Origin of the sequence: Streptomyces vulcanius (assembly GCF_042653945.1) — a bacterium.
In the GTDB taxonomy this organism is placed as follows: domain Bacteria; phylum Actinomycetota; class Actinomycetes; order Streptomycetales; family Streptomycetaceae; genus Streptomyces; species Streptomyces mangrovi.
On sequence record NZ_JBHSFK010000002.1, the window covers coordinates 219,090 to 276,760 of the forward strand.

General features: G+C 70.4%; 40 protein-coding genes, 1 tRNA gene and 3 pseudogenes (2 of these 44 cut by a window edge). 20 read left to right on the forward strand and 24 right to left on the reverse strand.

Going from position 1 to position 57,671, the window contains the following annotated elements:
* Positions 1-269 carry the end of a cytochrome P450 family protein gene (locus ACFPIH_RS03465; RefSeq protein WP_381168024.1) on the forward strand. 985 nt of this gene lie to the left of the window's left edge, so only the last 269 of its 1,254 coding nucleotides appear in the window; its start codon lies off the left edge, out of view; its stop codon occupies positions 267-269.
* A 110-nt stretch (positions 270-379) separates the two neighbouring features.
* Here ACFPIH_RS03465 and ACFPIH_RS03470 read toward each other — a convergent pair.
* The 7 genes and pseudogenes from ACFPIH_RS03470 to ACFPIH_RS03500 form a co-directional block, all read right to left on the reverse strand.
* Positions 380-1,156, reverse strand: a pseudogene (locus ACFPIH_RS03470) (cytochrome P450 family protein); the annotation flags it as partial.
* A 13-nt stretch (positions 1,157-1,169) separates the two neighbouring features.
* Positions 1,170-2,165 carry a nucleoside triphosphate pyrophosphohydrolase gene (locus ACFPIH_RS03475; protein WP_381168026.1) on the reverse strand — a complete coding sequence of 332 codons (996 nt, stop codon included), beginning with the start codon at positions 2,163-2,165 and terminating at the stop codon, positions 1,170-1,172.
* A 132-nt stretch (positions 2,166-2,297) separates the two neighbouring features.
* On the reverse strand, positions 2,298-2,945 hold the full coding sequence (locus ACFPIH_RS03480; RefSeq protein WP_381168028.1) for a SurA N-terminal domain-containing protein: 648 nt from the start codon (positions 2,943-2,945) through the stop codon (positions 2,298-2,300).
* Positions 2,946-3,106: 161 nt separating this feature from the next.
* The gene (locus tag ACFPIH_RS03485; protein ID WP_381168030.1) at positions 3,107-3,721 is read right to left on the reverse strand and encodes a hypothetical protein; all 615 of its coding nucleotides are present in this window, start codon (positions 3,719-3,721) and stop codon (positions 3,107-3,109) included.
* Between the two features lie 36 nt (positions 3,722-3,757).
* On the reverse strand, positions 3,758-4,075 hold the full coding sequence (locus tag ACFPIH_RS03490) for a hypothetical protein (protein WP_381168032.1): 318 nt from the start codon (positions 4,073-4,075) through the stop codon (positions 3,758-3,760).
* Positions 4,076-4,196: 121 nt separating this feature from the next.
* On the reverse strand, positions 4,197-5,912 hold the full coding sequence (locus tag ACFPIH_RS03495) for an insulinase family protein (protein ID WP_381168034.1): 1,716 nt from the start codon (positions 5,910-5,912) through the stop codon (positions 4,197-4,199).
* A gap of 32 nt (positions 5,913-5,944) precedes the next feature.
* The gene (locus ACFPIH_RS03500; RefSeq protein WP_381168035.1) at positions 5,945-6,892 is read right to left on the reverse strand and encodes a hypothetical protein; all 948 of its coding nucleotides are present in this window, start codon (positions 6,890-6,892) and stop codon (positions 5,945-5,947) included.
* Between the two features lie 179 nt (positions 6,893-7,071).
* On the opposite strand from ACFPIH_RS03500, the gene ACFPIH_RS03505 reads away from it, so the two are divergent.
* Complete coding sequence (locus ACFPIH_RS03505; protein ID WP_381168037.1) at positions 7,072-7,515, forward strand: hypothetical protein; 444 nt, start codon at positions 7,072-7,074, stop codon at positions 7,513-7,515.
* A gap of 58 nt (positions 7,516-7,573) precedes the next feature.
* On the opposite strand, the gene ACFPIH_RS03510 is transcribed toward ACFPIH_RS03505, so the two are convergent.
* On the reverse strand, positions 7,574-8,401 hold the full coding sequence (locus ACFPIH_RS03510; RefSeq protein ID WP_381168039.1) for a glycoside hydrolase domain-containing protein: 828 nt from the start codon (positions 8,399-8,401) through the stop codon (positions 7,574-7,576).
* A gap of 221 nt (positions 8,402-8,622) precedes the next feature.
* Here ACFPIH_RS03510 and ACFPIH_RS03515 point away from each other — a divergent pair, with 221 nt between their 5' ends.
* Positions 8,623-9,030 carry a hypothetical protein gene (locus ACFPIH_RS03515; protein WP_381168041.1) on the forward strand — a complete coding sequence of 136 codons (408 nt, stop codon included), beginning with the start codon at positions 8,623-8,625 and terminating at the stop codon, positions 9,028-9,030.
* 160 nt (positions 9,031-9,190) lie between these two features.
* Here the strand turns inward: ACFPIH_RS03515 and ACFPIH_RS03520 are convergent, their stop codons facing one another.
* The 4 genes and pseudogenes from ACFPIH_RS03520 to ACFPIH_RS03535 form a co-directional block, all read right to left on the reverse strand.
* A complete protein-coding gene (locus tag ACFPIH_RS03520; protein WP_381168043.1) occupies positions 9,191-9,643 on the reverse strand; it encodes a hypothetical protein in 453 nt (150 codons plus the stop codon).
* Between the two features lie 362 nt (positions 9,644-10,005).
* The gene (locus ACFPIH_RS03525) at positions 10,006-10,311 is read right to left on the reverse strand and encodes a hypothetical protein (protein WP_381168045.1); all 306 of its coding nucleotides are present in this window, start codon (positions 10,309-10,311) and stop codon (positions 10,006-10,008) included.
* Positions 10,292-21,277, reverse strand: coding sequence for a LamG-like jellyroll fold domain-containing protein (locus ACFPIH_RS03530; RefSeq protein WP_381168046.1), 10,986 nt, complete (start codon positions 21,275-21,277; stop codon positions 10,292-10,294). The genes ACFPIH_RS03525 and ACFPIH_RS03530 overlap by 20 nt, the downstream gene beginning before the upstream one ends.
* A 361-nt stretch (positions 21,278-21,638) precedes the next feature.
* Positions 21,639-21,902: pseudogene (locus ACFPIH_RS03535) on the reverse strand (mycothiol transferase); the annotation flags it as partial.
* Positions 21,903-22,156: 254 nt separating this feature from the next.
* Here ACFPIH_RS03535 and ACFPIH_RS03540 point away from each other — a divergent pair.
* Positions 22,157-22,369 (forward strand): hypothetical protein, encoded by a 213-nt coding sequence (locus ACFPIH_RS03540; protein ID WP_381168048.1) that lies wholly within the window; start codon positions 22,157-22,159, stop codon positions 22,367-22,369.
* Positions 22,366-23,013, forward strand: coding sequence for a DUF6262 family protein (locus tag ACFPIH_RS03545; protein WP_381168050.1), 648 nt, complete (start codon positions 22,366-22,368; stop codon positions 23,011-23,013). The genes ACFPIH_RS03540 and ACFPIH_RS03545 overlap by 4 nt, the downstream gene beginning before the upstream one ends.
* Here the strand turns inward: ACFPIH_RS03545 and ACFPIH_RS03550 are convergent.
* Positions 22,982-23,974: an ArsR/SmtB family transcription factor gene (locus ACFPIH_RS03550; RefSeq protein WP_381168481.1), complete on the reverse strand. Its 993-nt coding sequence runs from the start codon at positions 23,972-23,974 to the stop codon at positions 22,982-22,984. The genes ACFPIH_RS03545 and ACFPIH_RS03550 overlap by 32 nt on opposite strands.
* Before the next feature lie 56 nt (positions 23,975-24,030).
* On the opposite strand from ACFPIH_RS03550, the gene ACFPIH_RS03555 reads away from it, so the two are divergent.
* Together ACFPIH_RS03555 and ACFPIH_RS03560 are read left to right on the forward strand one after the other, a co-directional pair.
* A complete protein-coding gene (locus ACFPIH_RS03555) occupies positions 24,031-24,798 on the forward strand; it encodes an SDR family oxidoreductase (protein WP_381168052.1) in 768 nt (255 codons plus the stop codon).
* Positions 24,799-24,812: 14 nt separating this feature from the next.
* Positions 24,813-25,979: pseudogene (locus tag ACFPIH_RS03560) on the forward strand (MFS transporter); the annotation flags it as partial.
* Positions 25,980-26,058: 79 nt separating this feature from the next.
* Here the strand turns inward: ACFPIH_RS03560 and ACFPIH_RS03565 are convergent.
* Both ACFPIH_RS03565 and ACFPIH_RS03570 read right to left on the reverse strand, forming a co-directional pair.
* Positions 26,059-26,841 (reverse strand): HNH endonuclease family protein, encoded by a 783-nt coding sequence (locus ACFPIH_RS03565; protein ID WP_381168054.1) that lies wholly within the window; start codon positions 26,839-26,841, stop codon positions 26,059-26,061.
* Between the two features lie 7 nt (positions 26,842-26,848).
* The gene (locus tag ACFPIH_RS03570; protein ID WP_381168056.1) at positions 26,849-27,190 is read right to left on the reverse strand and encodes a hypothetical protein; all 342 of its coding nucleotides are present in this window, start codon (positions 27,188-27,190) and stop codon (positions 26,849-26,851) included.
* A gap of 191 nt (positions 27,191-27,381) precedes the next feature.
* On the opposite strand from ACFPIH_RS03570, the gene ACFPIH_RS03575 reads away from it, so the two are divergent.
* Positions 27,382-27,576 carry an antitoxin gene (locus ACFPIH_RS03575; protein ID WP_381168058.1) on the forward strand — a complete coding sequence of 65 codons (195 nt, stop codon included), beginning with the start codon at positions 27,382-27,384 and terminating at the stop codon, positions 27,574-27,576.
* Between the two features lie 225 nt (positions 27,577-27,801).
* Here ACFPIH_RS03575 and ACFPIH_RS03580 read toward each other — a convergent pair whose 3' ends face one another.
* The gene (locus ACFPIH_RS03580) at positions 27,802-28,689 is read right to left on the reverse strand and encodes an SCO6745 family protein (protein ID WP_381168060.1); all 888 of its coding nucleotides are present in this window, start codon (positions 28,687-28,689) and stop codon (positions 27,802-27,804) included.
* A 150-nt stretch (positions 28,690-28,839) separates the two neighbouring features.
* Here ACFPIH_RS03580 and ACFPIH_RS03585 point away from each other — a divergent pair, with 150 nt between their 5' ends.
* Entirely contained in the window at positions 28,840-29,481 is a 642-nt protein-coding gene (locus ACFPIH_RS03585; RefSeq protein WP_381168062.1) for a TetR/AcrR family transcriptional regulator, read from the forward strand.
* Between the two features lie 11 nt (positions 29,482-29,492).
* Here ACFPIH_RS03585 and mfd read toward each other — a convergent pair whose 3' ends face one another.
* The gene (gene mfd, locus ACFPIH_RS03590; RefSeq protein WP_381168064.1) at positions 29,493-33,026 is read right to left on the reverse strand and encodes a transcription-repair coupling factor; all 3,534 of its coding nucleotides are present in this window, start codon (positions 33,024-33,026) and stop codon (positions 29,493-29,495) included.
* A 241-nt stretch (positions 33,027-33,267) separates the two neighbouring features.
* Between mfd and ACFPIH_RS03595 the strand changes: the two genes are divergently transcribed.
* Complete coding sequence (locus tag ACFPIH_RS03595; RefSeq protein ID WP_381168066.1) at positions 33,268-36,315, forward strand: NACHT domain-containing protein; 3,048 nt, start codon at positions 33,268-33,270, stop codon at positions 36,313-36,315.
* 94 nt (positions 36,316-36,409) lie between these two features.
* Here the strand turns inward: ACFPIH_RS03595 and ACFPIH_RS03600 are convergent, their stop codons facing one another.
* Both ACFPIH_RS03600 and ACFPIH_RS03605 read right to left on the reverse strand, forming a co-directional pair.
* Entirely contained in the window at positions 36,410-38,989 is a 2,580-nt protein-coding gene (locus tag ACFPIH_RS03600; protein ID WP_381168068.1) for an ABC transporter permease, read from the reverse strand.
* On the reverse strand, positions 38,986-39,774 hold the full coding sequence (locus ACFPIH_RS03605; protein ID WP_381168070.1) for an ABC transporter ATP-binding protein: 789 nt from the start codon (positions 39,772-39,774) through the stop codon (positions 38,986-38,988). The genes ACFPIH_RS03600 and ACFPIH_RS03605 overlap by 4 nt, the downstream gene beginning before the upstream one ends.
* Positions 39,775-40,153: 379 nt before the next feature.
* Here ACFPIH_RS03605 and ACFPIH_RS03610 point away from each other — a divergent pair, with 379 nt between their 5' ends.
* Positions 40,154-41,647: an MFS transporter gene (locus ACFPIH_RS03610; protein WP_381168071.1), complete on the forward strand. Its 1,494-nt coding sequence runs from the start codon at positions 40,154-40,156 to the stop codon at positions 41,645-41,647.
* Between the two features lie 33 nt (positions 41,648-41,680).
* On the opposite strand, the gene ACFPIH_RS03615 is transcribed toward ACFPIH_RS03610, so the two are convergent.
* The 3 genes from ACFPIH_RS03615 to ACFPIH_RS03625 all read right to left on the reverse strand — a co-directional run bounded on the left by ACFPIH_RS03615 (position 41,681) and on the right by ACFPIH_RS03625 (position 46,540).
* Complete coding sequence (locus ACFPIH_RS03615; protein WP_381168073.1) at positions 41,681-42,574, reverse strand: coiled-coil domain-containing protein; 894 nt, start codon at positions 42,572-42,574, stop codon at positions 41,681-41,683.
* Positions 42,575-42,752: 178 nt separating this feature from the next.
* Positions 42,753-45,506 (reverse strand): SUKH-4 family immunity protein, encoded by a 2,754-nt coding sequence (locus ACFPIH_RS03620; protein WP_381168075.1) that lies wholly within the window; start codon positions 45,504-45,506, stop codon positions 42,753-42,755.
* An 8-nt stretch (positions 45,507-45,514) separates the two neighbouring features.
* Entirely contained in the window at positions 45,515-46,540 is a 1,026-nt protein-coding gene (locus ACFPIH_RS03625; protein WP_381168076.1) for an SMI1/KNR4 family protein, read from the reverse strand.
* Positions 46,541-46,852: 312 nt separating this feature from the next.
* On the opposite strand from ACFPIH_RS03625, the gene ACFPIH_RS03630 reads away from it, so the two are divergent.
* Positions 46,853-47,428, forward strand: coding sequence for a YwqJ-related putative deaminase (locus tag ACFPIH_RS03630; protein WP_381168078.1), 576 nt, complete (start codon positions 46,853-46,855; stop codon positions 47,426-47,428).
* A 92-nt stretch (positions 47,429-47,520) separates the two neighbouring features.
* Positions 47,521-48,021 carry an SUKH-3 domain-containing protein gene (locus ACFPIH_RS03635; RefSeq protein ID WP_381168483.1) on the forward strand — a complete coding sequence of 167 codons (501 nt, stop codon included), beginning with the start codon at positions 47,521-47,523 and terminating at the stop codon, positions 48,019-48,021.
* 31 nt (positions 48,022-48,052) lie between these two features.
* Here ACFPIH_RS03635 and ACFPIH_RS03640 read toward each other — a convergent pair whose 3' ends face one another.
* Positions 48,053-49,360 (reverse strand): sensor histidine kinase, encoded by a 1,308-nt coding sequence (locus ACFPIH_RS03640; protein ID WP_381168080.1) that lies wholly within the window; start codon positions 49,358-49,360, stop codon positions 48,053-48,055.
* A 220-nt stretch (positions 49,361-49,580) separates the two neighbouring features.
* Here ACFPIH_RS03640 and ACFPIH_RS03645 point away from each other — a divergent pair.
* The 6 genes from ACFPIH_RS03645 to ACFPIH_RS03670 all read left to right on the forward strand — a co-directional run bounded on the left by ACFPIH_RS03645 (position 49,581) and on the right by ACFPIH_RS03670 (position 54,353).
* Positions 49,581-49,652, forward strand: a tRNA-Gln gene (locus ACFPIH_RS03645).
* A 113-nt stretch (positions 49,653-49,765) separates the two neighbouring features.
* Positions 49,766-51,214 carry a bifunctional UDP-N-acetylglucosamine diphosphorylase/glucosamine-1-phosphate N-acetyltransferase GlmU gene (glmU, locus tag ACFPIH_RS03650; protein WP_381168082.1) on the forward strand — a complete coding sequence of 483 codons (1,449 nt, stop codon included), beginning with the start codon at positions 49,766-49,768 and terminating at the stop codon, positions 51,212-51,214.
* 81 nt (positions 51,215-51,295) lie between these two features.
* Complete coding sequence (locus ACFPIH_RS03655; protein WP_381168084.1) at positions 51,296-52,270, forward strand: ribose-phosphate diphosphokinase; 975 nt, start codon at positions 51,296-51,298, stop codon at positions 52,268-52,270.
* 208 nt (positions 52,271-52,478) lie between these two features.
* The gene (locus tag ACFPIH_RS03660; RefSeq protein WP_381168086.1) at positions 52,479-53,072 is read left to right on the forward strand and encodes a 50S ribosomal protein L25/general stress protein Ctc; all 594 of its coding nucleotides are present in this window, start codon (positions 52,479-52,481) and stop codon (positions 53,070-53,072) included.
* Between the two features lie 81 nt (positions 53,073-53,153).
* A complete protein-coding gene (gene pth / locus ACFPIH_RS03665) occupies positions 53,154-53,756 on the forward strand; it encodes an aminoacyl-tRNA hydrolase (protein WP_381168088.1) in 603 nt (200 codons plus the stop codon).
* A 42-nt stretch (positions 53,757-53,798) separates the two neighbouring features.
* Positions 53,799-54,353 (forward strand): hypothetical protein, encoded by a 555-nt coding sequence (locus ACFPIH_RS03670; protein ID WP_381168090.1) that lies wholly within the window; start codon positions 53,799-53,801, stop codon positions 54,351-54,353.
* 47 nt (positions 54,354-54,400) lie between these two features.
* Here ACFPIH_RS03670 and ppc read toward each other — a convergent pair whose 3' ends face one another.
* The gene (gene ppc, locus ACFPIH_RS03675) at positions 54,401-57,130 is read right to left on the reverse strand and encodes a phosphoenolpyruvate carboxylase (protein WP_381168092.1); all 2,730 of its coding nucleotides are present in this window, start codon (positions 57,128-57,130) and stop codon (positions 54,401-54,403) included.
* Positions 57,131-57,491: 361 nt separating this feature from the next.
* On the opposite strand from ppc, the gene ACFPIH_RS03680 reads away from it, so the two are divergent.
* Positions 57,492-57,671 carry the start of an acyl-CoA desaturase gene (locus ACFPIH_RS03680; RefSeq protein WP_381168094.1) on the forward strand. It continues 831 nt past the right edge of the window, so the window shows 180 of its 1,011 coding nt (coding positions 1-180); it begins with the start codon at positions 57,492-57,494; its stop codon lies beyond the right edge, outside the window.

A 57,671-nucleotide genomic window follows, 5' to 3' on the forward strand; every position in this document is an offset into this window, starting at 1 on the left:
GTGATCCCGAGCGTTTCGCGGAGCCGGACACCCTCGACCTCTCCCGCCGGGACAACCAGCACTTGGGGTATGGCCACGGCATCCACTACTGCCTCGGCGCACCCCTCGCGCGGCTGGAGGGGCGCACTGCCCTGGAGACGCTGTTCCGCCGTCTGCCGGACCTACAGCTTGCGGTGGACCCGGCCGATCTACGCTGGAGGGGCGGGCTGATCATGCGGGGCCTACGCACCCTTCCGGTGGAGTTCGCACCGGAGGCGTCGGCTAGTTGATCATGGCGACGGCCCCCGCGCCGAGGGGCGCCGAGGGCCGTCTAGTGCCATATCCGCAGGTCAGATGCGGTTTAGCACGAAAACCTGAATTCTGCTCCTGCCTGCATCGGTGTCTCGAAGCCGGCGAACAGAAGGATGAAGGCCATGGCCGCGGCCTCGTTCTCGGTGAGGTGCTCGCCGTGGTCGGAGGCGCGGATGAGCCCGGAGATGAGGTCCTCGCCGGGGGCGGCTCCGGGGTCGGCGGGGAGTTCCGCCCGCTTGCGGTGGATGAGGTCCAGCAGATAGCCGCGCATCTTCTTCACCGACCGCGCGACCCCGCCCCGGGGCCCTCCCCCGTGCCGGATCATCATGCCGGCCCAGTCCCGGAAGTCGTCCTGGTCCTCGCGGGGGACGCCGAGGAGGTCACAGATGGCGTAGATGGGGAGGGGGAAGGCGAAGTCGTGGATGAGGTCGGCGCTGCCCTGCTGGGCGAACCGGTCGATGAGCTGGTCGGCGAGCTCCTGCACCCGGGGCGCGAACTCGGCGACCCTGCGCGGTGTGAACGCCTTGCTGACGAGCCGTCGTAGGCGGGTGTGGTCCGGCGGATCGATGTTCAGCAGATGCGTCATCAGCTCGGCGTTGCGCTCACCGGGGATCCCGGTCTTGCCCTTCGCGTGCGCGGGCTCGTCGTGATGCGCGGGGTTCTTGGAGAGCCGCTGGTCGGCGAGTGCCTGCTTGGCGTCGGCATAACGGGTGACCAGCCATGCCTCCACCCCGCTGGGCAGCCGCGTCCGGTGCACCGGCGAGTGCTCACGGAGCCAGGCGTAGGCCGGGTAGGGATCGGTGGCGAACTCCCAGGTGAAGAGCTCGGGGCCGGTACGGGGGAAGAGGGCGTGCTGGTCGGTCACCCGTCGACGGTAGCTAACCCGTCACCACCTCGGCCGTTCGGATCGTGTCGCGGTAGGTGCGGGATGCCGCGCGGAGTGCCGCCTCCGGGTCGGTGCCCTCCGCCTCGGCCCGCGCGGCCAGGGAGAGGAGTTCGTAGCCGATGCCCTCCGTCGTGGGGAGCGGTACCTCCAGGCCCGCCGAGCGGACTCTGGACACCAGCTTCGCGGCGAGGGCGAGGGCCGGCTGGTGGAGGGGAATGCCGTCGGTCACGGACTCCCGCTGCTTCTCGACCGCCTTCGTGCGCATCCAGTGCTCCTTGACCTCCTCGGGGGTGGTGGCCGTGGCGTCGCCGAAGACATGGGGGTGGCGGTGGATGAGCTTGGTGACGATCGTGGCCGCGACGTCGTCGATGGAGAAGGGGGACTCCGGGTCCTCCTCGGCGATGCGGGCGTGGAAGACGACCTGGAGGAGAACGTCACCCAGTTCCTCGCGGAGCTCGTCGCGGTCGCCGTCCTCGATCGCCTCGACGAGTTCGTACGACTCCTCGATGCCGTACTTCGCGAGGCCCTTGTGGGTCTGCCGGGAGGACCAGGGGCATTCGACGCGGATGCGGTCCATGACCTGGACCAGGTCGAGGAGGCGGGCGCCCGGGAGGTCGTAGGAGGCGGGGAGCAGCTCCAGCTCGGGCATCGCGACCCGGCCGGAGCCGGCCAGCCGGGCCAGCCCGTCGGTGAGGACCGGTTCGCCCTCTCCCGTGGCGACGACCACGACCGTACGGCCGTCCGCGCAGGCGGTGACCAGGTCCTCGGCGGTCGGGGACGTCTCCTCGACCTCTATCCCGGCGTCCCGCAGATACGGCAGCTGGGGATGCGCGCCGTCCGCGCACAGGACACGGTCGGCTGCCCGCAGGGCCTGCCAGGCGGGCCAGGAGAGCAGGCCGGGGGCGACTCGGTGGCTGGTGGTGAGCAGGACGACCCGGCCGGTCGCGGAGGCCGTGGGTGCGGTCGTGGGTGCGATCACATCGTTCACACCTCGAACGTAGCCCACCCGCGCCGACCGCCCCGCTCCGTTGTCCACAGGCGGGGCGATCAGTCATATTTTCAGGTCGTCAGCTGGATCTCAGTCGCTGGATCTCAGTCGCTGGTTCTCAGTCGCTGGTTCTCAGGTCGTCTGCTGGGTGCTCGGTGCCGTGATCTCCCGTACCCACGGAGTCTTCGCGTCGACCCGGCTGACCTTCTGCGCGTCCCAGGTGCCGTAACGCGGGTTGAGGTCCACGTCGAGTTCCTTGGACGCGGTCGACAGCGCGCTCCAGAAGGCCGGGTCGTTGGTGGTGGTGCCGAGCTTCCCCGCGAGTTTGTCGGCCTCGGCCTGAAGCCGGAGGTTGTCGTCGAGGCGCTCCGGCGGGATGCCGTACTGCTGGAGATACGCCATCTCCAAGCCCTTCGCGCCGCCCGCCTGCTGCTCGAGGCCGGCCCGCACCTGCTGGACCTCCTTGCGGCTGACGGTGACGCCCGCGTCCTGGGCGGCGCGGTGCAGCACCCGGTCCAGGACCATGCCGTGCAGGGTGTCGCGGGCGAGGGTGCCGGTCTGGGCGATGGCCTGCGCGTACTGGGCGTCGTCGGGGACCGCCGCGCGCTGCGCGTCGCGGACCTCCTTCACCCGGCTCTCCAGTTGCGCGACGGTGATCCGCTGCCCGCCGACGACGGCTGCGGCGCCGGGACGCGCGTCGCTTCCGCAGGCGGTGAGGAGGGGGGCCGCCACGATCGCGGCGGACAGCAGGAGCGCGGTGCGGCGACGACGGCGGTGCAAGGGAACCTCCCGGTCGGAGATTGTGCGACGGTGCACAAAGTCTTGCGGTGATCGATGGTAGGCAGTGGGACGGCTGGGGCCAACCCATTCGACCAACGATTCACCAGGACTTCGGGCACCGCCGCGCCCGCGCGGCGGCGCCCGCTCATCGGTGCGAGCGGTCAGCCTCGGGCATTCACCCTGGTCTCGACCGCGTGGGCGACATCGGCGCGCAGACCGTCGCCCGCGGCGACCGTGCTCACGTTCACGCTCGCGCGCGTGCCGCCCACCAGCACGAAGTCGACCTTCTTGTTGTGCCCCGCCGACTCCTGCGCCGCCGCGACCTCCGGCTTGCCCACCGCGAGGACGACGTCGCAGGAGCGCTGGATCAGGCCGTTGAGGAAGGGACGCGCGTTGCCGGTGCTCTGCTCGCCGGTCACCGGGGCGTAGCTCACGCGCGCGTGCGTCTTCAGGGAGGCGTCCTGCATGCCCTGCCAGACCTCGGCGGCGGTCCCGGCGGTGATGCCCTTCTCACCGGTGAGCAGACAGGCGTCGACCTCGGTGTAGTGGCGGGCCCGGGTCTCGGGGACGGGAGGCCGGTCGTCTCCCTGGGAAAGGAGTACGACGGTGACGATCACCGCGGCGACGAGGGCGAGCCCACCCGCCGTCACCGCGATGGTGCGCCCGCGCAGGGCGCGCAGCCACGTGACGGCGGCGCGTCCCACGACGGCGAGCCGCCCGGCTCGCTCCCGCCGGGCGGGGCGCGCCTGCGCCACCTGTCTCACCTGTCTGGCCATGACCTGCCTGCTTTCGAGCCTTGCCGTGCGTCGGCGTCAGAGCTGCCCGGCCCGCCGGGGCCAGGCCATCCATGCGTGCAGCGAGGCTCCCGCCATGGACAGCAGGATCAGCAGCAGGTCGGACACGAACAGTGCCCCGTGGGTGTCCACCGGGGTCAGCCCCAGCTCGGTGATCCAGGCCGCCAGGACCGCGCTGAACCCGGCGAAGGCCCACCAGTCGGCGCGGTTGCGCCGCCGCAGGGCGAGCACCAGGGACGGTACGTTGCACAGCAGTCCCAGGCTGATCACGGGCAGCACCGCGAATCCCGCCCGCACCGCGGTCATCCGCAGCGCCGGTATGGCGACCACCTTCATTCCCGGTTCCCTCCCCCGACGCCGGAAGCGGCTCGCACGGTAACCGGGATCGCCACCATGATCGGGAAAACCGCGTTTCACGATCGCCACAAGATTCACCCAAGACCCGGCAATTCCGGTCTCAGGTCCGCCGGGTGCTCCGCAGGATGCGCACGGCCGGCCAGGCGAGCAGTGCGGTGACCCCCCACAGGAAGCCCGCGATGGCGGCCCACTCCCCCGTGCTGGTCTCCGGATCGTCGGCGCCGAAGACGGTGAACGCGAGGGCCAGGAAGGCACAGAGGCCGCCGAGGATGCCGAGGACGACCAGCGCCGCCGTCTGCCCCCCGGTACGCCGGGCGGGCGGTGCCGCAGCCGCCTCCGCCCTGGGCTCCGGCTTCGGCTTCGGCTGTTGCTGCCGTGGCGGCAGACGGATCACCGCGGCCGGCGGTACGGCGACGTCGACGGCCGCCATCAGATGCGCGTCGATGCCGTACAGGCCGGGCTCGACGTCGACGACCATGCCGTCGTGGCCGATGAGCCGACGGCCGCCGTCGGGCCAGCTCAGCATCGCCGCGCAGGTGCGGTGGAGCACGGTGGCCGCGCTCTCCGTCCCGTCCTTCGCCCGCGCCGTCAGGCTGACGCCCTCGTCGCCGATCACCAGCGCCGAACCGTCACCGCGCACCGAGTCGAACCGCCGTCCGGTGACCGCGTACGACGAACTCGTCGGGGCGGCCGTGTACCCGGCCCAGTCCGCGGTGTGGCCTGCGGGCACCTGCATCAGGGCCGTGCCGGCGGCCTCCACGGCCACGGCGTGCACATGCCCTGGCGTGACCGCCCACAGCTCGGACCGGAGCTCGTCCAGGGAGCGTGGCGGGCGCCCGGCGAGCAGGTCCTCCGCCGCCCCGGGCAGCCGTCGTACGGCGGCGTCGGGCCCGGTCAGCGCCCCGTCGGCCCGGGTACGCACCGCCTCCAGGTCGGCCTGCCCGATCCGGCCCGCCCGGAGCCCGGCGAGGACGTCGACGAAGCCGCCCAGCACCGCGTCCTGTTTGGCGGGCAGGGCGTCCGCGAAGGCGGTCACCAGGGCGAAGCCGTCGCGGCGCGAGGTGTGTTCGGTGGCCGCCGTGTAGGAGTAGCCGCCCTCCTGGCGCAGGGCGCGGGAGAGTTCGCGCTCCAGGACGCCCGCGTAGAGCCGGGCCGCGGTGGTGTCGGTGACGACGGCGTCCAGCAGGACGCCGCCCCGGCCGTCCGGGAAGTAGGCGGGCGCCGTGGGAAGCGCGGAGGTGACGGCGGGCATCGGACGGCGGTCACCGGCGGGCAGCGCGAGGGACAGCCCGGCCGGCGGGCGTTCGCCGGCGATCCACAGCACGGCGTTGCCCCGGGTGAAGCAGGTCCGCGCCCAGTGCCGTACGTCGTCCGGGCCCAGGGTCCCCACGCCCCACTCCGGATAGCTGACCAGCCCGTACCCCTGGGCCCCGTAGCGCCACAGCGGAAGTGAGGGGGCGTCACGGCGGGACTCCTCGGTGCGCAGGATCTCCTTCTCGGTCGCGAGGCGGTCCATGGGCAGGTCGGCGAGGGAGGCGCAGACACCCTGGAGATAGGCGACGACCTCGTGTTCGGCGCCCTCCACGTGGAAGTGGGTGAAGGCTGCCTTGGTCGCGCCGTTGAAGTGGTAGTCGGCCAGGCCCTGACGGTGCAGGGCGAGATGCTCGACGAGATGCGTCACGCCGGCCCGGGCGAGCGTCTCGTCGGCGACGCCTACGCGGAAGACGAGGCCTGCGCGCATCGGGCCGGTGGCGTGCGCGAAGAGGGTGGGTATGCCGTCGACCTCGGTGAGGTGGAGGGCGGCCTGGGGGTTCATCTTCGGCCTCTGTTCGGTGGGTGCATCGGCGGTCATCCTCTGGCGAGGGCGGTGTCGCGGTGTCGGGTGTAGGCGTCGGAGGGGTCGCCGAGGTAGCGCCAGGGGTATTCGGAGGCGAGGTTGCCGAGCCGGCGGAAGCAGACGGCGGCGCGTGCCGTGTCCCCCATGAGGGAGAAGAGCGCGGCGAAGTAGCCCTGGGCGCTGACCCAGCCGTAGCCGCGGTGGAATCCCGGGTGGAGCGCGGACCGCTCGGCGGCTTCGACGAGTTCGGCGCGCACATGGCCCTGCCGCAGGTACTCCTCCCGTTCCTGCCCGCGCAGGTCGAGCCAGCGCTCCATGTGCACCTCGGCCACCAGGCAGCCGTTCAGGGCGCCTTCGGGCGCGCCGAGCAGGCATGCGCGGGCGAAGTCGTGGGCCGCCTCCCAGCTCCCGCTCCACTTGGGGCACAGCTGTTGCAGCAGCCGGCGCTGCCCGCTGAAGTGGTGCGGGTGGTGCCTGGCCAGCCGGTCGTAGCGGCGCCGCGCCTCGTTCTGCCCGAGTTGGAGTCCCATGGCGGTGGTGAGGCGTTCCACCCAGGCCGCGTCGTGCGAGGGGTCCAGTGCGGTTGCCCGGATCAGCAGTTGCTCGGCCTGCCGCAGGTGCGCGTGCAGTCCGGCGAACTGCTCGCGGCTGACCTGCTGGGCGCGCGCCGAGGTCCGGATGTCCCAGCCGATGTGCACCTCGCGGGCGCCGAGGACGGTGAGCGCGAGCACGTCGTCGGGAGCGGCGGCGACGACCTCGCGCAGCCACCCCTCGGATCCGGGCACCTCGGAGAGCACGCGGACGGCGAAACTGCGGTCCGTCCCGTGCGGCAGCGTGTCGGCGTACTGCCGGATCGCCGCCCAGTCCGGCGCGGCGGCGGCCTGCCGCAGCCAGGCGGCTTCGGGGAAGGCGGAGGCGAGTTCGAAGTCGGGGGGCGGAAGGGAGGAAGGGTGCGACATGCGGCGGATCCTAGGTGAGGCCTGTGACGGCGCGGACGGCGGGGAACGCGCAGGTCAGGGCTGGTCAAAACGGGTAGTCCGCTTGACCCGCGCCCTACCTTCCGGCCACCTTCCGTTCACCGGGTGTCCGTAGTTTCCGCACCTTCCGCCCGGCTTGTTCCTCGTCCCTTGGAGCCCTCATGGCCCTCAACGCCCGCCGCACCCGTCAACTGCTGGAAACCGCGGCCCCCTTGCTGCTTCAGGGCGAGCAGGTGCAGTTCACCTCCCTGGCGGGAGTCGGCTCGGTCTCCGTCCGCAGGCAGGCGGTCACCGCGGCCGTGGTCGGTGTGCTCAGCGCGGGCACGGTCATGGCCGCCGTCACCCCCCGTCCGCTGTACATAGCGATGACCGACCAGCGTCTGCTCTTCTTCGACGGCAACCGCGGTGGCAGACCCGGCAAGCTCGTGCTGAACCTCCCCCGCCCGTATGTCTCCGCGGGGGGCTCGAAGAAGGCCTTCCTGGGGTTGCAGTACGTCACCCGCCTCGCGGTGGCCGGCCAGGAGCAGGAACTCAAGGTCACCTTCCCGGTGCAGCACCGCGCGGACGGGCCGCGGTTCGTCTCGGGGCTGGCGCCGACACGCTGAGACGTGACAGAGGGCCGGCCCGGTCACCATGCGCCCGGGCCGGCCCCCTGTGCTCCGGTCAGCCGATGATGGCGACCGGGGCGTCCCACGCGTCGCGGTCGACGGTGATGGTGTAACCGCCGCGGGTCTCCTTGCTGTTGACCATGTACTGGTGGCCGCGGCTGTGCCCGGTGTACTGCGTGGCACCCCAGGGCCAGTCGGTGGTCGTGGTGTTCTGCTTGTCCCAGAGCGCGTACCACAGGTTGCCCGGCAGGTCCGTCTTGTTGCTCGCCGTGGCGATCGCCTTGGCGCTGGAGCTGCTGAAGCCGTAGTAGCCGGAGCGGTAGATCTTGGCGCGCAGGGTCTTGCTGAAGGAGCGTACGTACGCCAGCACGGCGTCGTTGCACGACTTGTTCGTGATGTCGTACGCCTCCATGTCGAGGTAGATCGGGCTGCCGGCCTTCATGCCGAGCGCGGAGGCCTTGGCGACGGCGTCGTTCGCGTCCGTGGCGCCGAGGGAGGTGGCCGTGGACGCGGTGATCTTCTCGGGGCTGGAGCCGGTCTGGCAGGGCGGCTGGGCGCCGACGTAGATCGGGATGAGCCTCCAGCCGAGGGAGTTGACCGACTTGACCCAGGACGCGGTCAGGTTGGGCTGGTTGCAGCCGCGGTTCTTGCCGCCGACGTAGACGGCGGCGCCGCCGTAGAGGCCGCCCTTCCATGCCTTCATCGCGGCGAGGGAGGGGGCGGTGCAGGCGTCGAAGGCGCGGCCCGTGTAGGTCTTCTGGGCGGGCCAGGTGGTGGCTGCCATGGACTGCTGGGCGGCGATCCCGGCACCGGCGGCGACGGCCGCGCCGGCCACGCCCCACGTGATGTATCTGCGCCGTCTGGACTGCCGGTGCTCGGCCATCCCCACCCCACCGTTCGATCGACCAAGTATGTGTGCGCGTACGCGTGTGCACGTACGGAGCGGATCGCACCGTAACGTGCGGCAACCCTGTGAACGGAAAACACAAGCCCCTCGCGGCCACAAGAATCCCTCATGTCACAGTAAAGAAAGAGGGTCCCTGTTCGATCCCGGTATCGTGCAACCGTGACCTACGCTGGCCCCCTGGTGACTTGGGGGGCACGATGGCGATGACGACGGCCGCGACGACGGCGGGCGCGGGAAAGCGGCTGGAGGGCGGCTGGTTCCAGCGGTTCGCGTGGGCCGCCCTGGCATGGTTCTCGCTGGGCTTCCTCGTGTGGGTGCCCTTCCTCTACGTGGCCGCGCGCCGCGGACGCCCCTCCGACTGGGGTGCGTTCGCCGCGTTCACGCTGTACGCGTGCGTGACCCTGCCGTGGGCGGTGAAGACCAACAACAGCGACGGCGACCCGTTCCTCGGCGTCGCGGCCCTGTCGACCCTGCTGATAGCGACCTGGCTCCTGCTGTTCGCGGTCTTCGACCGCAAGACCCCCCGCCCACCTCTGGCCATGGGCATGCCATACGGCCAGCCGCCGTACCAGCACCCCCAACAGGGCTACCCGTACGGCCGCTGAACCCCGGCCGGCCGGGCGGGGCACCGGGCGCTGCGCGCTTCAGGCAACTTCGGGACGCATGTTCACCGCCCCTGAGCGCAGCGCCAGACTGCCCTTCCCCGGCTGCCTCAGCACCATCAGACCAATCCGCCGAGAATGACCAATGCGGAGCACACCACGATCAACCATCCACCGAGATGACGTCCAGCGCGGCCAGACCGTACTCTTCGCCCACATCACGGGATGCTCTGCGCAGTTCTGACACAACGGCCCGCGGGACAACGGGGGCGTCAACACTCAGCCCCGCCCTCCGAAGCACTTCGAAGAATTCCGCATCGGCCACAGACTCTCGGGACAGGAGTGGGCCCGGAGGCGGGAGCTGCTCTCCGAGGCGATAAACAACGGCCCGCTCTCCTGACAGTGCGATGATTCGTTCAGTGTAGAAGGGAATACCGAGGTCGCAGTCCTCCTCGGAAGCAGCCTCCTCTTCGATGACCTCCAGAGCCTCCGCGCACGCGTCCGAGTCGGATTCCGCTGCGACAACCTTCCAGATTTCCGCCAGAGAGTCTTCCGTCCAACCCAACTCTTCCGCATCGACCATTTCCGCGTATATGCCGAGCATTCGCTCTGCCATGGCCGCACAGAAGGCCTCAAGACAACCCCAGAAGCGCCCTGCAGAAGAGTCACACCATGGTACCCAGCCACAGACAACTCACCCCTTCGGCGACCAGAACAGCGTATAAGGTGAATTCTGGGGCTGATGGCCTCGAATTCCCTCGCCGCCCTAGGCCTCAGTCTGGTCACACTCCTCGTCCGGTTCAAGCCGATATGGGACCCATTCGGAGTGCAAATCGTCGCACGAAGAGAATTTCCCGTCCCACCGGAAATTCGAGGAGTTGGCCGTGAACGGAGCTGGTGCGCGCGGACCCGTGCGCACCAGCTCCGACTACATGTCCAGGAGGGCATTGGGTTGGTTCGGTGTCCCGAGTCTAGACGTCAAGACCACTCGCTGAGGCGAATCCACACGTCCCCGTCGCCCGGTCTGACCCTGGCCGAGTCACCGACACCGAGCTCACTCAGCACGGCGAAAATCCTGCGGAGAACATCCTCTTTGGCCATATCATCCTCGACCTCCACATCGAGATTGGAACCGGACTCCCCGGTCCCCGCCCCGACCACTTCTCCCATTCCCGCCAATTCCTCATTGAGGGCGTCTTCGACGTCATCCCGATCCACCGGAATGGGGCCGTCCAGCCAGATTTCTACAAAGTCCACAGCTACCTCACCGCGATAGGAGCTCATCGAAGAAGGAATCCATCATCTGGACCGATTTCTGCCCGCGCGGCGTCTTGGAAAATCCCAGCGCCGGAGAGTCGGGACTGTTCAGCAGGTCTGCGCCACGTTGAGAGAATCCCTGAGTGAAGAACTCTTCAGCCCCCTTGTTGGCCTCAGCGCTCTGCTGGACATCAACTACATGCGGACTGAAGTCCGGATTTTCCTTGAATATATCGTGACCGCGAGATATGCGCCCCTTCATGACCTGCAAGGGATTTCCCTTTCCTTGCGCACGCCCCACGTATCGAACATTTCCTTCGGCGTCTTTGGCTACGTAGGTGATGTAGCTCCTCCCGTTGGACGCGGAGGGCTCGCTGAGGTTCAGGTTCTTGCCCGGCTCCACTCCAAACGTGTCGAAGAGGTCTGCGCCCTCGTCCACATCGCAGTTGTGAACGAGGACGGGGGTGTCCCCGGCTTCCACATAGTACGTGTGGAGGGTGCCGATCGTGAGGTCGTACGTCGTCGTATCCGCGTGATACAGGCGGACACCCGTGACCTGGGCCGTGCCCGTCGGCGTCTGGAGGACGTCATCGGGGCGCAGGTCCTTGGCCTCGACGAATGCCGACTGGGTCTCGTCGTAGAAGGGGTGGTGGAAGGTGGTCGTCAGGTGCGAGTCCTGTGCGACCGTGCCGACCGCCGCCACCGGCTGAGCAGCAGAGCCCGCACCGTGGCCGGCCGACAGCGCGCCCAGCACCGCCGCCGACGCCGCCAGGCCGAACACCGCCTTGTGCGCCGCCTTCTTGGCCAGGGACTTCACCGCACTCTTGGTGGACCGGCCGGCCGCCCCCTTCACCGTCACGTCCACGAAGTCGTGGTCCGTGTGCGTCACGATCACATCGGTGACTTCGTGCGCCTCGGTACCCGCCGCACCCGGCACCGAGTTGGCGATCCTGTCGCCCACCCGCACCCGGTCGATGGCCTTCGTGGTGCCGTCCGCCATCAGCACCCGGGTCGAGCCCGCGAAGCTGTGCGGGATCGGGCAACTGGCCGGCGCCTCGTCCGAATGCGACTGCGCCCGGGACCCCGCCCCCTCCGAATCAGCCCGGGAAGCCGCCGCCTCCGTGGCGTCCGTCGCCGCCGATTCCTCGGCGTCCGTGACCCCCTTGCCGAAGAGGCCGCCGACGACCTTCATCGCCTTCGGGGCCGCCTTCGCCAGGAGGCTGCCGCCGATCTTGCCCAGGGCGCCGCCCACCGCGCCGGCGATCGCACCCGTCAGCGCGGCGCCCCCGAAGGCGCCGGCGGAGCAGTCGTCACCGCCGTTCTCGGCGCACGCGAAGCCCTGTTCCACCAGGGAACCGGCCGCGCCCGCGATCGCGGCGCAGCCGATCGTGCCGACGCCCCATGTCATCGCCTCGCAGCCCGCGAAGACCGCCGTCGAGACCACGAAGGACGTGATCGCCGCCGCGTGGTTCTTCGCGTAGGTCCCGACGGTCTTCGCCGCCGACACCGTGGCGTGGTACGCCGTCCGCGACGCGTGGGCGACCGCGTGCGCCGCCTTCTTCACGGTGTGGACGACCTTCTTCGCGGCCTTCTTCACCGTGTGCACCACGCGGTGCACGACCTTGGACGCCTTGTGGTACGCGGTATGGACCGCGTGGACCACTCGATGGACCGCGCGTTTCACCTTTCTCGCCGTGTAGTGGTAGACGCGCCGCACCACCCGCACCGTCGCGTGGTACACGTCCTTCACGTGGTGGACCACCTTGTGGGCCACGTGCTTCACCGCGTGGACGATCTTCTTCGCGACGTGCTTGGCCGCGTGGTAGACCTTCTTCGCCACCTTCTTCACGACGTGCTTGGCCTTGTGCACGACCTTCTTCGCGCCGCACACCACGTCGTACCAGGAGCAGTTGCCCGACTCGTCCGTGCCCGCCATCGGGTTGTCGTCCACGTACGCGAAGGGGTTCGCGGACACCGAGTTCGGGACCGGGTTCAGGGACAGGCTGTCCTTGTTCAGGAACACGCCCGTGTCCGGGTCGTACCAGCGGGACGCCGTGCCGACGTCACCCGTGCCCGGTTCCGTCCAGCCCGACTGGAAGCCCAGGTGGCCGACGACCGTGTTCGTCGGGGAGACCACCTTGCCGAGCGGGTCGTACGACGCCGAGCCCGCCAACACCGTCGCACCCGAGGTGAAGGAACCCACCACGTCGTTGTGCTGGTCGGTCAGGGCCAGGACCGCGCCGCCGCCGGAGGGCTTGACGCCCACCAGGCCGCCGCCCGGGTCGTAGGTGTAGGTTTCGTCGCCGTCCGACGCGATCGTGTTGTTCGCGCCCGAGTAGGCGAAGGTGCGCGTCGAACCCACCGTCGTGTCCCGGTCGGCGATGTTCCGGCCGGTCGCGTCCAGCGTGTACGACTGCTCGCCCGCGACGATCTGCCCGCCGAACGCGTCCGTCCGGTACGCGACCGTCCCGCCCGCCGTCGACGACTCCTGCGTCATCGTGCCGCGCGCCGAGTAGGAGTAGGTGTGCGTGCCGTCCGACGTCAGCTCGTCGCGTTCGTCGTACGTGTAGACGTCCGCGCCGTTGCGGATGCGGTTGCCGGAGGCGTCGTAGGCGTACGAGGTCGTGGACGAACCGTTGTTCCAGGAGGTCAGGCGGTTGGCCCAGTCGTACGCGTAGGTGTTCGCGGCGGCGCCCGAGACACCCGTCGTCGTCTTCGAGGTCAGGTTGCCGTCGTCGTCGTAGCCGTACGCGAAGCTCGCGACGGTCGAGGCGCCCTGGACCATCACGTCGTTCGTCAGCTCGTGCCGGGTGTTGTAGGTGAACGTCCGGGTCTGGCCGGTCGAGCCGTACCTGACCGTCTTCAGGTCATTCAACTGGTCGTACGTGTAAGTCAGTTGGTTGCCCGTCGCCGGGTCGTTCAGGGAGGACAGCCGGCCCGCGGTGTCGTAGCCGTATGTCGTCGTGCCGGCCGCGTCCGTGCGGGACGTCACCGAGGAGTCGTCGTTGTAGGCGAAGCTCGACGCGCCCGCCGAACCCGATGCCGTCAGCAGGTCGCCGCGGTCGTCGTAGGTGAACGCGTCGTGCGTGGCGTCCTGGTGGTCGTCGGCGCCCGCGATGCCCGCCTCGTCCGTGTCGGCCGACAGGACACGGCCGTCCGCGTCGTAGGAGAAGCTGCGCTTCGCCGTCGCCGCGTCGGCGCCCGTGCCGGACATGGACTTCAGCTGGCCGACGTTGTCGTACGTCATCGACGTCGTCGTGCCGCCCGGGAGCGTCGCCGACGTCAACTGGCCGTCCGCGTCGTAGGCGAAGGTCGTCGTCGAGTCGGCGGCCGAGCTGTACTGGGCGGTCGTCGGCTCGGTGATCTTCTCCTGCTGGCCCCAGGGGGTGTAGCCGTACCGCCAGGAGTTGCCGCGGCCGTCGGTGAAGCGGGTGCGGTTGCCGGCCGCGTCGTAGCCGAAGCTCGTGGTGATGGAGGACGAGGCGTCGACGGGCTGTATCTCCTGGGTGATCGTGCCCGCCGCGTCGTAGGTGAAGTGGCTGGTGTGGCCGCGCGCGTCGGTGGCGGCGGTCAGGTTGCCGACGCCGTCGTAACTCTGCGAGGTCGACCAGAGCTGGGCGTTGTTCGCGTCGTACGCGCGCGTGGTCGTCGGGTCGCCGTCGGCGTTGTAGTCGGTCTGCGTCCAGGTGTTGTCGGCGAGGATCGTCTTCTGCGGGTTGCCCTCGAAGTCGTAGGTGTACCTGGTCGCGTTGCCCGCGCCGTCGGTCACCGAGGTGACGTCACCCGCGCGGTTGTAGCCGTACGACGTCGTCACCCCGCCCGGCGAGGTGACCGAGGCGGCGTGCGCCCCGTAGGGGTTGCCGGTGGTCACCGCGTAGGAGGTGGCCGTCGTCAGGGTCTTGGTGGAGGGGTAGCGCTCCAGGGTCGTCGAAGTGAGCTGGCGGCCCAGGAAGTCGTACGTCGCCTGCGCCTGCGCGCCCGTGCCGTCCGTCGCGGAGAGCTGGTCGCCGTTGGTGTCGTAGACGGCGTGGGTCTTGGTGCCGTCCGGGTCGGTGATCTGGGCGACGTCGCCCATCTGGTCGTAGAGGTAGGACGTCGTCCTGCCGCCGGGTGAGGTGACCGAGGTCTGGTCGCCCTCGCTGTCGTACGTCCAGACCGTCGTGCCCGCGTTCGGGGTGGAGGCGCCCGCCGGGGTGTAGGAGGGCAGCGTCTCGGAGACCTTGTTGCCCTCGGCGTCGTAGACGGTCTTCGTCACCAGGCCGAGCGGGTCCTGCTCCTCGACCGCCTCGCCGAAGGTGTTGAAGCCGCTGGTGGTGACCGGGCGGACGGTGGCGGCCGTCGTGCCGTCGGGCTCGGACTGGACGGCGGGCGCGGTGGTGACCGCGAGGTTGCCGGCCTCGTCGTAGGCGTAGTTCGTGGTGTGCTGCTCGGCGTCCGTCATGGAGATCGGGAGGCCGCGCTGGTCATAGGTGTACTTGGTGGTCTGGGCGTCGGACGAACCGACCGTGCCGCCGGTGCGGCCCTTGCCGTAGAGGGAGGTGATCTCGGTCGCCGACAGCGCGCGCTGGTAGACCTGTACGTCCCCGACCTCGCCGTTGACGACGTCGGACGTCGTGCCGCCGGCCGTTCTGGTGCCGCCGACGGTCAGCGGGCCGGTGCCGGTCCACGGGGAGGTGTTGGTGGCGGAGCCGTCCTGTGCGCCGTTGACGTACAGCTTCATCGCGCCGTTGCTCGCGTCGAACACGCCGACCAGGTGGGTCCAGGTGTTGAGCGGGGCCGTCGCACTCGCCTGGGCGTCGGCGAACGAGGACGGGGAGGTCACGTCGGAGCTGGCCGCGTGGAAGCGGAAGGCGTTGGCCGTCTTGTTGTACTGGAGGTAGAAGGAGGCCCGGTTGGTGCCGCCCTGTGCGACGAAGGTGCGGAAGGCGGAGGTGTCGGCGAGGTTCACCCACGCGGAGACCGTGTAGGAGGCGGTGGTGTCCAGGACCGGGCTGTTGGTGGCGATCAGGTCACCGGTGGCGGAGCTGGTGCCCGCGAACTTGGCCGCGTCGTCCGCCCAGGTGACCCCCGGGCCGGCGGTGGCCGTGTTGCCGGTGCCGGAGGAGTCCGTGACCGAGCGGCCGGAGGTCTGGTTGAGCTTCCACCAGCCCGCCGGGTGCCCCGAGGCGTCCCCGTACAGCGTCTCGCTGAGCAGGTTGCCCATGTCGTCGTACGTGTTGGTCGTCGTCCGGTCGTAACCGCTCGCGTCGTGGTCGGTCTCGGAGGCGACCTGGTCGTCCGGGGTGTACGACACCGTGGTCACCCGGTCCACGCCGGTCGGGTCCAGCTCGGTGGAGGTGGTCCGGGAGGCCGCGTCGACCGTGTACTTGGAGACCGTCTCGCCGTTGTCGGTGGTCTGCTGGGTGAGGTTGCCGGCCGCGTCGTAGACGTCCGACTCCAGCGTGTAGGTGCTGTTGCCGTCGGCGCTGGTCCGCTTCACCGTCGCGGTCAGACCGTCGTCGGTGTAGGTGTACGCGGTCGTGTTGCCCATCGCGTCGGTGATGGACGCGAGCCGCCCGGCCGGGTCGTAGGCGCGGGAGGACTCGGTGAGGAGCGAAGCCGACTGCGGGTTCACCGGGTCGCCCGTGTACATCAGGCCCTGCGTGAGCAGGTTGCCGTTGTCGTCGTAGGTGTACCGGGTCTCGGTGCCGGCGGTCGTCACCTCCTTGGTCTTGTTGCCCGAGGTGTCGTAGGTGTACGTCGTCGTGTTGCCGCCCGCCGCGCCCTCGGCCGCGTTGGCGTCGGCCTCGGTCAGGACGCGGTCGTAGGCGTCGTAGGTCCAGTTCTGGCTGCGGGAGTGGTCGCCGCCGCTTCCGTCGGAGACGGTCTGCGAGACGACGTCGCCGTCGTCGTCGTAGACCGAGGTGGTGACGGCGGTGTGGGTGGCGCCGGTGACCCGGTCGGTGAGCTGCGGGTCGTGCTCCTCGAGGACCTGACCGGCCGCGTCGTACGTGTAGGAGCCGGTCAGCCCGGCGGGGTAGGCGTCGGAGACGACCTTCTCGGTGAGGACCTGGCCGAGACCGTCGTAGGTGTACGAGGTGACGAGACCGACGGCGTCCGTCGTCGAGGCCACGTCACCGTTCTTGAAGTACGAGACCTGGTTGACGGCCCCGCCCGGGCTCACGGTCTTCACCGGGAGTCCCTTGGGGATGACACCCCCGTCGGCCGAGGGGTAGGTGCTGGTCCCGTCGCTGTAGACGGTGGTCGTGCCGCGCCCGCTCGGGAAGCCGGGGACCGCCGGGCCGGTGATGGCCGTCTGGTTGCCCGCCGAGTCGTACGTGTAGGAGGTGAGGTAGGTGTTGTCCGTCGCCGATGCCGAGCGGCCGTCCCGCTCGGTCAGGAGCTGGTCGTTGCGGGGGTCGGCGGTGGTGAGCTGGGCCGTGGTGTCGTCGGGGTAGTACGTGTAGTACTCGGTGTTGCACTTGTTCGCGGCCTGGTCCTGGCAGGACGTGGAGGAGACCACGTTGCCGCGCACGTCGTGGCCGGTGATGGTGACCGCCCCGTTGGGGTCGGTGACCGTGTGCTCGAAGCCGGCCGAGTCGTAGCCGAAGCTGGTCCTGTTGCCGAGGCCGTCGATCTCGGTGAGGGCCCGGTTCCCGTTGGTGACGTCGTAGGTGTAGGTGAGGATCGAGGAGGTCGGGGAGGTGACCTTCACCGTCTCAACGGGCAGGAGGCCGGCGGAGTTCCTGGCGGCTTCCATGTGGTTCTCGACGTCCGCCGCCGTCAGGCCCGTCTTGTAGACGGCGGCCTCGGCGATGGAGCCCTTGAAGTAGCTGACGTCGCCGGGCGAGTTCACCCAGCTCTTGGCGAAACCGGCGCCGAGATAGAGATGGCTGTTGGCCTGGTCGTTGGGCGCGCCGGTGTAGTCGGCCTGCTTGACGCCGTCCAGGTAGAGGGTCTGGGTGGTGCCGGTGACGCTGAGCACCGCCTGGTGCCAGGTGTTGTCGGTGACGGTTCCGGTGGAGCCGAATGCCGTGGAGCCGGAGCCGCTGCCCGAGTAGAAGTGACCGTGCAGCTTGTTGTCGGTGCCGATGTACAGCACCGGAGTCCAGTTGCCGCTCGCCGCGGTCGCGCCTGCCATCGCCACCGACTGGTCGCCGATCAGGACGCCCTGGTTGGCGGTCTTGAACCACAGTTCGACACTGCGGTCGTTGCCGGCGTGCAGACCGGTGTCCGGGATCTCGACGTACGACGTGGAGCCGTCGAAGGTGGCGGCCTTCTGGTCGCTGAAGGGTCCGCTCGCGCCGAGCGTGACGGCGGTGTACGTGCCGTTGCCGCCGCGCACCTGGTCGACGGCCGTCGTCGCGCCCGCCGCCTCCCCGAGCCGGAAGTACTGACTCGGCGCCCCGCCGAGGACGGCACCCCGGTAGGTGTCACTCGATCCGGTGACGGTGGGGGTGCCGAGCGCCCACGTACCGCCGTTCTCGTCCGTCATCTGGGTGAGGACGGTGGAGTTGGGGTCGTACGTCATCGCCGCGTACGTCTTGCCGGACGGCCGCTTGACCGAGGTCAGCAGGCTCTCGCTGTGCGTGCCGTACGTGTAGAGCGCGCTCACGTCGGCGGCGACCAGAGGGCGGCTGTACCAGCCCACATCGGCGATGGAACCGTTGAAATAGGTGGCGTGGCCGGCGTCGTCGGAGTACGACGGGTGGTCGGGCCAGTCGCCGCCGAGGAAGCCGGTGCCGAGGTAGTTGAAGGACTGGTTCTTGCCGAAGGCGGTCGCGCTCTTGATGGAGATGGTGCCGGTGCGGGAGCCGACCTTGGCGTTGTCCAGGAAGAGGGTCTGGCTGTTTCCCGCGGCGGACAGCACGACGTGGTGCCACTTGCCGTCGGCGACCGACGCCGTGGACACGATCGGGTTGATGCCGCCGCTGTACCAGAACTCGGCGTTCAGCTTGCCGTCGGTGCCGACGTAGACGGACGGCGTGTAGAAACCGGCCGCCTGCCCCGAGCCGATCGGCTGGGAGGCGTAGGAGTACAGCACGCCCGGCCCGGCGGACGTCTTGAACCACAGCGAGATCGCGCCGGAGTCGGTGTCGTTGCCGAGGTTCTTCGGCAGGGAGACGTCGGAGGTCGTCCCGTTGAAGGTGGCGACCTTGGCGGAGGAGCCGGTCAGCGGGCCGCCGCTCTGGCCGACGGTGACGTTCTCGTACGTCGCGTTCGTCGTGCCCTCGTTGGCGAGGACCGCGTCCTTGGCACTGGTGCCGGAGGTCTCCGAGAGCGGCCAGAAGGTGTGCGGGTCGAGGTCGAGCGCCGCGTTCTGGTAGCCGGAGCCGGTGGTGTAGCCGTACGTCGTGCACTTGGTCGTCGACAGCGGGGTGCAGACGGTCGTCAGCTGGTCGCCGGTGTAGCCGTAGGTCCAGGTCTGGGTGGAGCCCGAGGCGGCGGGATCGACCGGGTCGGTGACGACGGTCGCCACGTGCGCGGCGAGCGCGCCGGTCGGCGTGGACCAGGAGAGGCTCAGGGAGCGGCTGGAGACGGCCGAGGCCATCTTGGTGATGTGGGCGGGGGTGCCGGTCCAGGTGAGGTTGAGCGCGCGGCCGTTGGCGTCCGTGACGGAGGTCAGGCCGTAGGCGCCGGAGCCCAGGGACTGGGTGAAGGTGTAGAGGGTGTCGTCCTTGTCGGTGAGCGTGTAGCCGCCGGTGACCGACTTGAAGGTGGCGAACCGTCCGTTGCCCGGGGTGAAGGTGCCGTCGCTGTTCTTGCCGTAGCCGGCCTGGGAGCCGTCCGGGTAGGTGACCTGCACGCTGGCGACCGCGCCGGACGCCGTGTACTGCTCGGCCGCCTTCGCGTCGAGGATGCTCGACCAGCCCGCGCCGAACGCGCCCGTCCAGCGCGGGTCACGGGAGTTGTAGTCGCGGTCGATGTCGAGGGAGGGGCCGGCGACGGAGATCGAGGCGTCGGTGTCGGAGGTGGTGTAGTTCCCGATCGACGCGTCGAAGCCGTGGTCGCTGCTGTTCTGGGAGAGCCCCGAGGTGATGACGGTCTGCGGGACCTGGATGGATATCTGGTACGGGTCGGCCGGTGAGTAGAGGGCGGTGGTGGCGTCGTACGCCTGGACGGTCCAGCTGTAGCTCTTGCCCCAGGCGAGCTTGCCGGCCGGGACCGTCCAGTCACCCGTGGAGACCAGGCCCGAGTCGGCGACCTTGGTGCCGGCCGCGTCGAAGACCTGGAAGAGGTACTTGTTGGCGCTGCCGGAGGTCGAGTTGGCGCCACCGGCCCAGGCGGTGAGTTCGGGGGTGGTCGTGCCGACGACCGCGTTGTCCGCCGGGAACTGCTCGTACAGCTGCGGCGCTGTGTTGCCGGTGTAGGTGACCTCGATCCAGGGGCCCTTGGCAGGATCGTTGAACGATCCGAACTGCTTCCAGTGCAGGGTGTCCGAGTTCGACGCGTACACGGCGAGGCCGTGGTCTGCGGTGCTGCCGTTGAACCAGCCCTGGATCGCGGAGGTGGACAGGGAGACGCTCACCCAGTCGCCGACGGTCCGGTCGGCGCCGGTGTTCGCGCAGGCGTTGGGCACGCTGGGGGTGGCGTTGCCGATCGACGACCCCTTGGACGGGCCGGGGTAGCTGGTGACGCCCTCCGGGGTCCAGGCGCTGGTCACGAGCGCGACGTCGAAACGTTCCGCCGTGCAGGTGGAGGCCCAGGTGTCGAACAGGTGCAGGGTCGCGGCGGTCACGGTGGCGCCGCTGCCGTCCCAGGCGGTGTCCCAGTGGTTGACGTAGCTGATCGCGGAGTGCGTGCCGGAGTCGTAGGAGCCGACCTTGACGGTCTGCTCGTAGGAGTGGTCACCGGCCGCGCCGGACTCGGCGTAGGTGGTGGTCCAGCCGTCCTCGACGGTGGGGTCGACGGTGACGGGGAAGACGCGGTTCTCGGAGTGCAGCCACGCGCTGTCGAGGGTGATGCGGAGCGCGTAGCCGTCACCGTTCTCGACCAGCTCGGTGGTGACGGCGTGGGTGGTGGCCGGGTCGCCGGAGCGCGGGTTCACCTTGGAGTCGTAGGCGTACGACGGGGGGATGCGCTCGACGGTCTTGCCGGCGGCGTCGGTGAGGTCGATCCAGCCGTCTGCCGCTTGGGTCGGGGTGAGGCCCTTGAGGGTGAGCGGGAAGGTCCAGGTGTTCGTCGCGTCGGCGTCGTCGACGACGACGGATTCCCTGACGCCGGTGGCGGTGGGCTGGACCTTCAGGTCGGTGCCGGGGAGAACCTCGTCGTACGTCACCGTCGAGCCGTCGGCGGTGCCCCTGACGGGGGCGGCGCCCTGCAGGGCGTAGGAGACGCTGTGCGACGCGTCGGTCGCGAGGGAGGCGAGGGCGGGGTCGGTGGCCTTCGCGGCGAAGTCGACGTCGACGGAGTTGGCGCTCTCCTGCCAGCGTCCGTCCGGACCGGCCCGTACGTCCACGTCGATGGGCGCCCATCTGCCCTTGCCGACCTGGTAGTTGACGGGGTTGGGCGAGATGCGGCGGGTGACGGACCCGTCGGCGTTGTCGTAGACGGTCTCCGTGCGCGTGGACTTGGCGGCGCTGCGCTTGCTCGTCTTGCTGTCGAAGCCGGCGGCTCCGGCGCTGCGGCCCTTCGGGGTGGCCGGCTTGTGCGCCTGGTAGGCGGGGAGTTCGCCCTTGGCCTTGCCGGGGGCGTGGCCCGCGCCCCGGTGGGCGGCGGTCTCGGCGGCGGAGACCTGGTGGCGGTGCCCGGCCGCCGTACCGGACTGCTGGTGCGGGAGCTTGCCCCAGTGCGGATCGGTGAACCAGGAGGCGAGGGAGCTCAGGCTCAGGCTGGGGAGGTCGACGCTGCCGAACTCCAGCCCCTCGGCCACCGCCTGGTCGGTCGTCAGCATCAGGGCGAGGGTGGTGAGCAGGAGGGCGGCGATACCGCGCAGGGCCCGGCGGGAACGGAACGCGCCGATCGAACGTCTGGAACGGTACGGGCGACGAGGCAGTCTCGAGGACTGCGGCACGGACCATCTCGAACGGCTCGGCAGCCGGAAGCGCAACACGACGTGGACCCCCACCAACGATCGGAAAGCGACACAGAAGCTCGCCGATCTTGCCTGTTGTGCACATGTCGCGGACAGGTTCGCGGCGGGATCTTGCACCTCCCTTGACCGCCTCTTACCGAACCTGACCGGTTTGCTGTGGGTCGCCCCTTTGCTTCCCGTGAACTCCTTTGCGAACCCATCAGCCCGGCCAGACCCGGAATTCACGGTGATGTCATGGATTCACAGCGGCGCCCGTCAGGACCGCGTGGGCGCCCACCGGGACCCGCACAGCACACCCACCGGGACCGCACGAGTCGCCCGCCGGGACCCGCACGGGACTTCACATACCGGTGGAGCCGTCGAGGCGTTCACGCAGGAGGTCGGCGTGGCCGTTGTGCCGGGCGTACTCCGCGATCATGTTCACCCTGATCGTCCGCAGGGAGATCGGCTCACCGGTGCTCTTACGGATGCCGGTGCCCTCGAGCGACGCCCCGGCCGCGATGTGCCGGGACCGCTCGCACTCAGCCCGCCAGAGCGCGAGGGCGTCGTGCGCGTCCCCGTCGAGACGGTCGAAGTCCTGGTCGGGCTCGTCGTCGGAGTAGTGCGCAGTGGCTGTTCCCCTCTCCCGGTCAACGCAACCGCCCCCGCCGTGGCCACCTCACCTCGCCACAGTTCTGCAGCCGTATCTTCCGCATCTGGGTCGACGAGCTGACCCCCAGCATCTGGGACGAGCGCCTGGACGACAACGGCGAACCACTGGTCTACGACCGAACCAAGATCGTCCCCTACGGCTTCCGCCATGCCTACGCCCAGCGCCACGCGGACGCCGGAACCCGGCCGGACGTCCTACGGGAGCTCATGGACCACCGGTCGCTGGACGTCACCATGGGCTACTACAAGGTCTCGCTGACCAGAAAACAGGAGGCGGTCAGGACGGTGGCGAGGCTCGCCGTCGACCGGCACGGCAGCCCGCGCGGCTTCGAGGACCCCCTGGCCTACGAGCCGCGCAAGGCCCGCTCGGCTGCCGCCTTCATCCCCGTACAGTCGCTGACTGCACGGAGCGCTCCGTGACCCCTCCCACCTCCCACGATGCTGCGGGCCGGGAAGCACGTGTCCAGCGCCTTCGCGCCGCCCGCGCCCAGGACAGCGCGGCCAAGATCGACCGCTCATCAAAGGTCATTCACGACCTCCTTGCTTCCGGTCAGCGGATCACCTTCGCTCGCGTAGCCCGCGAGGCGGCCGTGTCCACCTGGTTCGTCTACAACCAGCTCAAGGTGCGGGAGGCAGTCCAGGCCGCCGTGCACGAACAACACGAGCACAAGGGCAAAGCCTCTCCACCGTCGAGCACGCAACAGGTGTCCCCCGCCGGTCCTCACACCGAGCTGGCCCTCGCGCGGGAGGAGATCAAGGATCTGAAGAAGGAGCGTGACCGGCTCCGCGAACGAGTCCGGCTCTCCCTCGGCGCCGAACTGGACGACGTGGACCGCCGTCAACTGGTAGAGCGAGTAGAGCAGTTGGAGCGACGGAACGCGGAACTGAATAGTCAGCTGTCAGACGCCCGGGACGGACTCATCGTGCTGCAGCGCAAACTGCAGGAGTCGGCGGACGACCTCACCGCCGCCAGAGCCAGCCTCCGTCGCGCCGATGAGGGCCGTTCCTTCCGAGTAGCTTTCCTTCCAAAGGTCACACGCTGCTGGGGCTCGCACCGGCCGTGAGTTGGTCGCCGAAGGCGCTGCGGCGGTACAGGACATGTCGTCCGTCGCGCGCCCTGGTGACCAGGCCTGTGGCGTGCAGCACCCGCAGGTGCTGGGAGACGGCACTCGGAGTGACCCTGAGGCGGCGGGCGAGCTCCACTGTGGGCAGCGGCTCTTCGAGGAGGCTGAGCAGTCTTGCCCGAGGTGCGCCGAGCAGGGTCGCCAGGGCGGTTCTGTCTGGTGGTGGAGCCGTGTCCCCCAGCGTGGCTACTCCCCGGCAGGGATAGACGAGGCTTGGCGGCTCGTCCGGGCTGACAGGAGGCGCGGGCTTGTGTGCGAACACGGACGGCAGGAGCAGCAACCCTCGACCGGATGCCATGACGCAATGCCTGCTGATCATCTTGTCGATGTGCAGTTCGCCGCCCTGCCATCGCAGGTTCGGATGCATGTCGGCGAACAGCAGTCGGGCGCCTCCCAGAGCGAGTTGACGGGCGCGGTAGGTCATGTCGGCTTCCAGCACCAGCCGCATCTGCGGCCACGTCGGCTCGATAGCCACCTCCCAGTACCGCTGCACGACCTCACAGATCGCGTCGTGAAGTTTGGCGACGCGCGAGTCGTCGGCCACGGCGTCATGCAAGGCCGCGGGGAGCGGGTCCGGTGCGTGCGCAAGTAGCAGATCATGGCGAACCTGAGCAGGGGAAGCCTGGCGGACGACGGCGAGTTCTTCCTCGAAGGCCGGTGCGAAGCTCGTGGGATTCGGGGTCAGGAAGTCGGGGATGGTGCGTCGCCGGGCAACCAGGGACATCAGCAGATCGGTGTCCAGCGTGCCGAGTCTGCCCAGTACGGACCTGCGCCAGGGCAGGTGCAGCGCGGACAGGCCCGGATCCTGCAGCAGCCGCAGGCTGAGCGTGGTCTCGTGCAAGGGCGAGAGCGCGAAGCGCGTGTCCGCGAGGTCCTCGACGCCGAGCACAAAAATGATCATTAAGCCCCACGCTACATCGATTGGCCACGGACCGCCGATGCCATGGACTTCCACCCATGACTCCTACAACTCGTAAGCACCGCACGGCGATTGTCACCGGTGCGGCACGCGGCATCGGCGCTGCGGTGGCCATGCGTCTGGCCGGCGACGGCCTGGCGGTCGGCGTGATCGACCTGGACGAGGCGGACTGCGCTGAAACCGTGGAAGCCATCACAAGCGTGGGAGGGTCAGCGCTGGCAGTTGCCGCTGACGTCGCCGACGAGGCCGCGGTCACCGAGGCCGTCGACCGCATCGCCTCCGAGTTGGGGCCGCCGACCGTACTGGTCAACAACGCTGGCGTCGGCCCCCGCGCCGAGCTCGTCGAGATGACCACGGAGCAGTGGGACACAGTCATCGGGATCAATCTGCGCGGCCCGTTCCTCGTCACTCGCGCCGTCTGCCCGCACATGATGGCGGCCGGCTGGGGACGGATCGTCAACATGTCGAGTATCTCGGCGGTCGGTGACGCCGCTCGCGTCGACTACGGCAGCGCGAAGGCCGGTCTGATCGGTTTCACCAAATCGCTCGCCCTTCAACTCGGACGGCACGGCATCACGGCCAACGCCATCGCCCCGGGCTTCGTCGTGAGCGACATGACCAGGGCGTCCGCCCGACGTCTCGGCCTCGACTTCGAGGAGTACCGGCGTAGCGCGGCGCAGTCCATCCCCGTCGGGCGGGTGGGCGAGCCGGAGGACACCGCACACACCGCGTCCTTTCTGGTGAGCCGGGAGGCAGGGTTCGTCTCCGGCCAGGTCATATACGTCGCCGGCGGACCGGTGGACTGACGATGAGCCGTCGGATGACCCTGCTCCTGGCCGTGATCTGCGCGGTGGCCGTGGGCAACATCTACTTCCCGCAGGCGATCGTCCCATTGGTCGCCGAAGGGCTGAATACGTCTCCCGATTCGGCCTCCCTTACCGTAACCGCCACCCAGACCGGTTACACGGCCGGAATGTTCCTGCTCGTACCACTCGGTGACCGGCTCCCACACCGCTCATTCCTCGTCACCCTGCTCGCCCTTACCGGCTTGGGCCTGCTCGTCGCAGGCTGCGCTCCCACCCTGCCGCTCCTCGTCGCGGCCAGTGCTCTCATCGGGTTCACCACCGTAGCCGCGCAGGTCATCGGCCCGCTTGCGGCCGGACTGGTGGCCTCCGACCGCCGCGGAGCAGTGATCGGCACCCTACTGAGCGGGTCGATAGGCGGCATGCTGCTGGCCCGCACCTTCAGCGGGGCGCTTGGCGAATGGCTGGGATGGCGAGCCCCTTATCTGGTGGCCGCGAGCCTGGTCCTGCTGCTCGCGGCCACCCTGGCCCGCATGGTGCCGTCCACCACCCCGCCCTCACACCAGCCGTACCCGGCGCTGCTTGCCGCGCCCCTGCGGTTGTTGCGCACCGAGCCGGAACTGCGCCGCTCCTGCTTCTACCAAGCGATGGTCTTCGCCGGATTCTCAGCCGTGTGGACGTGCCTGGCGCTTCTCCTCACCAGTTCGGTGTACGGCTTGGGCGCCCAAGCCGTAGGACTGCTCGCCCTGGTGGGCGGCGCAACCCTGCTCTGCACCCCGCTCGCCGGGCGCCTGGTAGACCGCCACGGCCCGGACCCGGTGAACCTGGTCTGCATGCTCGCGGTCCTCGTCTCAGCAGCGGTCCTGACCGCGGGCGCCTGGGGTGGCGTATCCGGGCTGACTACTCTGGTCATCGGCACTCTACTGCTCGATGTCGCCATGCAGTCCGGGATGGTCGCCAACCAGGCCCGGGTCTACGCCCTGCACCCCAACGCTCGAAGCAGGCTCAACACGGCCTACATGACCTGCGCCTACCTGGGCGGAACCACGGGCTCCTGGCTCGGGATCCACGCCTACTACAACGCCGGATGGTGGGGGGTGTGCGCGCTCGTGGCAGTACTCACCGTGCTCGCCCTGGCCCGCCACCTCGCAGCACTGCGTGTTCCCTGTCGGCGTCCTGACCGACAGGCCATGCGAGGGCACACCGCTGCCGTAGAACTTGAAGACGGAGCGGCGGAGTTTCCGACGGCAGCACCGACCGCTGCTACCCGCCGCACTGCTTCAACATCATCTGTTTGTCCGCCGCAGTCACCGGCAGCTTGTACTTCAGTGAGACCTGCGCGAACCGCACACTGTACGAGCAGCGAATGCTCTTGTTCGGCGGCAGCCACGTCGCCGGACCCGAATCACTCTTCGCGCCGTTGGTCGGTCCGTCCACCGGGATCAAGTTGAGCGGATCGTTGGCTATGTCTTCCCGCTTGTCCTTCGTCCAGCGCGAGGCACCCATCTGCCAGTCGTACGACAGCGGCATGACGTGGTCTATCTGGACCTTCGTCGCACGGGACTTGGTCCACGCGATCGTCTTCCCGGTGTATGGGTCCTGCAGCGTCATGGAGGTGACAACACAGTCCGAGCCCGCCCGGAAGCGGACTTTCCCACCATCGCGTTTCAAGAGATCGTTTCGCGAGTCACATCCGTTGTGAGCAAAAGGAATGCCACCCGGAGCCGTGTCCATCCAGGCATAACCGAACTTGTCCCGCTCATATCCCGTCTTGGGACCGCGCCCCTTCGTCGCCACTTTCTCGATCAACGACCGCGCCTTCGTCCTATCCGCAGTGGACGTGATCGCCGCCAGCCCAGGCTTCGTTCCATCCGGATTGTCCAGCGGACTCACGGCCCGACCGTTGTCGGCAGTCGGGACAGCGGAACCGGAGGGTCCGCCGTCCACTGGGGGAGTGAGCCCGTCGCAGCCGACCAGCATGAATCCGGTGGCCAGCAGTGCGGCGGACGCCAGGAGAGCACGCCGACTTCCACCACTGTGCCTCATGTGCCTCTCAGTACGCATAGCGCACCGCCCCGGGCGTGAGCTGCGAGATTCCTGCGATCATGCCGCGCAGAATAGAGATGACACGGGTGTCACAGCCATTGGAGTCCGTGTCCGCCCAGGCCGTGCCGAACCGTTCCCGTTCGTAGCCCGTCTTGGGTGCGCGCCCCTTCGCGGTGAGGGCCCGCGCCGCCGTGAGCGCCGCTCCCCCGCCCGCCGTCGGCCCCTGCCCACCGGAACCGGAACCGCTACCGGTGTCCGGAAGCTCGTCCTTGCATCCCGTCACCGCCGTGACGGCCAGCGCGCACATCAGTATGGCGGCCGTCGCCGCCCCACCCCTCCGACGCGTCACGTGCGCCCCTCCCCTTGCCTGCCGCTGCCGACCCCGCACAGGGCGGTTTCCCCAGGCGAGCGTTGGCACACACGGTAGCGAGGGGGCGCGCGGCGGCATCCGGGAGGTCGAGACCACAGGGGCCCCAAGTGGTCATATCCGGCATCTCGGGAATATCGTCAATGGTGAGTCACCTCCGGAAGGAGCTCTGGATGGGCATCCTCGACAGGTTCAGGCACAACCGAACGGCACAGGACAAGGCCAAGCAGGCGTCCGACACCGCGGAGAAGAAGGCCAACGAGAAGACGGGCGGCAAGTACGAGAGCCAGGTCGACGACGCGCAGCAGAGGGCTGAGGGCGCGCTCGGCATGGACCGCGACCGGCCCGACCGGCCCGGGCAGCCGTAGCCGCAGCCGTAGTCGACGAAGAGCCGGGGAGGTGCACCGGGCCCGGGAACGGGTCCCGCACACCACCATGAGAGAGAAGCCGTCCGCGAAACCTCACCTCCCGCGGACGGCTTCCCGCACGGCCGGGCAACGACGCGGCGACCGCGCCCGGCCCTCGGTCCCCGGCCCTCGGTCCCCGGCCCTCGGTCCCCGGCCCTCGGTCCCCGGTCCCCGGTCCTCGGCCCCTCAGACCTTGCCGATGCCCAGCGTCGACTCCGAGGGCAGCAGGCCGGAGCCGATCACCGCGACCCAGTAGTCGCCGACGAGGGCGGCCAGGCGCTCGGTCGACTCGGCGCCGAGTGCCTGCCACGGGCCGAGGGCGAGGCGGTCGGTGTCCTGCTCCACGCGGCGCCGCAGGTCACGGCCCGCCTCCGTCGCCATGCCGTCCGGTTCCACCAGACCCCTGCTCACGAGGCGATCCCGTGCCGCCGCCCACTCCTCACGGCTCCAGCCGCGGCTCTCGAAGCGCTCGACGGACGCGGCCCCTATCGCAGCGAAGGAGACCAGCGCCTCGGTCGGATCGAGGCCGGCGACGAGCAGGGCGGCGAGATGACCGTCGCCCCGGTGCTCCCGCAGGATCGTCGCCGCCTGCCAGAGCTGGAGGTGGGGTTCGGCCGGCCACTCCAGCGCCGCGTTGGCCGCGGCGAGCGGGCGGCCCGCGGTGTCGGCGGCCTCGGCGGCCCGCCGGGCCAGGGCGGCGGCCTCCGCCAGGTCGGGGCTGTCTACGCGGTCGCCGAACAGCTTGCGGTAGACCCGGTCGATACCCCGCAGCCTCGCCTCCAGGACTGCTTCGGGGGTGGCGGTCCGCCTCGCCTCGTCGACGTGCCTGGCGACCATGTCCGGCGAGAAACTGTAGAAGGCCGAGGTCACCGCCCCGCTGCCGACCGGGCCCAAGGGCGCCGCGCGGAGCGGGAAGTAGCTCGGCCATCGGTCCTCGGCCGAGAGGCCGAGCGCGCCGGCCTCGTCGGAGACCTCCCGCGCGTAGTACAGCACCGCGTGCAGGGGTTCCAGCAGGTGCCAGAGGCGGCGGGCCTGGGCCGGTTCCACCTGCGGGTTCGTCTGGATCTCGGACATGCGCGTCTCCCCGTCGTCACGTTCAGCAGCATTCGGTCGCGTACGACCTCGCCGTGCGGCCGGGTATGGCCCCGCCCGCAACTTGACACTGACAAGATTGCCCGACCGCGACGAACTTGTCAACGACTAGATTCGACGTACTCTGCTGACATGAGCCCGTACCACCACGGCGACCTGCGCCGCGCCATCCTCACCGCCGCGCTCGACGTCATCACCACCGACGGCCCCGCCGCGCTCAGCCTGCGCGACCTCGCCCGCCGCGCCGGCGTCTCGCACGCGGCCCCCGCCCACCACTTCCGGGACCGCACCGGCCTGCTCACGGCGATCGCGGCGGAGGGGCACGGTCTGCTGGCCGAGGCGCTCGCCGGGGGGACGGACCTGCGGGACACGGGCGCACGCTACGTGCGCTTCGCCCGCGAACACCCGGCGCACTTCCAGGTGATGTTCACCCCGGAGCTGCTGCGCCCCGACGACCTGGAACTGACCACCGCCCGCGCCCTCTCCGGGGCCGCCCTGACCGACGCCGTCGCCGCCACGGCCAACGCGACGACCGGGGCCACCGCGACGACCGGGGCCACCACGAAGACCGGTGCCACGACGGACGCCGGGGACCACACGGACACCCGGCAGGCCCGTATCGCCGCCTGGTCCCTGGCCCACGGCTTCGCGACGCTGCTGCTCGGCCACAACCTGGACGGCCTGCTCGACGACCTCCAGGGCGACCAGGAGCCCGAGGAGGTATTCCGCAACCTGCCCCTGACGTTGTTCGCTCCGCCGAATCCGGCGCCCTGACCCTCCGCGCCCTAAGACCCCAGCACCGTGGCCAGGAGCTCCCCCACCCACCCCAGCAGCTCCCGCCCGACCAGCGGCTTGCCGCCGACCTTCGCGGTCTTCGGGCGGGGGACGAGAATCTGGTGGACGGCCGGCTTGATGATCGTCCCGGGGTAGAGCCGCTTCAGCCGCAGCTCCTGCGACTCGCGCAACTCCACCGGCGCGAACCGGATGTTGGTGCCCTGCAGGACGATCTCGCCGACACCGCACGCCCGGGCCAGCATCCGCAGCCCCGCCACCAGCAGCAGGTTCTCGACCGGCTCGGGCAACTTGCCGTAGCGGTCGACGAGTTCCTCGCGGACGGCCTTGATGTCCGCCTCCGAGTTGGCGGAGGCGATGGAACGGTAGGCCTGGAGGCGCAGCCGCTCGCCGGGGGCGTAGTCGTGCGGGACGTGCGCGTCGACCGGCAGCTCGATCTTGACCTCGAGCGGCAGTTCCTCCTCGATCTCACCCGTCTCCAGCTGCCGCCGGTAGTCCGCGACCGCCTCGCCGACCATCCGGACGTACAGGTCGAAGCCGACGCCCGCGATATGACCGGACTGTTCACCGCCGAGGAGGTTTCCGGCGCCGCGGATCTCCAGGTCCTTCATCGCCACGTACATGCCCGCGCCCATCTCCGTGTGCTGGGCGATGGTGGCTAGCCGCTCGTGGGCGGTCTCCGTCAGGGGCTTCTCTGGCGGATACAGGAAGTAGGCGTAGCCGCGCTCCCGGCCACGCCCGACCCGCCCGCGCAGCTGGTGCAGCTGGGACAGGCCGAAGGTGTCGCCACGCTCCACGATCAGCGTGTTCGCGTTGGAGATGTCGATGCCGGACTCGACGATCGTCGTCGAGACGAGCACGTCGAACTTCTTCTCCCAGAAGTCCACGACGACCTGCTCCAGCGCCGACTCCGACATCTGGCCGTGGGCTGTCGCGATCCGCGCCTCCGGGACGATCTCGCGCAGCCGGGCCGCCGCGCGGTCGATCGACTCGACCCGGTTGTGGATGTAGAAGACCTGGCCCTCGCGCAGCAGTTCGCGCCGGACGGCGGCGCCGATCTGCTTCTCCTCGTACGGCCCGACGAAGGTGAGCACCGGGTGGCGCTCCTCCGGGGGCGTGGTGATGGTGGACATCTCGCGGATGCCCGTCACCGCCATCTCCAGGGTGCGCGGGATGGGGGTCGCGGACATGGTCAGCACGTCGACGTTCGCGCGGAGCTTCTTCAGCTGCTCCTTGTGCTCGACGCCGAAGCGCTGCTCCTCGTCGACGATGACCAGGCCGAGGTCCTTGAACTTCGTCTCCGAGGAGAACAGGCGGTGGGTGCCGATGACGACGTCCACGGAGCCCTCGCGCAGGCCCTCCAGGACGGCCTTCGCCTCCGTGTCGCTCTGGAATCTGGACAGGGCCCGCACCTTCACCGGGAACTGCGAGTACCGCTCGCCGAATGTGCCGAAGTGCTGCTGCACCAGCAGCGTCGTCGGGACCAGGACGGCGACCTGCTTGCCGTCCTGGACCGCCTTGAAGGCGGCGCGGACCGCGATCTCCGTCTTGCCGTAGCCGACGTCGCCGCAGATCAGACGGTCCATCGGGACCGTCTTCTCCATGTCGTCCTTCACTTCGGCGATGGTGGTGAGCTGGTCGGGCGTCTCCGCGTACGGGAAGGCGTCCTCCAGTTCGCGCTGCCAGGGTGTGTCCACGCCGAAGGCGTGCCCGGGGGCCGCCATCCGCGCGCTGTACAGCTTGATCAGGTCGGCCGCGATCTCCTTTACGGCCTTCTTCGCGCGTGCCTTCGTCTTCGTCCAGTCGGCGCCGCCGAGGCGGTGCAGCGTGGGTGCCTCGCCGCCGACGTACTTGGTGATCTGCTCCAGCTGGTCGGTGGGGATGTAGAGACGGTCGCCGGGCTGGCCGCGCTTGGCGGGGGCGTACTCCACGACCAGGTACTCGCGCGTGGCGCCCTGCACGGTGCGCTGCACCATCTCGATGTAGCGGCCCACACCGTGCTGTTCGTGGACGATGTAGTCGCCCGCCTCCAGGGTGAGCGGGTCGATGGTCTTCCTGCGGCGCGCGGGCATGCGCGCGCCGTCCTTGCCGGCCGCCTTCTGGCCCGACAGGTCGGTCTCGGTGAGGACGGCGAGACGCAGCGCCGGGTCGACGAAGCCGTAGTCGATGGAGCCGCACGCGACGTGCACGACGGCGGGGGAGATCTCCGCGAGGTCGACGTGGAGGCGGGCCGCGACGCCCTCGCCGCCGAGGACCTCCACCGTGCGGGACGCCGGGCCGTGGGCCTCGGTGACGAACACGACCCGCCAGCCCTCGGCCAGCCAGCCCTTGGTGTCGGCGAGGGCCTTCGCGGTGTCGCCGCGGTAGGTCTCGGGGGCGTGCATCCCGAACTGGAGGGTGTCCGCCTCCAGCTCCAGGTCGGCGGCGAACGGCGACACCGACCACCACATCATGTCCAGCTCGCGCGCACGGTCGCGGACGTCCGCGATCGACCACAGGGAGGCCGCGCCGACGTCGATCGGCGCCTCGCCGCCACCGGCCGTGGCCGCCCAGGACGCGTGCAGGAACTCCTGCGAGGTCGCCACGAGATCCGCGGCACGCGTGCGTACCCGCTCCGGATCGCAGACGACGGCCATCGAGCCCTTCGGCAGGACGTCGATCAGCAGCTCCATGTCGTCGACCAGGACGGGCGCCAGGGACTCCATGCCCTCGACGGCGATCCCCTCGGCGATCTTGCCGAGCAGTTCGCCGAGTTCCGGGTGCTGCTCGGCGAGGGCACGCGCACGCGTGCGTACGTCTTCCGTCAGCAGGAGTTCACGGCAGGGCGGGGCCCACAGGCCGTGTTCGGCGACCTCCAGGGAGCGCTGGTCGGCGACCTTGAAGTAGCGGATCTCCTCGACGTCGTCGCCCCAGAACTCGACGCGCAGGGGGTGTTCCTCGGTAGGCGGGAACACGTCCAGGATGCCGCCTCGTACGGCGAACTCGCCGCGCTTCTCGACGAGCTCCACACGCGCGTACGCCGCCGCGGCGAGGGCCTGCACCGTGTCGTTGAGGTCGGCCTGCTGTCCGCTGCGCAGGGCCACCGGTTCCAGGTCGCCCAGGCCCTTGACCTGCGGCTGGAGGACCGACCGCACCGGTGCCACGACGACCGAGACCGGGCCCGTCTCCGGGTCGTCGGGGCGGGGGTGGGACAGTCGGCGCAGCACCGCGAGGCGGCGGCCGACGGTGTCGCTGCGGGGGCTGAGGCGCTCGTGCGGGAGCGTCTCCCAGGAGGGGTACTCGACGACGACGTCCGGCGGGAGCAGCGAGCGCAGGGCGGCGGCCAGGTCCTCGGCCTCGCGGCCGGTCGCCGTCACCGCGAGGACGGTGCGGGCGGTCTCGCGCGCGAGGGCGGCGATCGCGAAGGGACGGGCCGCCGGGGGGCCGACCAGGTCGATGTGCATGCGGTTGCCGTCTGCGGCCGCGGGGATCGCTTCCGCGAGGGCGGTGTCCTTGACGACGGCGTCGAGCAGACCGTGCAGGCTCATTCGGGGCGGCTTTCGTCGGAGGGTGGGCAACACGAAGGGCCCGACGCGAGAGGCGACCGGGGGTGTCCAGGGTACGACTTGGCCGCGCCCTGCGCCCGGGGCTGTGGACAGAGCGCATCCGTCACTTCGTCCACAGGGTTTGTCCACAGGCCCTGCGGGGGTCTGTCCGTGATCGATAGGGTGCGTCACACTGCCGATGCGACCCCAGTCGGGATGAACAGTGCAGCACGTAGGAGGATCGATGGCCGCGACTCCCGCCGAGGTGTTCCACCGGATGGAGACCAGCTACTCCCCCCTGTCGACGGGCCGGCCGCGCAGCATCCACGAGGGTTTCTCCGTGCTCGACTTCGAGCTGCGGTTTCTGGCGCTTCTGGCGGCGGCGACCGTGCGGGCCGCGGGACGGACCCCCGCGCAGGTCGGGCGTTCCCCCGGTCTCGGCGAGTGGACCGGTTACCTGCGCCGCGCCCGTCAGCAGCTGGAGGAGTGCCCGACGGTCCCGGCCGACCGCGTGGGCCGGGCCGTCAGCAAGGTCCTGGACCTCTACGACCAGGGGTTTCCGGGGGCGCCCAGGGAACTGCGCGACCTCAAGCGGCTGCGCGACCACATCAGCCACGGCGGACCGCTGCCCGCCGGGGAAACCGAGCTGGCGACACTCGACGAACTGGTCCAGTCCGTCGCCGACGCGGTCACGGAGTCCCTCGACGAGGCCGAGCTGTCGTGGCAGGAGGGCGAATCGGGGGAGCAGCGGCCGTCGTTCGTCTGGGGCGGGGATGCGGTGTCGCTGTGGCCGTTCCTCTACATGAAGCCGAGCGGTGTCTGGCACCTCTTCTCCAAGTTCGCCCGCCACCGGCCCAGCTTCCTCTGCTTCGGCGGTGGGTCGGTGAGCAGTTCTCCCTCCGACGAGGCGGTCCAGGCGGCGCTGCACCCCCTCCTGAAGGCGCAGAAGGCGGAGAACGGCACGCTGCAGCACTTCGTCAAGGACGTCGAGCAGGATCTTCGCGGGTTCGCCGACGACGACTCCGAGCCCGTCTACGCCGACCACGAGCAGGGCTTCGAGTACTACTGGGACAAGGCGACCGGTGAGGGCACGGGAACCCAGCCGCGCCGGGACTACTTCCGGCTGGGCCCCGACAACGCCCGTCAGTGGCGTGCGGAGGCGGGCTGGGTCCCGTACTCGGACTATCTGAGGTCGCTGGCCAACTGGCAGGTGGTCGCGACCCGTCTGCGGCAGAAGCTGGAGCAGCTGGAGAGCAAACTGGCGGCCGAGGAACGCGACACCCTGGGCTGGGTGACCCGGGAGCGCGGCACCACGCGGATGGCCAAGGTCGTCGTCTCCGACATCGACGGCAGCCAGCTGGAACCCGCCCGCACCTTCGCCGACCTCATCGACGGCGTCGACCAGGACCTCCAGGCCAACCGGGGCCAGACGCAGGTGGTCTTCATCAACGGCGAGGCGGGCATCGGCAAGACGCGGGCGATGCTCGACGCGGCGAAGACCCGCGCCCGGGAGGTCGAGCAGGCGCTGCTGGCGGGCGAGGAGTCGAACCACGCGCTGTTCCTGTACGTCCGTTCCACCGGCCAGGTGCTCGACAGCCTGCGCACCGTGGTGGACAGCGCCGTCGCCTCGACCCGCAACCTCACCGACAGAGGTGTGAAGGCCCTGTGCCGCAACGGGCTGATGACGCTGCTCATCGACGGCTTCGACGAGCTGCTCGGCGGGGTGGGCTACAGCGACGCGATCGGGTCTTTACGTCCCTGGCTCGACGAGCTCGGCGGCCGTGGCGTGGTCGTGGTGTCCGCACGCTCCTCCTACTACATGGGCCAGTACCGCTCCAGTGTCGAGCGCGCCAACGAGCAGGGGATGCCCTTCGTACGGCACCGTGTCGCGGCCGTGCAGCGGTGGTCCCCGCAGGACATCGAGGCGTTCCTGGACGAGTACGGGGTGCCGCGCGAGAGCCTGGACCGGTTGTCCGAGCACGACCGCCAGTTGCTGGGGCTGCCGTTCTTCGCCCACGCGTTCGCGGAGATGACGCTCAACCCGGACGACGGCGAGATCAAGAACAACACGCTCGCCGAGCGGCTCCTCGACAAGTACGTGGCGCGCGAGGAGGGCAAACTGACGGGCCAGGGTGACACCGCCCTCATGAACAGCGGCGAACTGCGGCGCATGTTCGAGTGCGTCGCGGAATCGATGGCGAGCAACGAGGAGCGCGAGGCGGACGTCACCGAGCTCCAGGACGCGGCCGAGTACGCCATGGGCGAGGAGCTGTCCAGCCGGCGTCATCTCAAGCAGCGGCTGCCCGTGCTCTGTGGACTCGCCGCGGCTTCCGACGACGCGTCCGTCTCACGGTTCCGTTTCCAGCACGAGCTGTTCTTCGACCAGTTCCTGGCGGGTGCCGCGAGCCGCTACCTCCTGGAAGAACACCCTCATCTGTTCCAGGCGATGCTGAAGGAGTCCCCCTGGCGGTCGGCCACCGTCACGGGAGTCGTCGCCACGGCCGGCGAGGAACGTGTGGTCCAAGCCGTCGCCGACTACGCGCCTCGGCTGCAGAACGCGGAGAAACAGCAGATCGAGTCCACTGTCGCGGCCACCAACCTGGGTGCCCTGTGGGCGGCCGTCATCAAGGAGACGGGCCGTATGCCGGGCAGGGACATACTCAACGCCGTGTTCGCCGACGGGCTCGACCTCTCACAGGTGCAGGGAGTCGACACGCGCATCATCGGATGCGAACTCGACGGGCTCGTCCTGCCCACGGCGCCAGGCTGGTCCCTGGTCCTCAGGAACACCTCGGTCAAGAAGATCAAGGTGAGCGGTTCGCCCTCCGACCTGGGCGGACTGCGCGGCGTACGCCACCTGGACCTGGTGGAACTGCTGCTCCCCAACGAACTCCTGTACCGCAAGGAGCACATCCTCGCAGCGCTGCAACGCTACGGGGCGGAGGTCGTCGACGCCGAGAACAGGCATGACGACCTTCCGCCCACCGAGGTGCTCGCCGCGCGCCACTATCTGACGACGATGGCGCGGCGGGTGGAGAAGTCCGTCATTCTCCGCAGCGACCACCAGCCCGAGGACGCCCGGTTGAAGTGGACTCAGGAGTACGGCCCGGACATCTGGAAGAGGTTCGTCAACGAGCTCGTGGCCTCGGGCCTCGCCGCGAACGAGACGTTCTCGGCGAGCGGGGAGCGCAAGGTCCGGCTCCGGCTGAAGCCCAGCCCCGCCACCATCCTCGCCAACGACGGAACACGCGACGGCACACAGGAGTTCTGGAGCCGGCTCGAAGGGAACTGACGCCGGGCAGCGAACGGCCCGGCGCCGAGAAGCCCCCCGTGGCCTCTCGGTGCCGGGCCGATCCCCCGTGCCCCCGTTTCCCCTGCCCCCGTGTCTACTCCGTGGCGATCGCGTTCAGTACGTTCATCCGGCCCGCCCGGAACGCCGGGACGAGGGCCGCCAGCAGGCCCACGAAGGCCGAGCCGATGAAGACGCCGATGATGGTCGGCCACGGGATCTCGAGGACGTTCAGGCCCTCCAGGGCGAGGAGCTGCTGGGCGGTGGCCCCCCAGCCCATGCCCAGGCCGAGGCCGAGCAGGGCGCCGAAGAGGGCGATGACCACCGACTCCATACGGATCATGCGGCGCAGCTGGCGGCGGGAGAGGCCGATGGCCCGCATCAGGCCGATCTCACGGGTGCGTTCCACCACCGAGAGGGCCAGGGTGTTCACCACGCCCAGGACCGCCACGACGATCGCCAGGGCCAGCAGACCGTAGATCAGGTTGAGGAGCTGCCCGATCTGGTCCTTCAGGGCCTGCTTGTAGTCGGTCTGGTCGCGGACGGTGTACTGCGGGTAGTCGTGCAGGGAGGTCTTCAGGGACTTGTAGGCGGCGTCCTGCTGCCCGTCCTTCGCGGTGGCGAAGACCAGCGAGTCGAGCGGGAGCTTGTCGGCCGGGACGTACTTCTTCAGCGTGGCGATGGAGGTGTACATCGCGCCCTGGTCGATGACGACGTCGCTGCTGGTGATCGCGCGGACCGTGAGGCGGGCCGTGGAGCCGTTGTCGAAGGCCACGGCGATCTTGGAGCCCAGGTGGATGCCGTGGTCCTTGGCGAACGTCTCGTGGACCGACATCGAGCCCGGCTTGTAGGCGTCGGTGAGCTGGCCGGCGACCGTCTCGGTGCGCAGGTCCGTCGCGTAGCTCGGGTCGGCCGCGGTGATCGCCGTACCGTCGAGCGTCTTGCCGTCGGGGGTGGTGAAGTCGGCCTTGGTCCACTTGTACTCGGTGACCCGCTCCAGGCCCGGCGTCTTCTTGATCGCCTGCACGGCCTGCGGGGTCATCAGCTGGCCGCTGTCGCTCTGGATGATGAAGTCCGTGCCGACCGTCTTGTCGAGCTGGTCGGTCGCCGAGGCGACCATGGACGAGCCGACGACCGACAGACAGGCGACCAGCGCGAGGCCGATCATCAGGGCGGCGCCCGTGGCCCCGGTACGCCTGGGGTTGCGCAGCGCGTTGCGCTCCGCCATCCGTCCCACCGGCCCGAAGGCCCGCAGGATCACCGCGCCCAGGACCCGGACCACGGCGCCCGCCAGCAGCGGGCCGATCACGACGAACCCGATCAGGCTCAGCACCACGCCCAGGCCCAGCCACAGTGAGCCCTCGCTCGCCTTGTCGGCGGCGGAGGTGAGGTAGAGGCAGTAGCCGCCCGCGCCGGTGAGGAGCAGACCGAGGACGGCCCGTATGGCACCCGCCTTCGCGTCGGCGGGGGCGCCGGCATCGCGCAGGGCGGCCATCGGGGAGACCTTGCCGGCCCGGCGGGCGGGCAGATAGGCGGCGAGGACGGTGACGATCACGCCCAGCGCCAGACCGATCACCGGGGTCGTCCAGGCGACCGTCAGATCGTCGGTGGAGAGGTTCATGCCGGTCATGCTCATGAGCTTCATCAGGCCGACCGCGAGGCCGACGCCCGCGCCGACACCGAGGACCGAGCCGACGACGCCCAGGAGCAGCGCCTCGACCAGGACCGAGCGGTTGACCTGCCGGCGGCTGGAGCCGATGGCCCGCATCAGGCCGATCTCACGGGTGCGCTGGGCGACCAGCATCGAGAAGGTGTTGATGATCAGGAAGATGCCGACGAGGAAGGCGATCCCGGCGAAGCCGAGCATCGCGTACTTCATCACGTTCAGGAAGTCGCCCACGTCCGCGCGGTTGGCGTCGGCGGTCTCCTTGGCGGTCTGCACCTTGTAGTCGCCGCCGAGTTCGGCCGCGACGTTCGTCTTCAGCTGCGCGTCGGTCACTCCGGTCGCGGCCGTGACATTGACGTTCGTGTAGACGTTCGACTCGCCGACCAGGGACTGCTGGGCGGTCTTCGTGTCCAGGTAGAAGATCGCGGCGCCGGGGTTGGTGACCTGGAAGGCCGCGATGCCGGAGATCTTCGCGGTGTGCGTGCCGACCGCGCTGATCACGCCTATCTCGTCGCCGAGCTTCAGATGGTGCTTGTCGGCGGTGTCCGCGTCGATCATGACCTGCCCGGAGCCCTGGGGCGCCGTACCTGAGGTGATCTTCATGGTGCGGGCGTCGTTGGCGTTCCAGCTGCCGACGATGGTGGGCGCGCCGCTGGACGGGGAGAGGCTGTCCTTGTCGGCGTCCACGACGGTCACGGAGGTCGAGAAGACGGTCCCCTCAGCCGACTTCACGCCCTGCGCCTCGCGCACCTTGTCGAGCACGGAGGCCGGCATGACCGGCGGCTTGCCGTTGTCGGAGGTCGTCTCACCGGTGTCGGAGGCGCCCTTCGCGCTCACCGTGACATCGGAGGAGGTGGCGGCGAACAGCTTGTCGAAGGTGGTGTTCATGGTGTCGGTGAACACCAGCGTGCCGCAGACGAAGCCGACCGAGAGCAGGACCGCGACGGCCGACAGGGCCATGCGTCCCTTGTGCGCGAAGAAGTTGCGCATCGAGGTCTTCATGACGGTCATGACGTACGCCCCCGCGCGTCGAAGTCCTTCATCCGGTCCAGGACGGTGTCCGCGGTCGGCTTGAACATCTCGTCGACGATCCGGCCGTCGGCGAGGTACAGCACCCGGTCCGCGTAGGAGGCCGCCACCGGGTCGTGGGTGACCATGACGATGGTCTGGCCCAGCTCGTCCACGGAGCGCCGCAGGAAGCCGAGCACCTCGGCACCGGCCCGCGAGTCGAGGTTTCCGGTCGGCTCGTCACCGAAGATGATCTCGGGCCGGGCGGCCAGGGCGCGGGCCACGGCGACGCGCTGCTGCTGGCCGCCGGAGAGCTGGTTGGGGCGGTGCTTGAGCCGGTCGGCGAGCCCGACGGTCTCCACGACCCGGTCCAGCCACGGCTTGTCCGGCTTGCGCCCGGCGATGTCCATGGGGAGCGTGATGTTCTCGATCGCGTTCAGCGTCGGCAGCAGGTTGAACGCCTGGAAGATGAACCCGATCCGGTCCCGGCGCAGCTGGGTGAGCTTCTTGTCCTTGAGCCCGGTGATCTCGGTCTCGTCGAGATAGATCTGCCCGGACGAGACGGTGTCGAGACCGGCGAGGCAGTGCATCAGCGTGGACTTGCCGGACCCCGAGGGGCCCATGATCGCGGTGAACTGACCGCGGGCGATGTCCACGTCGACGTGGTCGAGCGCGACGACCCGGGTCTCGCCGGAGCCGTACGCCTTGACGACCTGCCGCGCCCGCGCGGCGACGGCCGTACGCCCTCCAGTACCCCCGTGCCTGGGAATGGTCACAGCCGAAGTCACGGTAGATCTCCTATGTCGGAAGTGGGTGATGAGCGAGATGCGCTACGTCGAAGAGTCTGTCGGTGGGAGAGGGTCCGGCGCGCTGGTGCCGGGACCCGTCTTGGCGGGGGGTTAACCCCACCTCCGCCCGGTGGGGATGCCACCCCGCAGCGGCATAAAGCCAGGTTAAGAACCGGACCCGCCCCGTCTCGTCCTCCGCCGGTACGAACCGGCCCCGAGCCGTAGTACGGAGGTACCCCCTAGGGGCTGTCCACCGTTGGGTGGAGCGGATCTCGGGGTTTCCTCCACCTTCCGGCCCACTCAGGCTCCACCCTCCCGCTGCGTGAAGGTCAAGTGGGAAGCTGTGCCCGGCAGATAGGTGCAAGGGGAAGGAATCCGCGTGGGCGACATCAGACCTGCGGTCCGCGAGTCCGCGCGGCGCACCGGCACGCCGAAGCGGGGCGCCGTCGTCGCCGCGCTCATGCTCTCCATGGGACTGGCCGCGCTCGACTCCACCATCGTCTCCACGGCCGTACCGCAGATCGTCGGCGACCTCGGCGGGTTCACCGTCTTCTCCTGGCTGTTCTCCGGCTATCTGCTCGCCGTGACGGTCACCCTGCCCGTCTACGGCAAGCTCTCCGACACCTTCGGCCGCAAACCGGTGCTGGTCGCGGGCGCGGCCCTGTTCCTGCTCGGCTCACTGCTGTGCGCGCTGGCGTGGAACATGGGCGCGCTGATCGCGTTCCGGATCGTGCAGGGGCTGGGCGGCGGCGCGTTGCAGGGCACCGTGCAGACGCTCGCCGCGGACCTGTACCCGCTGGAGGAACGCCCGAAGATCCAGTCGAAGCTGTCCACGGTGTGGGCGGTGTCGGCGGTCGCCGGGCCGGGCGTGGGCGGGGTGCTCGCGGCCTACGCGGACTGGCGCTGGATCTTCCTCGTCAATCTGCCCATCGGCGCGGCGGCGTTGTGGCTGATCGTCCGCCATCTGCACGAGACTCCCCGAGAACTGACGAGCCGTCCGCGCATCGACTGGGCGGGCGCGCTCGCGGTGTTCGCCTGCGGCGGGGTGCTGCTGACCGCGCTGGTGCAGGGCGGGGTGGCCTGGCCGTGGCTGTCGGCGCCGTCGCTCGCCCTGTTCGCCGCGGGGCTGGCCCTGGCCGGGCTGGTCGTCGTCATCGAACGCCGGGCGGCCGAACCGATCATCCCGGGGTGGGTGTGGCGGCGCCGTACGATCGCCGCGGTCAACCTCGCGCTGGGCGCGCTGGGCCTGCTGATGGTGGCGCCCACGGTGTTCCTGCCGACGTACGCCCAGTCGGTCCTGGGCCTGGCCCCGGTGACGGCCGGCTTCGTCCTGTCGGTCTGGACCCTGAGCTGGCCGCTGTCCGCCGCCCTGAGCCAGCACGTCTACCGCCGCATCGGCTTCCGCGACACCGCGCTGCTGGGCATCGGCGCGGCGGCGCTGATCCTGCTGGCCTTCCCGTTCCTGCCGTATCCAGGCGAGGCATGGCAGCCGACCCTGCTGATGCTGGCGCTCGGTGCCGCGCTGGGCCTCTTCCAACTGCCGCTGCTCGTCGGTGTGCAGTCGACGGTCGGCTGGTCGGAGCGCGGCACGACGACCGCGTCGGTCCTCTTCTGCCGTCAGACCGGCCAGACCATCGGCGCGTCGGTGTTCGGCGCGGTCGCCAACGGGGTACTGGCCGCCCGCCTCGGTGGCGCGGGCGACCTGGACTCCGTCACCCGCGCGCTCGACGCCGGCACGGCGCCCGAGCCGGTCCGGCACGCTGTCGCGAGCGCCGTGCACGCCGTCTACCTGGGCGCGGCCTGCGCCGCCGCGCTCGCCTTCCTGCTCCTCCTGCTCGTGGCCCCCCGCCGCTTCCCGGTCCTCAAGGAGTGACGCGGACGGTCGTCCCGGGGCGCGCGCGCCCGCTCACTCCGCCGATGCGCGGCCCGTCAGGGTGCTGAGGCTGTTGCGCACGTGGTCCAGCTGGGCGTGTACGTCGTCCCAGCGTTCGCCGTGTTCGTGCAGGATCCGTTCCGTCTCGCGGGCGGCGCGGTCCTCCCGGGCTCGGGCCTCGGCGAGGATCTCGGCGGCACGCGCGCGTGCGTCCTCCTGGCGGCGGCGGGACAACTCCTGTGCCTCGGCGAAAGCGTGCTGCGCCTTGGCCAGGGCCTCCTCCGCGCCGGCGACCGCCCGGGCGTGGTGGGTGTCGAGGGCTGCGGCCCGCTCGGCCGCCTCGCGCTCCGCCGCCGCCCACCGCTCGGCGTGCTCCCTCTCCTGGTCTTCGAGCATGCCTGCGGTGCGCTGCCGCACCTCGCGCAGCGCCGCGAGCGCCTCGCCGCGGTACTCCTTCACCTCGCGCCGGGCACCGATCCGGATCTCGTCGGCGGTGGCGCTCGCGGCCAGCATGCGGTGGTGGGCGCGTTCGGCTGCCTCCGCGCGGAGCGCGTCGGCCTGTTCCTGCGCGGCCCGGCGTACGCCCTGGGCGCGCGCCTCGGACTGGGCGATGCGTTCGTGGGCCTCGCGCCGCGCGCACTCCCGCAGCTCCGCCGCGTCTTCCTGCGCGAGCTGGAAAACGCGCCGTGCGCGCTCCCCGAGTGCCTCGTACGTCTGCGGTGCGAGCGCCGCCACGACCCCGCGCAACCGCTCGACCTCCGCCTCCATCTCGCGGGCGAGCACGGTGAGCCGCGCGGCACGCTCCCAGGCCGCGTCACGGTCGGCGGAGAGCGCGGCGGTGTACGCCTCGACCTGTCCGGGCCGGTACCCACGCCCGCGCCCGCGCCCGGCCACGAACCCCGACGGCGACACCGATGCGCTGCTCATCCTGGAACCCCTCTCCACCAGACGGACGCGAAATAATGATTTCCCGCATATCTTGATGTATCGGGATGAAGTGTTCACAACGCGACACTCCGCCAATGGGTCACGGTCGAGCAGACATGCGAAAGGGCCCGGTCCGGTCACTCGACCGAACCAGGCCCCTTCCGATATCCCTACGACCTCAGAGCAGCCCGTCCCACATCTGCTCCAGCAGCACCGACCACCAGCTCTCCGGTGAACCCAGCGCCGCCGGGTCCAGCGAGGCGAGCTGCGCCTGGAAGTCGACGGTCCAGCGCCCCGCCTGCTCCTGGTTCAGGCCGAACCGGAGCCGCCACATCCGCCCCAGCAGCGCAAGACAGCGCGCGAACTCGGGCAGCCCCGTGTTCACGAACTGCGGCGCCACCGGCGCCCCGCCCGGCCCCGCCTCCACCGGCACGGCCACGATGTTCGCCGTCCCGTACTGGACACAGATCGCCTTGCCGAAGTCACTGCCCATCACGAGATACGAGCCCGCGTCAGACGCCGGCTGCACACCCCGCTCAGCCGCCAGCTCCGCCAGCGTCGGCACCGGCCGCCCCGGCTGCGCCTGCGCCCAGAAGAACGGCCCCATGTCCAGCGGCAGACCCGCCACCACCAGGGTGTGGGCGACGACCGGCGGCACACCCTGCCGGGACACCGCCGCCTGCTCGAACCGGAAGATCCCCGGCCCGAACACCGACCCCAGCTCCTGCGCGATCGCCTCCGGCGGAACCGGCGGCGCGGGCTGCACCGGCAGCAACGGCGCGCGCACCGGCGCGGGGCGCGCGGGACCGTCGGCCACCTGATGCAACTCGCCCTGGTGCACCAGCAGTTGCTGCATGCCCTCCTGCCGGCTCGCATGGTCCGTGCCGTACGGCGCGATGCTCGCGATCCGCGCCTGCGGCCACTGCTCCCGGATCATCCGCGCGCAGTACGCACCCGGCAGCTCGCACGACTCCAGCTCGGTGTGCAGCTCCAGCACCTGGTCCGGGGGCACGTTCATCGCCCGCAGCTCGTGGAAGATCTGCCACTCCGGGTGCGGGGTCCCCGGCGCCGAACGCCGGATCACCTGCTGCTCCGAACCGTCCTGCGCACGGAAGCGCAGCACCGCCTGGTAGCCGGGGCCGACGGTCGGCTGCCCCGGGGGCTGCTGCGGATAGCCGTACGACGGCGGCGGCTGCGGCGGCATGGGCTGCCCGGGCGGCCCCGACTGGGGCGACGGCCCCGGCCGGCCCGGCTGGCCCGGCTGGCCGAGGTGAGCTGATTGACCAGGCTGACCCGGGTGCCCCGGCTGGGCAGCGCCCGGAGGCATGCCAGGGGTGTGCGGGGGCGGAGGCGCGCCGGGGGCGCCGACCGGGGGACCGGCCAGCACGGTCTGCGCGTGGTGCGCACCACCGGGCGCGCCGGGGACGCCCGGGGCGCCGGGAGCACCCGGGGCGCGCGGAGCCGACGGCGGAGGCGGCGGCGTGCCACCCGGTCCGCCGACCGGCCCACCGCCCGGGCCGGTCCGGCCGGGGTCGGCGAACATCGTCGCGGCCTGGTGCACGGCACCCGGAGGGGTACCGCCGGGCGGGTTCGGCCCGGCAGGCGCGTTCGGGGCGCCGGGAGCCCCCGGGGCCCCCGGTCCCGCCGCCGGTCCGTCCGGCCCCAGCGAAGACACCATCTGCGTCGGCACATAACCGCCCGCGGGAGCACCCGGCGCCGACGGCGGAGGCGGGGGCGTGCCGCCCGGCCGCGCGCCCGGCGTACCCGGCGCACCGGGCGGCGGCGGAGGCGCACCCCCACCGCGCCCCCGGCGCGGAGGCGGCGCCGCCTTGCTGGTCGCGGCGTCGGCGATGTCACCGGCGTTCGGCGCGAGCGACCGCCCCGGCGCACCGGGACCGGCCGGCGGCTGCGGCACCCCAGCACCCTGCGGCCCCCCCGGAGACGGCGTCCCCGGCCCACCCTGAGCGCCGCCCTGCGGATAGCCGTACGAGGGAGCACGCGGCGGTGGCGGCGGCGGTGTACCGGGCCCACCCGCACCCTGCGGATAGCCGTACGACGACCCGCGCGGCCCAGCCGGAGGTGCCGCCCCCGGACCCGCCGCCGGACCACCCGCGCCCTGCGGATACCCGTACGCGTTCCTGCCTGCCGCGCCCGGCTTGTCCAGGGCCGGCGACACCGCCGTCGGCGGAAGCTGGCTGCCGCCCGCCATCAGTGCCGTATCGGCGTTCGGCAGACCGCCCGGCGGCACGTCCTCGTCGTCGGAACCGCTCAGCGGCGGTGCGAACACGGTCGCCGGCAGCGGTACGGAACCGTCGTCACCGGCGTCGGCGTTGGTGTCCGTCCCCGCCCAGGGCGTCGCGCCCGGCGCGGGCACCCCGGCCCGCGTCTCGGCCAACCCGCTCCCCGGCACCCCGCCCTGCGTCCGCGGCAGCGCGGGATCAGGGGTCACAGCACCGGAACCGAACCCGGCCCGAGCGCCGGCCCCGGCCCCGGAGCCAGCCCCGAACCCAGACCCAGTACCGGCACCAGTACCAGCACCGGCACCCGAAGCCGCGCCGATCCCCAGCTTGTCCGCCGCCTCCTGCAGCCACTCCGGCGGCGACAGCAGGAACGACGTCTGATTCAGATCCACCCGGGCCGCCGGCGCCGGCACCGCGTCCTGCGGCTCGTCGGGGCGCCCGTACTCCTCCTCGTAACGGCGGATCACCTCACCCACCGGCAGCGCGGGCCACAGCGTGGCCTCCCCGCTGTCCCGGGCGAGCACCAGCCGCTGCGTGCCCCCGTCCGAACGCGGACCCTCCGCGCGGTCCTCCGCCCACACCACGAACCCGAGTTCGAACTCCCGCACCCGCACCTCGCGGTGCTGATACGCCGGAACGTCCCCGTTGACCCACTCCTCGGCGCGCTCCTGCGCCTGCGCGAACGTCACCATCGCCCCACTCACTCCCCCGCACCGGCGGACGCCACGGACACCGCCCGCGCGAACCCGCCGTCCACCATCAGATTCGCCACCGTCTCCAGCTCCGGCGGATTGCCGGCCAGCCGCGACAGGAACACGTCGAAGTCCTCACCGCACGGCACCAGCAGCCGGCCCACCCGCTCGGCCGGCGGCCACCCCGGATCCACGTCCCGTACGTCGTCGTAGGCGCACCACCACACCGAACCGGTCCGCTCGCCCTTCACCTTCACCGCCAGCAGCCCGCCCTGCACGAACGCGACGCCCAGGTAGTCCTTCGTCAGGTGGTCCCGCAGGCACTTGTTGACGTACACGAGGTCGTTGACCGCCGCCTCGTCCCGCACCGTGAAGAACGGCTGGTCCACCAGCAGCCCCAGCTCCGCGTCCAGTGCCGCGCCCACCGGCGCGCTGCCGCCCGCCGCCTTCAGGAACGACCGGTACGCACCCGGCAGCCGGTACCCCAGGTCCTCCTCGACCCCCTGCACCTGCTGCTCCGTCACCGCCACGCCCGACTTCGGCAGCCGGAAGTGCACCGGACGGGTCTCCTGCAACGGCCGCGTGCCGCGCTTCGACTGGTCCACCGGCGCGGTCGCCAGACCGCCGTGGTGCCGCAGCAGCGCCTTCACCTCGACCGGCACCAGCTCCAGACGCCGCGAACCCACCGCGTGATGCCACGTCCAGCCGTGCGGAGTCGCCACGCTCGGCACCGTGTCCCACAGCTCATGGCCGGAAGCCGCCAGCGCCGCGTTCGCCGACACGTAGTCCGTCAGCCGCAGCTCGTCGACCCCGAAACCCTCCGGCGGCTCCGCGATCTCCGCGGCCGCCCGGGCGTACGGCGAGAAGTCCGGGTAGCCGCGCTCGTCCACCCGCACCCCTCTCGGGTGCCGGGTCGCCCGCACCGGATCCGGGAAGTGAATGACCTGCCCGGCATAGGCCGCGTTCGGCGGCGCGGCCTGTCCCCCGGCCTGGGGGCCGGGAGGTGCCCCCAGCCCGAGCCGACTCGTCGTCATGGCGGTTGCCCCCTGCGGCACTCTGTACGGCCCGCAGTGGCCGGTCCGCTTCCGGATCCGATCCACCACGCCCGTATCGACTGTCTCCAACGGTTGCCCACGCGCGCCCACCGCGCGCATCACGGTGCCGACAGCCTATGCGGTACGACGACACGGGTCACCGGCGCTCCATTTCCGGCACCCCACTTCCGTGACCAGCCGTCACCCCACCCTTACGGACCGCCCAAACACGGGCGTGTCGCAGCGCCCCAGCTTCCCCACCCGCCTCGCCATTTGGCACCCTGTGACGTCCGGGGGCATGCTCGGGAGGGGATGACGATCATGAACGCAACACAAACGGGGCCACCCAACAGGTCACAGACGGCCACGGCCGGCGATCCACGCGCCCGATCCGGTGACCCGCGCATCGGGTCCGGCGACCCGCGCGTCGGCTGGTCCCACGCCGAAGCCCCGCACGCGCCCACCCTCCGCCACCGCCGCGACGGCATACTCCCCACCGTCGCCGCCGCCCTCTCCGTGCGCGGCGAAACCCTCACCGGCACCGCCGCCCGCGGCGACCAGCCGCCGTCCCTGCACCACCTCGTGCAGGACTTCCTCGACACCCTCACCAGCGCCCAGCGCGACCGCTTCACGGGCCGCTGCGCCGAAGCGCTCCTCATCTCCCGCCACATCGCCACCGCCGACGCCGCCCGCAGAGGGCGCGCCGCACGAAAACCCATGACCAACGGCGAGGCCCGCAAAGCCCTCAAGCAGGCCAAGCTCACCGCCCGCCGCATCCGCGAGGACGGCGACCCCCTCCACGGCAGCTTCGCCGAGCCCTGCCGCGCCTGCGCCGCCCTCAGCGCCCACTTCGGCGTCCGCGTCGTCGACCCGGAAGCGAACGACTAGCCCCAGCGGCACGACGTACCGGTTCACGGCGCACGAAGGAGCAGCCCCGGCGGCACCACGTACCGGTCATGACGCACGAAGAACGAGAGCCGATGCACCACGACCACCACCGCACCTCCAGCACCCGCTTCCCCGTCCCCGTCGACGCCGCCCTGCGCGCCGCCGGCTGGCAGCCCGGACGCTGGGAGATCAAGCAGGCCGAGATCTGGGCCGACGCCCTCCGCGACCACACCACCCCCGCCGGCCACCGCCACGCCGTCTTCCCCGCCGCCGTCGAGGCCTGGGCCGAATTCGGCGGCCTCACCGTCACCCCCAGCGGACCCGGCCGCCAGGTCGCGCCCGCCCCCCTCCACCTCGACCCCCTGCACGGCCTCCACATGGCCCGCACCCTCGCCGACCTCGGCCGCGCCCTGGACACCGACGTCGCCCCCCTCGGCGCCGAGACCGACACCCAGGCGCTCCTCGTCATCGACGACGAAGGCCGCGTCTACACCCTCGACCACACCGGCGACTGGTATCTCGGCCCCGACATCGACTCCGCCCTCGGCGCCCTCGTCTCCGGCATCGAACCGGTACGCCTCACGGCAGGCTGAGCCCCGGTCCGACGACGCACGCCTGCGACGCCTACGACGCCGGAATCACCGCCGACACCCGGAAACCCCCCGCCTCCGTCGGCCCCGAGACGAACACCCCGCCCAGCGCCACCACCCGCTCCTTCATCCCCACCAGCCCGTTGCCCCCCGACGGCAGCCTCGCCGACGACGCCCCCACCTCCGGCGGCGGCTCGTTCTCCACCTGCATCGCGATCTCCCCCACCCGATGCGCGAGCCGCACATGCGTCTTCGCCCCCGCCGCGTGCTTGTGCACGTTCGTCAGCGCCTCCTGCACCACCCGGTACGCCGTCTGCTCCACCTTCCGCGCATAGGCGCGCACCTCGCCCTCCACCGACAGCGCCACCACCATCCCCGCCGCCGCGGACTGCCCCAGCAGCTCCTCCAGCTCCTCCAGACACGGCCCCTCGCCGTGCTCCTCCACCGCCCGCGAGGCCGCCACGGCCGCGGCCACCCCGACCGCCGCCAACGGCACCGACGCCGACGCCCGTTCCTTCGCACCGCCACCGCTGCGCAGCACGCCGAGCATCTCCCGCAGCTCCGTCAACGCCTGCCGCCCCATGTCCCCCACGAGGACGGCGTTCCGTACGGCCTTCTCGGGATCCTTCCGGGCCACGGCCTGCAGCGCGGCGGCGTGCACCACCATCAGACTCACCCGGTGCGCGACGACGTCATGCATCTCCCGCGCGATCCGCGTCCGCTCCTCGTTCCGCGCCCATTCGGCCCGCTCCTCCGCGCGCTCGGCGAGCAGCTGCAACTCCCGCTCCAGGCTGTCCGCGCGCTCCCGCAGGCTCTCCATCAGCCGCCGCCGGGCGCCGACATACAGGCCGAGCAGCACGGGCGGGGCGGTGAGCCCCAGCGACATGACGATCGCCGCGAACGGGATGAACCAGTCCCCGATCGTCAGATGCCCCTGGTCCATGCTCTGCCGCACCCGCACGAACGTCACGATCAGCGTCCCGAGCAGTTGCATCCCGGCCAGCGAGCCGATGATCCGCCGGGGCAGCTCGGACGCGGCGAGCGTGTAGAGCCCCACGATCGCCATCAGGAACCCCATCTGGGCCGGCGTGATGGCGATCGTCACCAGCACCACGGCGATGGGCCACTGCCGCCGGACGACCAGTACGGAACCGGCGAGCACCCCGAACACGACCCCGGCCCCCACCGGAATCCCCGCGTCTCCCGCGAAGGTGACCCCCTCCACCGCGCACTCCGCGGCGGACACCGCGGCCAGACTCCAGTCGAACGCCGCGCTGCGCCATCTGGGCCACCACAACGGCCCTCCCCGGGTCGTCGCGGCCTCATCCCCCGTCGTGGTCATGCCTCCAGCCTACGGGCGCGCACCCCGCCTTTTCCGGCGAGTTTCCCCGACCGGTCTCGAACTGCTGAACCCTGTCTGTTCGACCCCAGAGGCGGGCATTCCAGCGCGAACCGTTCCTCCGGAGCGCCGACCTACACCGTCGCACCGAGGGCCGGTGGTGCGGCATAGTAGGGAGCGCCATCCGGCAGCCGGACCCGATGTCCGGTTTAGTCGGGTTTATTCCCCTGTGGTGTAATTGGCAGCACTGTGGCTTTTGGTGCCATATGTCCGGGTTCGAGTCCTGGCGGGGGAGCCCAGCTCGGTTCGGGCCCTGACAGCAGCGTCAGGGCCCGCTCTCATGTCTGCCAAGAAACGCCCCGGTATCCTTCGGGTGTCTCCACCCCACCACAGCCGAAGGGCAATTCCGTGAGCGCCAACCGCCCGGCAGCCGTCGTCGTACTCGCAGCGGGTGAGGGCACCCGTATGAAGTCGGCCACACCCAAGGTTCTCCACGAGATCTGCGGCCGCAGCCTCGTCGGCCATGTCCTGGCCGCCGCCCGCGAGTTGGACCCGGAGCACCTGGTCGTCGTCGTCGGGCACGCGAGAGAGAAGGTCACCGCGCACCTCGCCGACATCGAGCCGCACGTCCGCACCGCCGTCCAGGCGGAGCAGAACGGCACCGGGCACGCCGTACGGATGGGCCTGGAGGGGCTCGGCGGAGGTGTGGACGGGACCGTCGTGGTCGTCTGTGGGGACACTCCGCTGCTCACGGGCGCGACCCTCGCCGCCCTCGCCGCCACCCACCACGCCGACGGCAACGCGGTCACCGTGCTGACCGCCGAGGTGCCGGACGCCACCGGGTACGGGCGGATCGTGCGGGACGCGGCCTCCGGTGCCGTCACCGCGATCGTCGAGCACAAGGACGCGACCGACGGGCAGCGGGCGATCCGGGAGATCAACTCGGGTGTCTTCGCGTTCGACGGCGCGCTGCTCGCCGACGCGCTCAAGAAGGTGCGGACCGACAACAGTCAGGGCGAGGAGTACCTGACCGACGTCCTGGGGATTCTGCGCGAGGCCGGGCACCGGGTGGGGGCGTCCGTCGCCGGCGACCACCGCGAGATCGCCGGCATCAACAACCGTGTGCAGCTGAGCGAGGCCCGCCGGATCCTCAACGACCGGCTGCTGACGGCCGCGATGCTGTCCGGCGTCACCGTGATCGACCCGGCGACGACCTGGGTCGACGTGACCGTCACCTTCGAGCGGGACGTCACCGTCCACCCCGGGACCCAGCTGCACGGCGCCACCCACCTCGGGGAAGGCGCCGAGGTCGGGCCCAACAGCCGCCTCAAGGACACGTCCGTGGGGGCCGGGGCGCGCGTCGACAACACGGTGTCCGACTCCGCGCACATCGGGGCGGACGCGACCGTGGGGCCGTACGCCTACCTCCGGCCGGGCACGCGGCTGGGCGCGAAGAGCAAGATCGGCACGTATGTGGAGACGAAGAACGCCTCCATCGGGGAGGGGACGAAGGTGCCGCACCTCTCCTACGTCGGGGACGCGACCATCGGCGAGTACACGAACATCGGTGCCGCGAGCGTCTTCGTGAACTACGACGGACAGGACAAACACCACACCACCGTCGGGTCGCACTGCAAGACGGGTTCGGACAACATGTTTGTGGCGCCTGTCACGGTCGGGGACGGCGCGTACACCGCCGCCGGGTCCGTGATCACGAAGGACGTACCGCCCGGTTCACTGGCCGTGGCCCGCGGCCAGCAGCGGAATATCGACGGTTGGGTGGCCCGCAAGCGTCCGGGAAGTGCCGCGGCGAAGGCGGCCGAGGCGGCTGCCCGGCAGGGCGAGGGCCAGGACTGACCGGAAACGGGTGCGTCTGACACGGCGTACCGTGATAAGTGCACACCCGCACCCTTGAGAGACCTCTGAGGAGACTGTGCTGTGACCGGGATCAAGACGACCGGCGAGAAGAAGCTGATGTTCTTCTCCGGCCGCGCCCACCCCGAGCTTGCCGAGGAGGTCGCCCACCAGCTGGGTGTCGGGGTTGTCCCGACGAAGGCCTTCGATTTCGCCAACGGTGAGATCTACGTCCGCTACCAGGAGTCGGCGCGCGGTGCCGACTGCTTCGTGATCCAGAGCCACACGGCTCCGATCAACCAGTGGATCATGGAGCAGTTGATCATGATCGACGCCCTGAAGCGGGCTTCGGCGCGTTCGATCACCGTGATCGTGCCGTTCTACGGCTATGCGCGGCAGGACAAGAAGCACCGTGGCCGGGAGCCGATCTCGGCCCGGCTGATCGCGGACATGATGAAGACGGCGGGTGCGGACCGGCTGCTCACCGTCGATCTGCACACCGACCAGATCCAGGGGTTCTTCGACGGTCCCGTGGACCATCTGTTCGCCCTCCCGCTCCTCGCGGACTACGTCGGCCGGAAGGTCGACCGGTCGAAGCTGACGGTCGTCTCCCCGGACGCCGGCCGGGTACGCGTCGCCGACCGCTGGTGCGACCGCCTGGGCGCGCCGCTGGCCATCGTGCACAAGCGGCGCGACAAGGACGTGGCGAACCAGGTGACGGTCCACGAGGTCGTGGGCGAGGTCGAGGGCCGGGTCTGTGTCCTGGTCGACGACATGATCGACACCGGTGGGACGATCTGCGCCGCCGCGGACGCGCTGTTCGCGCATGGCGCGGAGGACGTCATAGTGACGGCGACCCACGGTGTGCTCTCGGGCCCGGCGGCGGACCGGCTGAAGAACTCCAAGGTGAGTGAGTTCGTGCTCACCAACACCCTGCCGACCCCCGGTGAGCTGGCGGTGGACAAGATCACGGTCCTCTCCATCGCGCCGACCATCGCCAACGCGGTGCGCGAGGTGTTCGAGGACGGTTCGGTGACGAGCCTGTTCGACGAGCAGTAGGCCACTGTGCGGCCTTGATCGCCCCGCGCCCGGAGGGCGCTCAAGGTCAACTTTTCCGCGGCCTCCCCCGCCGAGTACACTTCGCGAGTTGCTCGGCGAGGGAGGCCGTACGCATGCGTACGGCGGTCCGTTATCGACGCGCTCTTCGTAGCAGGCCGTTCGTGGCCGGGTAACCATCCGTTCGCGATACCTACGAGGAGTGATCTGTATGTCCGAGGTGAAGCTCGCCGCCGTGACCCGCAACGAGTTCGGCAAGGGTGCGGCCCGTCGTATCCGTCGGGACAACAACGTTCCGGTCGTGCTGTACGGGCGGGGTTCGGCCCCGCTGCACCTGACCCTCCCGGGCCACGAGCTGCTGCTGGCGCTGCGTACGCCGAACGTCCTGATCTCCCTGGACATCGACGGCAAGGGCAACGAGCTGGCCATCCCGAAGTCGGTCGTGCGTGACCCGATCAAGGGCTACCTGGAGCACGTCGACCTGCAGCTGGTCCAGCGCGGCGAGACGGTCACGGTCGAGATCCCGGTGCACGCCGAGGGCGAGCTGGCGGCCGGCGGCAACCTGCTGGAGCACGTCCTGAACGCGCTGCCGGTCGAGGCCGAGGCCACCCACATCCCCGAGTCCGTCACGGTGTCCGTGGAGGGCCTGGAGGCCGGTGCCTCGATCCTCGCCAAGGACATCGCCCTGCCGAAGGGCACCAAGCTGGCCGTCGAGGGCGACACCGTCGTCCTCCAGGTGCTGGCCGCGCAGGCGGAGGAGGCCCCGGAGGAGGGCGCCGAGGGCGAAGAGGCCGCCGAGGCCTGATCCTCACCCCTCACCGTCCGGTCAGCCGCTGTTCCCGTACGGGGGCAGCGGCTGGCGTGCGTCGACGTGTACCTAGGAGACATGGACGTGACGACCGATGCGAGTGCCCCCTGGTTGATCGTGGGGCTCGGCAACCCGGGGCCCGAGTACGCGATGAACCGGCACAACGTCGGGTTCATGGTGGCCGATCTGCTGGCCGAGCGGATCGGGGGGAGGTTCAAGCGGGCGGGCCGGGCGCAGGCGCAGGTCGTCGAGGGGCGGATCGGTCCCCCCGGGCCCGCGGGCCGGCGGGTGATCCTGGCCAAGCCGATGTCGTACATGAACCTGTCCGGCGGTCCGGTGAACGCGCTGCGGGACTTCTACAAGGTGCCGGTGGCGAACATCGTCGCCGTGCACGACGAGCTGGACATCGACTACGGGGTCATGCGGCTGAAGCTGGGCGGCGGGGACAACGGGCACAACGGTCTGAAGTCGATGACGAAGGCGATGGGTCCCGAGTACCACCGGATGCGGTTCGGGATCGGGCGGCCTCCGGGTCGTATGCAGGTGGCCGACTTCGTGCTGAAGGACTTCTCGTCGGCGGAGCGCAAGGAGCTGGACTACTTCGTGGACCGGGCGGCGGACGCGGTGGAGTCTCTGGTGACCGAGGGCCTGGAGCGGGCGCAGAGTACGTACAACTCGTGACGTGTCGCCCCCTCGGGTTGACCGTGTGCGGGGACATGGCCAATGATCCCCGCCATGCCTGCCACCGCAGCCTCGTCCCATCGCCGTAGGAAGGTCCGTAAGGGCTCCAACGGCTCCAAGGGCCGTACGGCCAAGGCCCCCGGCGCCGCCCTGCGTTTCGGGCGACTCGCGGTGACGGGCCTGCTCGCCGCGCTGATCCTGTTCGCCGGGGTGTGGGGTTCGTGGGGTACGGCGCAGCAGGTGATGCTGACGAAGGGGCGGGAGCGGGGCACGATCGAGGTGACGCGGTGCGGCGCCGAGACCTGCACGGGGCCGTACACGCCGCTGTCGGCGGGATCGACGCCACGCGCGCGTGTGGTGATCGAGAAGTCGGTGGCCGTGAAGAAAGGCCGGACGTACGCGGTGGTCGTGAAGCCGGACGGCGACGAGGTGGTGCGGTCGGGTCCGGCGGGGGTGCTGTACGCGTGGGTGCCGCTGGGCGGCGCGCTGCTGCTCGCGTCGGTGCTGGTGGCGGGCGGGCTGGGACGGCCGCGGGTGGGGTGGGTGCTGGCGGGGTCCGGGGTGGCACTGCTGACGGCGGCGTGGGCGACGGTCTGAGCATGACGGTCTGAGGGTGCCCCCGGAGAGGCACCCTCAGGGTCGGTTCAGCCGGTGTTGCGCAGGCCCGCCGCCACGCCGTTGACGGTGAGCAGGAGTGCCCGGGCGAGCAGTGGGTCGGGTTCCGCGCCGGCCGCCGCCGCGTCGCGCTGGCGCTTGAGCAGCGTGACCTGGAGGTAGGAGATCGGGTCGAGGTAGGCGTCGCGGATGGCGAAGGTCTGCTTGAGGACGGGGGTCGCGTCCAGCAGTTCACGCTCGCCGGTGATCTTCAGGACTTCGGCGACGGTGAGTTCGTGCTCGGCCCTGATGCGGTCGAAGACATGCTTGAGGTGGTCGGGGACGAGCGTGTCGACGTAGTGCTGGGCGATCCGCAGGTCGGTCTTGGCGAGGGTCATCTCGACGTTGGAGACGAAGTTGCGGAAGAAGTGCCACTGCTGGTGCATCTCGTCGAGGACACCGTCGAGACCGGCCTCCCGCAGTGCCTTCAGGCCGGAGCCGACGCCGTACCAGCCGGGGACGATCTGCCGGGACTGGGTCCAGCCGAACACCCAGGGGATGGCGCGCAGTCCGTCGAGCCCGGCGCCGGAGTCGGGCCGGCGCGAGGGCCGCGACCCGAGGTGCAGATCGGCGAGCTGGTCGACGGGGGTGGCGGCGAAGAAGTACGACGGCAGGTCGGGGTCCTCGACGAGTTCGCGGTAGGCCGCGTGCGCCGCGTCCGATACGACGTCCATGGCGGCGTCCCAGCTGGCGAGGGCCTCGTCGGACTGGCGGGGGGAGGTGTGCAGGGCGGAGGCCTGGAGGGTGGCGGCGACGGTCAGTTCCAGGTTCTCCCTGGCCAGGGAGGGGATGAGGTACTTGTCGGAGATGACCTCGCCCTGTTCGGTGACCTTGATCTCGCCCTCCAGGGTGCCCCAGGGCTGGGCGAGGATCGCGTCGTGGGAGGGGCCGCCGCCGCGCCCTACGGTGCCGCCGCGGCCGTGGAAGAGCCGGAGCCGGACGCCGTAGCGGTGGGCGACGTCGCGCAGCCGGCGCTGGGCGCGGTGGATCTCCCACTGCGAGGTGGTGATGCCGCCGAACTTGGAGGAGTCGGAGTAGCCGAGCATGACCTCCTGGACATCGCCGCGCAGGGCGACGAGCCGCCGGTAGGAGGGGTCGGCGAGCATCTCCTCGAGGATGGTGTCGGCGGCCTTGAGCTCGTCGGTGGTCTCCAGGAGGGGCACGATGCCGATCCTGGCCCAGCCGGCGTGCAGGTCGATCAGTCCGGCCTCGCGGGCGAGGACGGCCGCGGCGAAGACGTCGTCGGCTCCCTGACACATCGAAATGATGTACGACTCGATGACCTCGGGTCCGAAGACGGCGAGCGCCCGCTTGATCGTCCCGAACACGCCGAGGGTCTTCTCACCGGCCGCGTCGACGGGCGCCGGCACGGGCGCGAGCGGCCTGCGGGACCGCAGTTCCTTGGCGAGGAGCTTCGTACGGTACTCGCGGGGCATGTCGGCGTAGCGCCAGGACTCCTCGCCGAGACGGTCGAAGAGCTGGCCGAGGGCGTGGTGATGGGCGTCGGCGTGCTCGCGGACGTCCATGGTGGCGAGCTGGAGGCCGAAGGCGGCGAGGGTGCGCAGGGTGCGGTTCATCCGGCCGTCGGCGAAGAGCCCGCCGCGGTGTTCGCGCAGGGAGGTCTGGATCAGCGTCAGGTCCTCCAGCAGCTCACTCGTGCCGAGGTAGTCGCGGCCGGGAGCGTGCGGGGTGCCCTTGGCGAGGCGCTGCTTGGTGTTCTCCAGCTTCTGCCGGATACAGGTGGCCTTGAGCCGGTAGGGCTCCTCGGCGTTGAGGCGCTTGTAGCGGGGGCTGATCTCGGGCAGCCGTTCGAGGTCGCTCTTCAGCGACTCCAGGAGTTCCTCGGTGGCCCCGGTGTAGCGGATGGAGTTCGACAGGAAGCCGCGCAGCTCGTCGATCGTCTCCAGGGCGTCGTTGATGCCGTGCTCGTGCTGGAGGATCAGGACGTCCCAGGTGACCTGGGGGGTGACGTTGGGGTTGCCGTCGCGGTCGCCGCCGATCCAGGTGCCGAAGGTGAGGGGGCGGGTTTCCTCGGGGAGGCGGACGCCGACACGCTCCAGTTCGGCGGTGAGGTCCTCCAGGACGTCGCCCACCGCGCCGACGTGGAGTTCGTCGAGGTAGTAGATGGCGTTGCGGGCCTCGTCGGCCGGTTCCGGGCGTACGACGCGCAGCTCGTCCGTCTGCCACACCAGGTCGATGTTCTCGGCGAGGCGGGTGTCGTGGCGCCGGCGGTCGGCCTCGATGACGGGGGTCTCCAGAAGCGCGGCGACGCGCCGGAGCTTGTTGAGTACCGACCGGCGCGCGGCCTCGGTGGGGTGCGCCGTGAACACCGGGCGGACGTTCAGGTGGCGGACGGTCTCGCGGACGTGCTCGGGGTCGGCGTCCTTGAGGCGGTCGGCGGTGCGGGCGAGGAGGCCGCCCTCGGCGGCGCGCCTGGCGCGCAGCTCGCGGCCCCGGTGCACCTGCTCGGTGACGTTGGCCAGGTGGAAGTAGGTGGAGAAGGCGCGGACCAGCTTGGCGGCGGTCTCCAGTTCGATGCCGCGCAGCAGTTCCGCGGCGGCCTCGCCGTCCTCACGGGTGAGGCGGCGGACCTTTTCGACCAGGTCGAGGAGCTCGGGACCCTCCTGCCGGACGAGGGTCTCCCCGAGGAGGTCACCCAGTCGGCGGATGTCGGCGCGCAGCTCGGGGCTGGTCGTCGTCTGGTCGTCGGCACTGCTCACAGGTGCGGCTCCTTGCAGTGTTGAAGCTCGTCCGGGAGGGAACCCGGTGACCGTCCGCGCGGTGGCTGCCGCATACGGGCCGGACATCCGGGAAGAAAAGAGAGCGGACCGCGCTGTCCGACCGGTTCCAAGGATAGGTGCCGGGTCTGACGCGCAGACTCTTGGGCCTCTTGCCGCAGGGCGGGGCACTGCCATACTTACGATGCCGTAGGTTACGGAACCGTAGGAATCATTGAGAACCATCGGGAAGTCGTTCAAAGCTGTACGAAGCCGTACGAAGCTGTACGGGTCGTCTTCCCCTTCTGTTCGCTGTGACCAGGCAACCTGCCACAAAACCCTCGAACCCCCCAGGGGACGCCCCATGACCACGAGCTCGGATGTGATCGACGACGCCCCGAAGGCGAACGACGGCCCTCCACTCCCCTCCGCGACGCTCGGTGGCGAACGCAAAGGTTCGCTGGAGCAGATCGCCCTGCTGCTGTTCATCGTCGTCCCGTTCCTGGCGCTGCTCGCGGCGGTGCCGCTGGCCTGGGGCTGGGGT

Excerpts from the sequence above, each read along its gene's own strand:
- ACFPIH_RS03615 (WP_381168073.1), bottom strand. The coding sequence starts at position 42,574 with ATGAGCAGCGCATCGGTGTCGCCGTCGGGGTTCGTGGCCGGGCGCGGG.
- ACFPIH_RS03485 (WP_381168030.1), bottom strand. The coding sequence starts at position 3,721 with ATGGCCAGACAGGTGAGACAGGTGGCGCAGGCGCGCCCCGCCCGGCGG.
- ACFPIH_RS03495 (WP_381168034.1), bottom strand. The coding sequence starts at position 5,912 with ATGAACCCCCAGGCCGCCCTCCACCTCACCGAGGTCGACGGCATACCC.
- ACFPIH_RS03490 (WP_381168032.1), bottom strand. The coding sequence starts at position 4,075 with ATGAAGGTGGTCGCCATACCGGCGCTGCGGATGACCGCGGTGCGGGCG.
- ACFPIH_RS03635 (WP_381168483.1), top strand. The coding sequence starts at position 47,521 with ATGCACCACGACCACCACCGCACCTCCAGCACCCGCTTCCCCGTCCCC.
- ACFPIH_RS03555 (WP_381168052.1), top strand. The coding sequence starts at position 24,031 with ATGACTCCTACAACTCGTAAGCACCGCACGGCGATTGTCACCGGTGCG.
- ACFPIH_RS03500 (WP_381168035.1), bottom strand. The coding sequence starts at position 6,892 with ATGTCGCACCCTTCCTCCCTTCCGCCCCCCGACTTCGAACTCGCCTCC.
- ACFPIH_RS03600 (WP_381168068.1), bottom strand. The coding sequence starts at position 38,989 with ATGACCGTCATGAAGACCTCGATGCGCAACTTCTTCGCGCACAAGGGA.
- mfd (WP_381168064.1), bottom strand. The coding sequence starts at position 33,026 with ATGAGCCTGCACGGTCTGCTCGACGCCGTCGTCAAGGACACCGCCCTC.
- ACFPIH_RS03525 (WP_381168045.1), bottom strand. The coding sequence starts at position 10,311 with ATGAGCTCCTATCGCGGTGAGGTAGCTGTGGACTTTGTAGAAATCTGG.
- ACFPIH_RS03630 (WP_381168078.1), top strand. The coding sequence starts at position 46,853 with ATGACGATCATGAACGCAACACAAACGGGGCCACCCAACAGGTCACAG.
- ACFPIH_RS03580 (WP_381168060.1), bottom strand. The coding sequence starts at position 28,689 with ATGTCCGAGATCCAGACGAACCCGCAGGTGGAACCGGCCCAGGCCCGC.
- ACFPIH_RS03670 (WP_381168090.1), top strand. The coding sequence starts at position 53,799 with ATGATCCCCGCCATGCCTGCCACCGCAGCCTCGTCCCATCGCCGTAGG.
- ACFPIH_RS03510 (WP_381168039.1), bottom strand. The coding sequence starts at position 8,401 with ATGGCCGAGCACCGGCAGTCCAGACGGCGCAGATACATCACGTGGGGC.
- pth (WP_381168088.1), top strand. The coding sequence starts at position 53,154 with ATGGACGTGACGACCGATGCGAGTGCCCCCTGGTTGATCGTGGGGCTC.
- ACFPIH_RS03565 (WP_381168054.1), bottom strand. The coding sequence starts at position 26,841 with ATGAGGCACAGTGGTGGAAGTCGGCGTGCTCTCCTGGCGTCCGCCGCA.
- ACFPIH_RS03515 (WP_381168041.1), top strand. The coding sequence starts at position 8,623 with ATGGCGATGACGACGGCCGCGACGACGGCGGGCGCGGGAAAGCGGCTG.
- ACFPIH_RS03640 (WP_381168080.1), bottom strand. The coding sequence starts at position 49,360 with ATGACCACGACGGGGGATGAGGCCGCGACGACCCGGGGAGGGCCGTTG.
- ACFPIH_RS03595 (WP_381168066.1), top strand. The coding sequence starts at position 33,268 with ATGGCCGCGACTCCCGCCGAGGTGTTCCACCGGATGGAGACCAGCTAC.
- ACFPIH_RS03620 (WP_381168075.1), bottom strand. The coding sequence starts at position 45,506 with ATGGTGACGTTCGCGCAGGCGCAGGAGCGCGCCGAGGAGTGGGTCAAC.
- ACFPIH_RS03520 (WP_381168043.1), bottom strand. The coding sequence starts at position 9,643 with ATGGCAGAGCGAATGCTCGGCATATACGCGGAAATGGTCGATGCGGAA.
- ACFPIH_RS03660 (WP_381168086.1), top strand. The coding sequence starts at position 52,479 with ATGTCCGAGGTGAAGCTCGCCGCCGTGACCCGCAACGAGTTCGGCAAG.
- ACFPIH_RS03575 (WP_381168058.1), top strand. The coding sequence starts at position 27,382 with ATGGGCATCCTCGACAGGTTCAGGCACAACCGAACGGCACAGGACAAG.
- ACFPIH_RS03585 (WP_381168062.1), top strand. The coding sequence starts at position 28,840 with ATGAGCCCGTACCACCACGGCGACCTGCGCCGCGCCATCCTCACCGCC.
- ACFPIH_RS03505 (WP_381168037.1), top strand. The coding sequence starts at position 7,072 with ATGGCCCTCAACGCCCGCCGCACCCGTCAACTGCTGGAAACCGCGGCC.
- ACFPIH_RS03625 (WP_381168076.1), bottom strand. The coding sequence starts at position 46,540 with ATGACGACGAGTCGGCTCGGGCTGGGGGCACCTCCCGGCCCCCAGGCC.
- ACFPIH_RS03540 (WP_381168048.1), top strand. The coding sequence starts at position 22,157 with ATGGACCACCGGTCGCTGGACGTCACCATGGGCTACTACAAGGTCTCG.
- ACFPIH_RS03550 (WP_381168481.1), bottom strand. The coding sequence starts at position 23,974 with ATGATCATTTTTGTGCTCGGCGTCGAGGACCTCGCGGACACGCGCTTC.